This is a genomic window from Neisseria sp. P0001.S007 (assembly GCF_051963655.1).
In the GTDB taxonomy this organism is placed as follows: domain Bacteria; phylum Pseudomonadota; class Gammaproteobacteria; order Burkholderiales; family Neisseriaceae; genus Neisseria; species Neisseria subflava_A.
Genome location: NZ_JBQCUB010000005.1, coordinates 61,129 through 118,799 on the forward strand (window position 1 = coordinate 61,129; position 57,671 = coordinate 118,799).

The 57,671-nt window shown below is 48.0% G+C and carries 49 protein-coding genes, 3 pseudogenes and 1 CRISPR repeat array (1 of these 53 running past the window's edge); of the genes and pseudogenes, 22 read left to right on the forward strand and 30 right to left on the reverse strand.

All coding sequences use genetic code 11. The features are described 5' to 3' along the window. The first annotated feature begins 13 nt into the window (after nucleotides 1–13). The 5 genes and pseudogenes from cas1c to fghA all read left to right on the forward strand — a co-directional run bounded on the left by cas1c (nucleotide 14) and on the right by fghA (nucleotide 4,686). On the forward strand, nucleotides 14–1,027 hold the full coding sequence (cas1c, locus tag ACTHRE_RS06235; protein ID WP_440345007.1) for a type I-C CRISPR-associated endonuclease Cas1c: 1,014 nt from the start codon (nucleotides 14–16) through the stop codon (nucleotides 1,025–1,027). Nucleotides 1,028–1,101: 74 nt separating this feature from the next. Further along, on the forward strand, nucleotides 1,102–1,395 hold the full coding sequence (gene cas2 / locus ACTHRE_RS06240; RefSeq protein WP_070645772.1) for a CRISPR-associated endonuclease Cas2: 294 nt from the start codon (nucleotides 1,102–1,104) through the stop codon (nucleotides 1,393–1,395). 189 nt (nucleotides 1,396–1,584) lie between these two features. Then, nucleotides 1,585–2,148: direct repeats of the CRISPR family, unit length 32 nt; unit sequence CCAGCCGCCTTCGGGCGGCTGTGTGTTGAAAC. A gap of 210 nt (nucleotides 2,149–2,358) precedes the next feature. Further along, nucleotides 2,359–2,620, forward strand: a pseudogene (locus ACTHRE_RS06245) (CRISPR-associated helicase/endonuclease Cas3); the annotation flags it as partial. 93 nt (nucleotides 2,621–2,713) lie between these two features. Continuing rightward, a complete protein-coding gene (locus tag ACTHRE_RS06250) occupies nucleotides 2,714–3,850 on the forward strand; it encodes an S-(hydroxymethyl)glutathione dehydrogenase/class III alcohol dehydrogenase (RefSeq protein ID WP_432760840.1) in 1,137 nt (378 codons plus the stop codon). 8 nt (nucleotides 3,851–3,858) lie between these two features. Beyond that, nucleotides 3,859–4,686 (forward strand): S-formylglutathione hydrolase, encoded by an 828-nt coding sequence (fghA, locus tag ACTHRE_RS06255; protein WP_377072396.1) that lies wholly within the window; start codon nucleotides 3,859–3,861, stop codon nucleotides 4,684–4,686. A 152-nt stretch (nucleotides 4,687–4,838) separates the two neighbouring features. On the opposite strand, the gene rtcR is transcribed toward fghA, so the two are convergent. From rtcR to ACTHRE_RS06270, 3 genes are all read right to left on the reverse strand, one after another. Beyond that, entirely contained in the window at nucleotides 4,839–6,461 is a 1,623-nt protein-coding gene (gene rtcR / locus ACTHRE_RS06260) for an RNA repair transcriptional activator RtcR (protein ID WP_377072394.1), read from the reverse strand. Between the two features lie 88 nt (nucleotides 6,462–6,549). Further along, nucleotides 6,550–11,877, reverse strand: a complete 5,328-nt coding sequence (locus tag ACTHRE_RS06265; protein ID WP_377072392.1) for a RecQ family ATP-dependent DNA helicase — start codon at nucleotides 11,875–11,877, stop codon at nucleotides 6,550–6,552. A 22-nt stretch (nucleotides 11,878–11,899) separates the two neighbouring features. After that, nucleotides 11,900–12,655: a tRNA(His) guanylyltransferase Thg1 family protein gene (locus ACTHRE_RS06270; RefSeq protein ID WP_377072470.1), complete on the reverse strand. Its 756-nt coding sequence runs from the start codon at nucleotides 12,653–12,655 to the stop codon at nucleotides 11,900–11,902. Nucleotides 12,656–13,686: 1,031 nt separating this feature from the next. On the opposite strand from ACTHRE_RS06270, the gene ACTHRE_RS06275 reads away from it, so the two are divergent. Then, on the forward strand, nucleotides 13,687–15,261 hold the full coding sequence (locus ACTHRE_RS06275) for an RNA-binding protein (protein ID WP_377072390.1): 1,575 nt from the start codon (nucleotides 13,687–13,689) through the stop codon (nucleotides 15,259–15,261). An 88-nt stretch (nucleotides 15,262–15,349) separates the two neighbouring features. After that, on the forward strand, nucleotides 15,350–16,828 hold the full coding sequence (locus ACTHRE_RS06280) for an AAA family ATPase (RefSeq protein WP_377072388.1): 1,479 nt from the start codon (nucleotides 15,350–15,352) through the stop codon (nucleotides 16,826–16,828). Between the two features lie 32 nt (nucleotides 16,829–16,860). On the opposite strand, the gene ACTHRE_RS06285 is transcribed toward ACTHRE_RS06280, so the two are convergent. Beyond that, entirely contained in the window at nucleotides 16,861–17,304 is a 444-nt protein-coding gene (locus ACTHRE_RS06285) for an RpiB/LacA/LacB family sugar-phosphate isomerase (RefSeq protein ID WP_101755133.1), read from the reverse strand. Between the two features lie 86 nt (nucleotides 17,305–17,390). On the opposite strand from ACTHRE_RS06285, the gene ACTHRE_RS06290 reads away from it, so the two are divergent. The 6 genes from ACTHRE_RS06290 to ACTHRE_RS06315 all read left to right on the forward strand — a co-directional run bounded on the left by ACTHRE_RS06290 (nucleotide 17,391) and on the right by ACTHRE_RS06315 (nucleotide 22,302). Continuing rightward, nucleotides 17,391–18,044, forward strand: a complete 654-nt coding sequence (locus tag ACTHRE_RS06290) for a phosphoesterase (protein ID WP_377072386.1) — start codon at nucleotides 17,391–17,393, stop codon at nucleotides 18,042–18,044. A 137-nt stretch (nucleotides 18,045–18,181) separates the two neighbouring features. Beyond that, nucleotides 18,182–18,646: a dihydroneopterin triphosphate diphosphatase gene (gene nudB, locus ACTHRE_RS06295; protein WP_377072384.1), complete on the forward strand. Its 465-nt coding sequence runs from the start codon at nucleotides 18,182–18,184 to the stop codon at nucleotides 18,644–18,646. Between the two features lie 84 nt (nucleotides 18,647–18,730). Further along, complete coding sequence (locus ACTHRE_RS06300) at nucleotides 18,731–19,264, forward strand: inorganic diphosphatase (RefSeq protein WP_003678634.1); 534 nt, start codon at nucleotides 18,731–18,733, stop codon at nucleotides 19,262–19,264. A gap of 169 nt (nucleotides 19,265–19,433) precedes the next feature. Further along, nucleotides 19,434–21,191: an assimilatory sulfite reductase (NADPH) hemoprotein subunit gene (gene cysI / locus ACTHRE_RS06305; RefSeq protein ID WP_377072381.1), complete on the forward strand. Its 1,758-nt coding sequence runs from the start codon at nucleotides 19,434–19,436 to the stop codon at nucleotides 21,189–21,191. 91 nt (nucleotides 21,192–21,282) lie between these two features. Then, complete coding sequence (locus ACTHRE_RS06310; RefSeq protein ID WP_377072380.1) at nucleotides 21,283–21,855, forward strand: CdiA family toxin C-terminal domain-containing protein; 573 nt, start codon at nucleotides 21,283–21,285, stop codon at nucleotides 21,853–21,855. A 15-nt stretch (nucleotides 21,856–21,870) separates the two neighbouring features. Beyond that, a complete protein-coding gene (locus ACTHRE_RS06315) occupies nucleotides 21,871–22,302 on the forward strand; it encodes a hypothetical protein (protein WP_204828240.1) in 432 nt (143 codons plus the stop codon). Nucleotides 22,303–22,354: 52 nt separating this feature from the next. Here ACTHRE_RS06315 and ACTHRE_RS06320 read toward each other — a convergent pair whose 3' ends face one another. The 6 genes from ACTHRE_RS06320 to ACTHRE_RS06345 all read right to left on the reverse strand — a co-directional run bounded on the left by ACTHRE_RS06320 (nucleotide 22,355) and on the right by ACTHRE_RS06345 (nucleotide 27,612). Further along, the gene (locus ACTHRE_RS06320) at nucleotides 22,355–22,927 is read right to left on the reverse strand and encodes a hypothetical protein (RefSeq protein ID WP_377072378.1); all 573 of its coding nucleotides are present in this window, start codon (nucleotides 22,925–22,927) and stop codon (nucleotides 22,355–22,357) included. A 90-nt stretch (nucleotides 22,928–23,017) separates the two neighbouring features. Further along, a complete protein-coding gene (locus tag ACTHRE_RS06325) occupies nucleotides 23,018–23,524 on the reverse strand; it encodes a hypothetical protein (RefSeq protein WP_003685697.1) in 507 nt (168 codons plus the stop codon). A 449-nt stretch (nucleotides 23,525–23,973) separates the two neighbouring features. Continuing rightward, nucleotides 23,974–25,764 carry an assimilatory sulfite reductase (NADPH) flavoprotein subunit gene (locus ACTHRE_RS06330; RefSeq protein ID WP_377072376.1) on the reverse strand — a complete coding sequence of 597 codons (1,791 nt, stop codon included), beginning with the start codon at nucleotides 25,762–25,764 and terminating at the stop codon, nucleotides 23,974–23,976. Between the two features lie 190 nt (nucleotides 25,765–25,954). Further along, entirely contained in the window at nucleotides 25,955–26,278 is a 324-nt protein-coding gene (locus ACTHRE_RS06335) for a DMT family transporter (protein WP_070646149.1), read from the reverse strand. Nucleotides 26,279–26,305: 27 nt separating this feature from the next. Then, complete coding sequence (locus ACTHRE_RS06340; protein ID WP_377072374.1) at nucleotides 26,306–27,175, reverse strand: ABC transporter six-transmembrane domain-containing protein; 870 nt, start codon at nucleotides 27,173–27,175, stop codon at nucleotides 26,306–26,308. 11 nt (nucleotides 27,176–27,186) lie between these two features. Further along, nucleotides 27,187–27,612, reverse strand: coding sequence for a MarR family winged helix-turn-helix transcriptional regulator (locus ACTHRE_RS06345; RefSeq protein ID WP_377072372.1), 426 nt, complete (start codon nucleotides 27,610–27,612; stop codon nucleotides 27,187–27,189). A 179-nt stretch (nucleotides 27,613–27,791) separates the two neighbouring features. Here ACTHRE_RS06345 and yddG point away from each other — a divergent pair, with 179 nt between their 5' ends. After that, entirely contained in the window at nucleotides 27,792–28,706 is a 915-nt protein-coding gene (gene yddG / locus ACTHRE_RS06350) for an aromatic amino acid DMT transporter YddG (RefSeq protein ID WP_377072370.1), read from the forward strand. Between the two features lie 129 nt (nucleotides 28,707–28,835). After that, a complete protein-coding gene (locus ACTHRE_RS06355; RefSeq protein ID WP_377072368.1) occupies nucleotides 28,836–30,146 on the forward strand; it encodes a sulfate adenylyltransferase subunit 1 in 1,311 nt (436 codons plus the stop codon). Between the two features lie 73 nt (nucleotides 30,147–30,219). Here ACTHRE_RS06355 and glyA read toward each other — a convergent pair whose 3' ends face one another. Both glyA and ACTHRE_RS06365 read right to left on the reverse strand, forming a co-directional pair. Further along, nucleotides 30,220–31,470: a serine hydroxymethyltransferase gene (gene glyA, locus ACTHRE_RS06360; protein ID WP_377072366.1), complete on the reverse strand. Its 1,251-nt coding sequence runs from the start codon at nucleotides 31,468–31,470 to the stop codon at nucleotides 30,220–30,222. Between the two features lie 133 nt (nucleotides 31,471–31,603). Beyond that, nucleotides 31,604–31,978, reverse strand: a complete 375-nt coding sequence (locus ACTHRE_RS06365; RefSeq protein ID WP_070585602.1) for a hypothetical protein — start codon at nucleotides 31,976–31,978, stop codon at nucleotides 31,604–31,606. Between the two features lie 221 nt (nucleotides 31,979–32,199). Here ACTHRE_RS06365 and ACTHRE_RS06370 point away from each other — a divergent pair, with 221 nt between their 5' ends. Both ACTHRE_RS06370 and ACTHRE_RS06375 read left to right on the forward strand, forming a co-directional pair. Continuing rightward, a complete protein-coding gene (locus ACTHRE_RS06370; protein ID WP_003685475.1) occupies nucleotides 32,200–32,418 on the forward strand; it encodes a YdcH family protein in 219 nt (72 codons plus the stop codon). A 230-nt stretch (nucleotides 32,419–32,648) separates the two neighbouring features. Next, the gene (locus ACTHRE_RS06375; RefSeq protein ID WP_070714094.1) at nucleotides 32,649–34,880 is read left to right on the forward strand and encodes a FepA family TonB-dependent siderophore receptor; all 2,232 of its coding nucleotides are present in this window, start codon (nucleotides 32,649–32,651) and stop codon (nucleotides 34,878–34,880) included. Nucleotides 34,881–35,060: 180 nt separating this feature from the next. On the opposite strand, the gene ACTHRE_RS06380 is transcribed toward ACTHRE_RS06375, so the two are convergent. The 4 genes from ACTHRE_RS06380 to ACTHRE_RS06395 all read right to left on the reverse strand — a co-directional run bounded on the left by ACTHRE_RS06380 (nucleotide 35,061) and on the right by ACTHRE_RS06395 (nucleotide 37,995). Further along, complete coding sequence (locus ACTHRE_RS06380) at nucleotides 35,061–35,723, reverse strand: NAD(P)H-dependent oxidoreductase (RefSeq protein WP_070714091.1); 663 nt, start codon at nucleotides 35,721–35,723, stop codon at nucleotides 35,061–35,063. 245 nt (nucleotides 35,724–35,968) lie between these two features. Further along, nucleotides 35,969–37,366, reverse strand: coding sequence for an aspartate ammonia-lyase (gene aspA, locus ACTHRE_RS06385; protein WP_070646134.1), 1,398 nt, complete (start codon nucleotides 37,364–37,366; stop codon nucleotides 35,969–35,971). A gap of 89 nt (nucleotides 37,367–37,455) precedes the next feature. Beyond that, nucleotides 37,456–37,656 carry a hypothetical protein gene (locus ACTHRE_RS06390; RefSeq protein ID WP_070714088.1) on the reverse strand — a complete coding sequence of 67 codons (201 nt, stop codon included), beginning with the start codon at nucleotides 37,654–37,656 and terminating at the stop codon, nucleotides 37,456–37,458. Nucleotides 37,657–37,848: 192 nt separating this feature from the next. Then, nucleotides 37,849–37,995, reverse strand: coding sequence for a hypothetical protein (locus ACTHRE_RS06395; RefSeq protein ID WP_168163629.1), 147 nt, complete (start codon nucleotides 37,993–37,995; stop codon nucleotides 37,849–37,851). Nucleotides 37,996–38,293: 298 nt separating this feature from the next. Here ACTHRE_RS06395 and ACTHRE_RS06400 point away from each other — a divergent pair, with 298 nt between their 5' ends. Both ACTHRE_RS06400 and mfd read left to right on the forward strand, forming a co-directional pair. Next, entirely contained in the window at nucleotides 38,294–38,986 is a 693-nt protein-coding gene (locus ACTHRE_RS06400; RefSeq protein ID WP_070714080.1) for a VIT1/CCC1 transporter family protein, read from the forward strand. 132 nt (nucleotides 38,987–39,118) lie between these two features. Then, nucleotides 39,119–42,523 carry a transcription-repair coupling factor gene (gene mfd, locus ACTHRE_RS06405; RefSeq protein ID WP_440345014.1) on the forward strand — a complete coding sequence of 1,135 codons (3,405 nt, stop codon included), beginning with the start codon at nucleotides 39,119–39,121 and terminating at the stop codon, nucleotides 42,521–42,523. 220 nt (nucleotides 42,524–42,743) lie between these two features. Here mfd and ACTHRE_RS06410 read toward each other — a convergent pair whose 3' ends face one another. From ACTHRE_RS06410 to ACTHRE_RS06445, 8 genes are all read right to left on the reverse strand, one after another. Continuing rightward, nucleotides 42,744–43,178: a hypothetical protein gene (locus tag ACTHRE_RS06410; RefSeq protein ID WP_234395431.1), complete on the reverse strand. Its 435-nt coding sequence runs from the start codon at nucleotides 43,176–43,178 to the stop codon at nucleotides 42,744–42,746. A 272-nt stretch (nucleotides 43,179–43,450) separates the two neighbouring features. Continuing rightward, nucleotides 43,451–44,083 carry a hypothetical protein gene (locus tag ACTHRE_RS06415; protein WP_070826899.1) on the reverse strand — a complete coding sequence of 211 codons (633 nt, stop codon included), beginning with the start codon at nucleotides 44,081–44,083 and terminating at the stop codon, nucleotides 43,451–43,453. Between the two features lie 188 nt (nucleotides 44,084–44,271). Continuing rightward, nucleotides 44,272–44,574 carry an ArsR/SmtB family transcription factor gene (locus ACTHRE_RS06420; RefSeq protein WP_070585615.1) on the reverse strand — a complete coding sequence of 101 codons (303 nt, stop codon included), beginning with the start codon at nucleotides 44,572–44,574 and terminating at the stop codon, nucleotides 44,272–44,274. A 79-nt stretch (nucleotides 44,575–44,653) separates the two neighbouring features. After that, entirely contained in the window at nucleotides 44,654–45,175 is a 522-nt protein-coding gene (locus ACTHRE_RS06425; protein ID WP_377073288.1) for a rhodanese-like domain-containing protein, read from the reverse strand. Between the two features lie 12 nt (nucleotides 45,176–45,187). Further along, nucleotides 45,188–45,382 carry a YgaP family membrane protein gene (locus tag ACTHRE_RS06430; RefSeq protein ID WP_003685761.1) on the reverse strand — a complete coding sequence of 65 codons (195 nt, stop codon included), beginning with the start codon at nucleotides 45,380–45,382 and terminating at the stop codon, nucleotides 45,188–45,190. Between the two features lie 464 nt (nucleotides 45,383–45,846). After that, nucleotides 45,847–47,943, reverse strand: a complete 2,097-nt coding sequence (locus tag ACTHRE_RS06435; RefSeq protein ID WP_377073290.1) for a TonB-dependent receptor plug domain-containing protein — start codon at nucleotides 47,941–47,943, stop codon at nucleotides 45,847–45,849. A 317-nt stretch (nucleotides 47,944–48,260) separates the two neighbouring features. After that, the gene (gene cls, locus ACTHRE_RS06440; protein ID WP_377073291.1) at nucleotides 48,261–49,754 is read right to left on the reverse strand and encodes a cardiolipin synthase; all 1,494 of its coding nucleotides are present in this window, start codon (nucleotides 49,752–49,754) and stop codon (nucleotides 48,261–48,263) included. 267 nt (nucleotides 49,755–50,021) lie between these two features. Further along, a complete protein-coding gene (locus ACTHRE_RS06445) occupies nucleotides 50,022–50,171 on the reverse strand; it encodes a hypothetical protein (protein WP_349267146.1) in 150 nt (49 codons plus the stop codon). Between the two features lie 69 nt (nucleotides 50,172–50,240). On the opposite strand from ACTHRE_RS06445, the pseudogene ACTHRE_RS06450 reads away from it, so the two are divergent. The 3 genes and pseudogenes from ACTHRE_RS06450 (at nucleotide 50,241) to ACTHRE_RS06460 (ending at nucleotide 51,655) form a co-directional block, all read left to right on the forward strand. After that, a pseudogene (locus ACTHRE_RS06450) lies at nucleotides 50,241–50,739 on the forward strand (hypothetical protein). A gap of 114 nt (nucleotides 50,740–50,853) precedes the next feature. After that, nucleotides 50,854–51,135: a hypothetical protein gene (locus ACTHRE_RS06455; protein ID WP_377073293.1), complete on the forward strand. Its 282-nt coding sequence runs from the start codon at nucleotides 50,854–50,856 to the stop codon at nucleotides 51,133–51,135. 160 nt (nucleotides 51,136–51,295) lie between these two features. Beyond that, nucleotides 51,296–51,655 (forward strand): hypothetical protein, encoded by a 360-nt coding sequence (locus ACTHRE_RS06460; protein WP_377073295.1) that lies wholly within the window; start codon nucleotides 51,296–51,298, stop codon nucleotides 51,653–51,655. Between the two features lie 272 nt (nucleotides 51,656–51,927). Here ACTHRE_RS06460 and hemE read toward each other — a convergent pair whose 3' ends face one another. The 6 genes and pseudogenes from hemE to msbA form a co-directional block, all read right to left on the reverse strand. After that, nucleotides 51,928–52,989: a uroporphyrinogen decarboxylase gene (gene hemE / locus ACTHRE_RS06465; protein ID WP_377073297.1), complete on the reverse strand. Its 1,062-nt coding sequence runs from the start codon at nucleotides 52,987–52,989 to the stop codon at nucleotides 51,928–51,930. A gap of 135 nt (nucleotides 52,990–53,124) precedes the next feature. Then, nucleotides 53,125–54,348, reverse strand: coding sequence for a heme biosynthesis protein HemY (locus tag ACTHRE_RS06470; protein ID WP_377073298.1), 1,224 nt, complete (start codon nucleotides 54,346–54,348; stop codon nucleotides 53,125–53,127). After that, entirely contained in the window at nucleotides 54,345–55,616 is a 1,272-nt protein-coding gene (locus ACTHRE_RS06475; protein ID WP_377073310.1) for a uroporphyrinogen-III C-methyltransferase, read from the reverse strand. Before ACTHRE_RS06475 ends, ACTHRE_RS06470 begins: the two co-directional genes overlap by 4 nt. A 156-nt stretch (nucleotides 55,617–55,772) precedes the next feature. Next, nucleotides 55,773–56,468: pseudogene (locus tag ACTHRE_RS06480) on the reverse strand (uroporphyrinogen-III synthase); the annotation flags it as partial. A 71-nt stretch (nucleotides 56,469–56,539) separates the two neighbouring features. Beyond that, a complete protein-coding gene (locus ACTHRE_RS06485; protein ID WP_049328975.1) occupies nucleotides 56,540–57,316 on the reverse strand; it encodes a ferredoxin--NADP reductase in 777 nt (258 codons plus the stop codon). A gap of 85 nt (nucleotides 57,317–57,401) precedes the next feature. Further along, nucleotides 57,402–57,671 carry the 3' end of a lipid A export permease/ATP-binding protein MsbA gene (gene msbA / locus ACTHRE_RS06490; RefSeq protein WP_377073300.1) on the reverse strand. Its footprint extends 1,497 nt past the window's final position, so only the last 270 of its 1,767 coding nucleotides appear in the window; its start codon lies beyond the right edge, outside the window; the stop codon is at nucleotides 57,402–57,404.

A 57,671-nucleotide genomic window follows, 5' to 3' on the forward strand; every position in this document is an offset into this window, starting at 1 on the left:
CCAAGGAGTCCCCATGCGCAAACTGCAAAACACGCTCTATATCACCGCCCAAGGTAGTTATCTGCATAAGGAGCGGGAGACGTTGGTGGTGGAGCAGGAGCGTAAGAAGATGGCACAGTTGCCTGTGCATTCCATCGGGCATATTTTCTGTTTTGGGAATGTGCTGGTGTCGCCGTTTTTGCTGGGGTTTTGTGGCGAAAATAATGTGAATTTGGCGTTTTTTACCGAAAACGGACGTTATTTGGGGCGGCTTCAGGGGCGGCAGAGCGGTAATGTGCTGCTGCGTCGGGCGCAGTATCGGGTGTCGGAGCAAAATCCCGTGCCGATTGCGCGCAATATCATTGCGGCGAAGATTCAGGCGAGTAAGCGGGTGCTTCAGCGGCAGATTCGCAATTACGGCGAGAATGCGGCGATTCAAAGTGCGGTCGATTCTTTGAATATTTCGCTGCGGCAGTTGAAGAGCGCGGCGGAGCTGGATGTGGTACGCGGCATTGAAGGCGATGCGGCGGCGCGGTATTTCAGCGTGTTTGGGCAGCTTTTGAGCGAGAAAAGCGGCTTTACTTTTGACGGACGCAACCGCCGTCCGCCCAGAGACGGGGTGAATGCGCTGTTGTCGTTTGTGTACAGCATTCTAGGCAAGGACATCAGCGGCGCGCTGCAAGGCGTGGGGCTGGACCCGCAGGTGGGCTTTCTGCACGCCGACCGACCGGGGCGCGACAGTTTGGCGCAGGATATTTTGGAAGAATTCCGCGCATGGTGGGCGGACAGATTGGTACTTTCCTTGATTAACCGAGGGCAAATCAAACCGCAGGATTTTGTTACCGAGGCAAGCGGCGCAGTAAGCTTAAAAGCCGATGCGCGTAAGCTCTTGTTTCAAGCCTTGCAGGCGAAAAAGCAGGAGAAAATCGTTCATCCGTTTTTAGGTGAGGAAGTGGAAATCGGGCTGCTGCCGTATATTCAGGCAATGCTGTTGGCGCGGCACTTGCGCGGGGATTTGGCGGAATACCCGCCGTTTTTGATGAGATAGGTTTGCAGGCCGTCTGAAAACGGATCGGATATTTTCAGACGGCCTTTAAAGCAGCCTGTATATGGGAATACAAAATGCTAATGCTGATTACTTACGATATTTCGTTGGAAGACGCGGACGGACAGGCAAGGCTACGGCGCGTGGCGAAATTGTGTTTGGACTACGGCGTGCGCGTGCAGTATTCGGTGTTCGAATGCGACATCGCGCCCGACCAGTGGGTTGTTTTAAAGGACAAACTTTTGAAAACCTACAACCCTGAAACCGACAGCCTGCGCTTTTACCATCTGGGTAGCAAATGGCGGCGCAAAGTGGAACACCATGGCGCAAAACCGTCGGTGGATGTGTTTAAGGATACCTTGATTGTGTGAATCGCCAACCTGAGGTTCTCATGAAAATGCGGCAGGGTTGGCGAACTTGGATTGTTCTTTAACAATCAGGATATTGCGAATGCAGGTGTAACAGAAAAGGCTGTGTTATACTCGCGTTCACGTTTTTCTCGGGAGCTTAGCGAAATCGGGGCTGTGAAACCTGACAGAGCAAGGCTTTTGAGAGAGGCCCCAGCCGCCTTCGGGCGGCTGTGTGTTGAAACCTTATCCAGCTTACCGGCACCGCCGTTCATTTGACCAGCCGCCTTCGGGCGGCTGTGTGTTGAAACTTCTTCGGGGATAAGCAGCTCGGCGATGACTTGCCCAGCCGCCTTCGGGCGGCTGTGTGTTGAAACCAAGACGGCAAAGTCCACTTGGTAGCCAGCAAAGACCAGCCGCCTTCGGGCGGCTGTGTGTTGAAACAACACGATACCCGTTGCCGGATACTGAGCAAGAGTCCCAGCCGCCTTCGGGCGGCTGTGTGTTGAAACCAGCCAGGCGTTTTAAAAATCCAGTTTTGGTGCGCCAGCCGCCTTCAGGCGGCTATGTGTTGAAACTGGATAGCCGTGGCAATGTCGGTTTCCCATGCCTTCCAGCCGCCTTCAGGCGGCTGTGTGTTGAAACAAGACAGACAGAGCCAAAGCAATCAAAGACTTTTCAGCCGCCTTCGGGCGGCTGTGTGTTGAAACTTCAGCAACTACGAACTCTATGCCGACCTATCCCGTCAGCAGCCTTCGGGAGGCTGTGTGTTCAAATATCGTCCAAGCAGGCCACTCTTCTTTTGATCCTTCGCTTTCCGAGGCTTTAGTGAAAGCGGTGGAGGATATTAGAAGCAAGTTATAAAGGTTAATCAATAATAATGCCGTCTGAAAAAGTTTCAGACGGCATTTTTTCTATTTACATATTAAAATTTAATATCATATTATCATTGCATGATATCAGTTTGAATTTTTTTAGAATTTCAATATGAAACCCCTAATTTACTACGCCCATTCCGCCCAAGACAAACTCGGCAATCTCTTGCCTTACGAACATTGGCAAACCTTGCAAAGCCATTCGGTGAGTGTTAGCGAAATGGCGGCGGAGTTTGCGCGAGTATTTCGGTGCGCAGGAACAGGCCTGCCAGACGGGAAAGTTGCATGACTTAGGGAAATATTCGGAAGCCTTTAATCAACGATTGCATGGCGGCCCATCAGTCGATCATGCTACTGTTGTAGTCAAAATTGCAAAAATGCTTGCTTTAGAGTGGAGGTCAAAGTATAACCTGTTGTTATCTCACTTAGGCTAGATAACTTTATTAATGAATTAAAAGGCAAAAATAATGGAAAATAAACAAACCAATTCAACCATCAAATCTCGTGCTGCGGTAGCATTCGCTCCAAATCAACCCTTACAAATTGTAGAAATCGACGTAGAAATGCCGCGTAAAGGCGAGGTGTTAATCCGTAATACCCATACTGGCGTGTGCCATACTGATGCGTTTACGTTATCAGGAAGCGATCCAGAAGGCGTATTCCCTGTGGTGCTTGGGCATGAAGGTGCGGGTGTGGTCGTTGCTGTGGGCGAAGGTGTGTCAAGCGTAAAACCAGGTGATCACGTCATTCCTCTTTACACCGCTGAATGTGGCGAATGTGAGTTTTGTCGTTCAGGTAAAACCAACTTGTGCGTCTCAGTGCGTGATACACAAGGTAAAGGCTTAATGCCGGACGGCACGACGCGTTTTTCTTATCAAGGTCAACCGATCTATCACTATATGGGCTGTTCGACTTTCAGTGAATATTCTGTTGTTGCCGAAGTTTCACTGGCGAAAATCAATCCAGAAGCGAATCACGAACAAGTATGTCTGCTCGGCTGCGGCGTTACCACGGGTATTGGTGCGGTACATAATACGGCAAAAGTGCAAGAAGGCGACTCTGTGGCGGTGTTTGGCTTGGGGGCGATTGGTTTGGCGGTGGTGCAAGGTGCGCGTCAAGCCAAAGCCGGCCGCATTATCGCTATTGATACCAATCCTTCAAAATTCGAGCTGGCAAAACAGTTTGGTGCAACCGATTGTTTGAACCCGAACGATTACGATAAACCGATCAAAGATGTGCTGTTAGATATCAATAAATGGGGCATTGACCATACCTTTGAATGTATCGGCAACGTAAACGTAATGCGTCAAGCATTAGAAAGCGCACACCGCGGTTGGGGACAATCCATTATCATCGGTGTAGCGGGCGCTGGCCAAGAAATTTCAACGCGTCCGTTCCAGTTGGTAACCGGCCGTGTTTGGAAAGGCACGGCATTTGGCGGCGTGAAAGGCCGCTCTGAACTACCGAAAATGGTGGAAGATTCAATGAAAGGCGACATCCAGTTGGAACCATTTGTGACCCACACAATGACGCTCGATCAAATTAATGAAGCCTTTGAGTTAATGCATGAAGGTAAATCGATCCGCGCTGTTATTCATTACTAAGGTACGCGATGAAACTGATTGAACAACATCAAATTTTTGGTGGTTCGCAACAAGTTTGGGCGCATCATGCCCAAACGCTTCAATGCGAAATGAAATTTGCCGTCTATTTGCCGGATAATCAGGAGAATCGACCGCTTGGTGTGATTTATTGGCTTTCCGGCTTAACGTGTACGGAACAAAATTTCATTACCAAATCAGGCTTTCAGCGTTATGCGGCTGAACATCAAGTGATTGTGGTTGCACCTGATACCAGCCCTCGCGGAGAGCAAGTGCCGAACGATGCTGCTTACGATTTAGGGCAGGGTGCGGGCTTCTATCTTAATGCCACCGAGCAGCCTTGGGCAACGAATTATCAAATGTATGATTATATTTTGAATGAGTTGCCTAGTCTGATTGAGGAAAAATTTCCTACCAATGGCAAACGTTCCATTATGGGACATTCAATGGGCGGACATGGCGCATTGGTATTGGCACTGCGAAACCGGGAACGTTATCAAAGTGTTTCTGCCTTTTCGCCCATTTTGTTGCCAAGTCTCGTGCCTTGGGGGGAGAAAGCCTTTTCTGCCTATTTAGGAAAAGATCGCGAAAAATGGCAGCAATATGATGCCAACTCGCTCATTCAACAAGGCTATAAAGTGCAAGGTATGCGCATTGATCAGGGATTGGAAGATGAGTTTTTGCCGACACAATTGCGTACCGAAGATTATATTGAAACCTGTCGTGCGGCAAATCAACCGGCCGATGTGCGCTTCCACAAAGGCTATGATCATAGCTATTACTTCATCGCCAGTTTTATTGGCGAGCATATTGCCTATCATGCGGCATTTTTGAAGTAAACCAAAGAAGTGATTCGTGAATCGACCAAACGTTGGTATGAACGTTAATTTTTTATGTTAACGAAAATAAAAGGCATCGGATTGATGCCTTTTATTTTTTTATAAATGATGAAAAATGATGCTATCAAAATGAGCTAGCTTGCACACTCTATTCAAATATCCCCCCATTCCAGTCCAAACCGTTGCAAATACTTTCTCAATCGGTCGCTGTCATTGACTTTTGCCCTTTCTGTTCGGGAGACGTTGAACAATGCACGACCAGCAGCGGCCATGTTGGGGTGTTTGCGGCATTCATCGATAACGTGTTGCAGTTGTAGTTTGTCGAACAAATCCAATGTGTCCCAATCGACTTTATCGGGGTAGTCTTGTGCTTTTTCAGACGGCCTTTTATGTAGGAGGCCGTCTGAAAAGGGTTCTTCCGACCATAACCATTTGAGGCGTTCGATTTCGGCTTGGACTTGTTCTACCTGTATCCTGCCTTGAGGTGCGAGTGTGGCCAGGCGCATGATGCTGGCGGCGAGGTCGCGGAAGTTGCCGCGCCACGGTGCTTGGTCTGAGTGGGAGAAGTCGAGGTAGGCGGCCAGGGCTTCTTTGTTGAAGCGGGTGGTTCGGCCGAGTTCTTGCGAGGCTAGGGCGAGCTGGTGTTCGACGTTGGGCTCGATGTCTTCGCGACGGTTGGCGAGTGCAGGTAGTGGGTAATTCCAGATATTAATGCGGGCGAACAGGTCTTCGCGGAAGTGTCCGGCGCGGATTTCGTGGCGTAGGTCGCGGTTGGTGCCGGCGATGAGTTGGAAGTCGCTTTTGACTTCGCTGTCGCTGCCGACGGGATAAAAGTGTTTTTCTTCAATGGCTTTGAGCAACATGGCTTGCTCGTCTAAGCCCAATTCACCGATTTCGTCTAAAAACAATACGCCGCCGTCGGCAGTTTTTAGATAGCCTTCACGTTTTTCTGCAGCGCCGGTAAAGGCACCTTTTTTGTGGCCGAACAGGGCAGATGCTGCACCGTCGCCGCGAAGGGTGGCGCAGTTTACATCGACAAATGTGCCTTTAATCAAATGGCGCGCTTTTTTCAATTCAAAAATTCTGCGTGCCAGCATAGATTTACCTGCGCCTGTGGGGCCGGAAAGCAGAATGGGGGAAGGGGAGTTGAGTGCGACCTGTTCGATTTCGGCAATCATGCGGTTGAAGGCGGCGTTTTGGGTGGAGATGCCGCTTTTCAGGTAGCGCACTGCATCGTCGCGTACGGCGGCAAGGCGTTCTGCCAGTACGTCGTAACGAGCCAAGTCTAAATCGATGATTTCATAACTGCCGACATTGCCTTCCTCCATGCTGCGTCTTTGGTTTTTGGGAGGGGCGGTTTGTAAAAGTACGCCGGGGATTTGACGCGATTCCACCAATAAAAACAGGCAGATTTGGGCAACGTGCGTACCCGTGGTGATGTGGGTGAGATAGGTTTCTTCTTCTGTATCAAATGGATAGCTTGCTGCCCAATCGTGCAGCTTGGTATAAACCTCGGAGAAGTCCCACGGGTTTGCCAGCTCCATAGGCACGAGATTAACGACTGTGTGGGGTGACACCTGCTGAATATCGGCTTTTACATGATCCGCCAGTTCGCGGTATTTCTCCGCATAAAACAGCTCCATACGGTCGAGATGAAAATCTTGACGCTGATTCATGGCGACGTTTGGCCGCCATTTCAACCAACGGCCCTGACCGAAACCGCTGTCCAATACCGTACCGAGAAAGCTGACGGCGACTTGTTTTTTGTTACTCATCTTTTATTCCGTTTATTCCGTTCGAGTCTCAGACAGCCTTGTATTCAAGCTGCCTTCTTCATGTTTGAGATAGCCTGAAAAACTCTTTTTACTCAGGCGGTATCACTAACATAGGAATAACAAGCGTCCATTTTTCCAGCTTTTTCGTACCGATTTTTTCTGGGATACGTTGGCGAAATGATTCTCCTACTTCGTCTAAATAACGTACTCTGAAAGTGTTGGCATAGGCGGTAGTTTTTGTCGGCAACGGTGGTAATTTAACGGTACGGGCAACTTCAATATCATCAGAAAGGAAAATATATCTGCCATCCTCAGTCCGTTTCATTTCCAGTGGATCGTCTTTTTTCAGCTTCGCAGCAGTAAACAGGCGTTGTCTCACAGTTTCGACATTGTTGTGACAAACGATGAAGTCGATATCCAAATCACTTTTGCTGTCGGTTTTTCCCTCGGCTGCCGTGTTTCGATAAGCCGCCAAACGTCTGTATTCGGTATTCAAATCAGGTAATTCGGTAAAGATTTGAGCCACTCTTTCAATATCATCAGGTAGCTTTGCCATCCAAGGATGCTCTGGAGTAGTTTGCAGTAGGGTCAATGTTTCTATGGCACGAGTCATAGCAACGTAATAAAGCCTCTGTTCGGCTTCGTCAGCTCCCTGCCAACCTCCGTCTAAAATGAAGACGTGCTTAAACTCCAATCCTTTGACTGCATGTGCCGTGCCTAGAAATATACCTTCCGAACGGGTTTCATGTTCATCACCTACATACTCGTAGAGCCAGCTTTTCAGAAAGGAGGACGAATATCGGTTAACAGTGCCACTACTGTTTTCACACGACCCGTTGTCTTCTATGGGCGACACTTTGATTTCTGCCTCACGACTCTCTGCAAGGTTATCTGACTTTTCAGGTAGCTTCTCATCTTTCAGTGGATATTCGTTTAAGAAATCAGTTTGTAATTGCCTAAACCAAACGCACCAATTACCCCCACTTTTTTTCACTTGTTCACTAATAAGTTCTGCAAAAGCTTGTGATGTAAGGCCTTCGGTTTGTTTTTCCACGCCATCAATCAGGCGGACAAACTCACGGGTGTGGCGCAATTTGATTTTGCTGCTTTTGTCGGCACTCAAGAAATAAGGTATGCCGTTTTGTTCACACCATGCCTGCAGAGGTTTGAGACTAGCATTATGACGGGATAAAACTGCAATCTCATTCCATGCGACTGCGCCCAAGGTTTTCAGACGACCTATTTCAGTGATAACAGCTTGTCCCTGTATGTTGCTGCTGCTACCGAACGGCAGGCTGATGTGGCGCACACGCCCCTGCCGTATGCTGTCTGTTGCAGCCCATACGCCACCGTTGGGCTGTGTTTGACGTTCAGGGTTGATAACAATCGGATGCAGTGTTTTCAGACGACCTGTCATACCGTTTATCACGCTGTTGGCAGCGCTGATGATGTATTGTGTACTGCGGTAGTTGTAGGTCAAGTAATCGGGTTGGGCAACGTCGTAGTCTTTTTGGAAACGGTGGATGTACTCGTTGCTGGTGCCGTTGAAGGCGTAGATGTTTTGGTCATCGTCGCCGACCGCCAGAATGGTCAGCTTGTCTTCTTCAGCCCGCTTCCTACCCGCAAGCGCAGAAACAAGCCGGTAGTGTTCTTCACTGATGTCTTGGTATTCATCTACCAGAATATAGCGGAAGCCTGCCATGATACGTTCGCGTGTTTCATCGTTACCATCATCGTTTTCAAGGTCGTCTGAAAGCATAGCGGCAGCCTGCCTGCACCATTCTTTAAACTGACTTTTGCCGTATTCTCGGTTGTTGCCGTCAAAGCGCACACCCAAAAGCCGCATTGCCATACCGTCATAAGTCATAACCGTAACGGCAGCAGCAAGAGGGCCGACCAGTCCGAACAGGCGGCGCTTGACCTCCTGCGCCGCCAAACGGTTGAAAGTCAATACAATGATGGCGGATGCGGGAACATGTTGCACCCGTAAAAGGTAGGCAACACGGTGTACAATAACTCGCGTTTTTCCTGAACCCGGTCCGGCAAGAATAAGACGGTTGCTGCCGCTTTGGTCGGTAACAACGGCTTTCTGCATCTCATTCAGTCCGTCTGTAATTTCACGCAGGGTTTGTGGCGATGCAGGCTCGTCCAATTCTTTCAGACGACCTTTAAACCATTTATTCTTAAAATTCTTTTCTTCCAAGCCAAAGTAATCACGCACCAAATTCAACCCTTCAGTAAGATTTTTTAGTGCGCGAAGGGCATATTCCTGCATCACATGGATTTGAAAGCGTTTTTCGCCGTAAAAAATGGAAAGCGGTTTATAGTCCTCCGCAAGATACTGGCGTTTAGCTGAGAGTGCTTTTGGATTGGGTGTAATAGTCATGGCATGTCTCAGAATGGTCATGCCGTGGTTGAGTTTGATAATGCCTTGTTTGTGCATAAATAGCAGTGTCTGCCTGAGCAGAAGCTCGCGACGGTCAGCCGGGATTTGTACCGATAATACCAAATCGTCGGCAAGCTGCTGCACCAATTCACCCATACGGGTTTCAACCATTACGTCTTTTTGACGCACTCCATTGGTTTTTGCCATCAGGAATGGTAAAAGGCACAGACCGATATTACGGCGAAGTTCGGCATTGTTTTGTAGGTTTTCCCAACTGTCGCTTTTGGGATTCTTGAAACGTACTTTCAAAAGGTTGTTGCCAACATCACGGATTTGGAAACTTCCACTGCTGTTTGTTCGCTCTGCTGCTTTATCATCGGCAAGCGACTGCATCAGAAGTTTGATTTCAGCAGGATTGGTTTCTAAACCTACCTCATGCATTTGGTGGCAGACAGCGCTCAATGAGAGGTTTTGCCAAATACCTTGATCTGCTTCTGGAATTTCGTTTTTTAAAATCTGCCAGAGTTTTTCCTCACAGGCGATAACTTGTGCCAGACGTTTGTCGGCAGGCTTTATGTTATCGGTACGCAAAATGATGGTCATATGCGTATCGTTGGTAAGGATACCCAATTCTTCCAGCTTTTTTAGATGACCTCGCAATTCGGTGAAACTACATGCTGTTGCCTGCACCAAATCATCGGTACTCAAAGGCGCGTCCTCTGGCGCTTTAAACACAATTTCGGCAATCGTTTGGTAAATTTCCGAGATACGCTTGCTGAACTTGTTTTTTTCAATAATCGCCAGCGCCTCATCTAGATTCAGACGACCTGAGCGTGCGGGGAAAATACGGGTTTGATTTTCCTTACGCTCCAATAAGTCTGCACGTTCCAACCATGCCAATACGGTTTTGACTTTGGTATCTGCCTGTCTATCATCGCTGTCAAAACTCATGTACTCCTCAGTGTCGCGCAAAATTTCGCCACCTGTTGCCACGATTTCACCGCAATGGTCTTTGCCGTATGCCGCCTGATTCAGCCAACCAACTTTCTTCCATACTGATTTCAAATCGCGCAATTCGATTTGCGACATTTTGCTGATGGAAAACTGCGTATCCACGTCTTTGCCGTCATAAAGCAACACGCATTTTGCATCTGCCTGATCCCTCCCTGCTCTACCCGCTTCCTGCAAATAATTCTCCAGCGAACCGGTAATCTCGGCATGAATCACTAGGCGCACATCAGATTTGTCCACCCCCATACCAAAGGCGTTGGTGGCGACAATAACGCGCAAACTACCGCCAATAAATTGGTTTTGAATATCAGCTTTTTCGTTGTTCCCCAAACCTGCGTGGAAATGCTCACATGCCCAGCCTTGTTCTTTCAGATAAGCCGAATAGGTTTCCGCACTTTTCCGCCGTCCGACAAATACCACGGCTCCACCGCTTTGATGATCAAGTTCACGATGCAACAGTTCGTTGATTTTTTGCTTTTTAAGGTCATCTGAAATTTCCAGCACATCGTAAAACAGATTGTCGCGTTCGTTGTCACCGATAAATTGGCGAAACTCAATGCCCATTTCCTCCCGAAAATGGTGGGTAATATCGGCAAGGACGTCGGGTTTGGCGGTAGCAGTGAAACAACTGACCGGCGCGACCGCACCGTTATTTTTACTGTATTCAGCGATAAATTTGACTGCATATAGATAATCGGGACGGAAATCATGGCCCCATTTAGACAGACAATGTGCCTCATCGAATACCCAGCCGTTGATTTGGCGTTGCGAAATAGCGTTAATAAAACTGGTGTTGCGGAACTGTTCAGGCGCGACAAACAAAATGCCGATATCGCCTAAGGCTATTTTGTCTAAAATTTGGGCGCGCTCAACCACCTCAACCAAGCCGTTAAGCATAGCAGCGCAGGTAGCTCCTTTTTTCTCTAAACCGTCCAACTGATCTTTCATCAGCGATTGCAAAGGTGAAACAACTATTGTCAAGCCTCCGTTGCGGTAGTAGCGGTTGAGTGCTGGCAACTGATAACACAAGGATTTGCCGCCACCCGTGGGCAGCACCGCCAGCGTATGTAACCCCTTCATACCTGATTGCACCACAGCACGTTGTCCACCATCAAATCCTTTTACATCGCGAAAAGTCGGTAGTTTGAAATAACGCTGTAACTGCACCTCCGGATTGAGTGTATCCTGACAATAACGGCATTCCGTACTGCCGCAATCATGGTCGCGCAATGAGGCAATCAGCCGAGCTGTATCGGGAAACTGGTACCTCACCCACGGAGCTAACACAGAATTACCACCAGAGACATTTAACCAAGATAAGGCATAGCCGAGGGAAGGATATATGGCAGGATTACGGATGTCTGTTTTCATTAACTCCAAAAAACGTGTGCGGCAGACTTTCAGACGACCTTGATCATTGTTGTCCTGCATCATCAACCAAATAGTGTCGATCAGTTTCTTGACATCTGGCGATATATCACGCTCGGGAATCATAATGTCTTCTGAAAGACGATACGGCAGGGGTATATCAGACAGGGCTGTCCACAGCGCAAACTCCTCGGGCTTTTCGGCTTTGATTTTTCCGAACGCAGTGCATTGGTCTTGAAAAAGCTGCCAGCAAGCGTGACAGTCGGCGAGTGGGGAATTAATTTCAGAAGAGATGATTTTATGGTTTTTGATTAGTCGGTGATACGGATTTTGCGGAAATGCCAAAGGCGAGAGCCACAGCGTATCGATAACAGGCACTTTAAGCCATGCGGCTTCGGGTACTACTGCCTTCAAATATTTCAAATCGTGCCCGAGGATGTTGTGCCCCATCAGCCACTTTAATCCACTGGTCAGATGAGCCATTTCACACAAGGCGGTATGAAACCCCTTTTCTCCACGAAAAGCTTTTTCAAAAAACAAACCTGAGTCGGGGCGGAATGCACCGATTTTGAACGGCTTGTCGGTTTTTGGATCGACTTCCAAATCAATGATAAGAACGGCGGGGATTTGTTCTTTTGTAGCGGTATTCATTTTTAGACGACCTCTAAACAAATTAAACAATTCTTTCCAGGACAAACACGCCGTAATCATCGCCCAACGGCAGCTCGAAATCCGTATGCAGGATTTGGCGTTTTACTTGTACGGTTTCGTCAGTTTTCGGATTAAAACCTTCTTTTAAGGCCGTCTGAAAATACACACCGAAGCCGCGTTTCTGCCATGCGGGCAATTCGTTGAAATTGATATTGTGTTCAAACAGCAAATCATGTTTCTGCGCGCGCGTGAGACCGCTGACCGCTTCTGTGGCGCGGGACACGCTTTCGCCTTTTTTGCGTAGCATCCAATAACAGTGGGCGTTGAGCGCGTTGCGATATGAGTCTTCGTGCCGCCAACGGAAATAATCAACCACCAGTTTTTCGTTCGGCAAAACGCAAACTCTGGCATCAAAAGCGGCAGGTTGCCCGTGCACCACGGAAAAGGCGGCGCTGGCTTCACCAGCCAATACAGAAATGATTTTGCGCGTTTTGCGTTTGAACGTATCGTCGTCGCGGCGCAACAGCAGCGAAATTTCATCGCTTTCGGAATAGCCGTATGCTACATTGAAACCACACTGCATCAGATGGTGGACGGTGTGTGCCATCAGGTCGCGGAAACGAATGTCGAACGGGGCTTCAAACTGCCAAATTTCCTTGGTTAGTCGTGTAAAACCGCGCCCGTCTAAGCGAACAACAATAAAATTTTCCTGTGGTACGCAAAAATCATAAGCGGTTTCGTATTGTCGCAAGCGTTTGTCCAAATCATCGAATCTCATCATATATCCTTGTATATCTTATTTTCTATATAACTATCTATAAATATATTTTTCAGCATTCTACGCTTTTTGCTGATAAAAGCTACTTTAAAATATATTTTCTTTATATTCAATAAATTAAAAATTATTTTTATAAATATTTTATTCTTGGCACGCTGTTGGCTGTGTTGTGAATGTAACAATACAGCAGATGCTTCGGGAAATACAGTTACCGGAGAAAAATTTTCCGTAAATTTAGCTGCTGCATGGTTACAGGGCGAATGCCAACAAGACTACATTTGGATTAACAGGTTCGAATCCTGTCTCGTCTGATAGACGTTGAACGTCTTGTTTATTTAGTCGCCCACCCTTTCCAATATGGCAGGCAAATGCCTGGGGAAACTACAACATGGATATCCTTATGTCGCAGGTTCGAGTCCTGTCTCTGTTGTTCCAAATAGCAGAGTAGCTCAGTTGGTAGAGCCAAGGCATGTTTCCCTGAAAAACTTGTTGCGTGCCATATTATTTTTACGGCAGCAGGTAGATGCTCGGAGAGGGTATATTAACCTTTTACGTTAAAACCGTTTCTTTTCATGTTTATCCGCTACGCTGCCACTCATTCGAGGCCGTCTGAAATATTCAGGCAGGCAGATATAAAAACTGTTTTTGGTGCAAACGGCAAATGCCGGAGGAATTACAGCCTGCTAAGCTCGAGGTCGCGGGTTCGAGTCCCGTCTCTGCCGCCAACTATGGCAGAGTAGCTCAGTGGATAGAGCGCGTAAAAATTTCTCCACTCTTTGTTGCCCAATGTGCCACCCCTTATGGGCGAATGCCATTAGGATTACATTCCTTTTTTTGCTAAAAACCTGAATGATCCTAATTAAACTGGTCGCCCTACGGCAGTAGGCGGATGCCCGGAAGAGAATACATTAGCTTTCAGTTAAAAACGCTTCTCTTCATCTTTAGCCGCCACACTGCCACCCATTCAAAGCCGTCTGAAAAACAACGCTAAAACAAGTTCAGACGGCCTCAAACCAACAATATGAAAGAAAATGAAAATGGCTAATACTACCTTGTTTCAATCTATTAAAAACCGTTTTACTAAAACCGATACCCATAATGAAGCCGGCGGCATTGCCTACACGTTGACACCTAAACAACAGCTTGCCCAGCTTGCCGCTACCGGTTGTCTGAACAATACCTACTATGCCGATGCCCAAAGTCAGCTTGACCAAGTGTTGAAATTGGCAGAAAGCCTGGATGCCGAGTTTATCGCCAAAACTGCCGTATATGCCCGTCAAAAAGGTTTTATGAAAGATATGCCTGCGCTGTTGCTTGCCGTGTTGGCGCAAAAAGACGTGAACATGCTTGCCCGCGTATTCGACCAAGTAGTGGACAACGGTAAAATGTTGCGCAACTTCGCTCAAATCATCCGCAGCGGCGCAGTCGGTAGAAAATCTTTCGGCAACCGTCCGAAAAAACTGATGCAGACTTGGCTTTTGACCGCCACCGAAAAACAACTGTTGAACGCCGCTGTCGGAAATTCGCCGTCGCTGGCAGACGTGGTCAAAATGGTGCACCCAAAACCGCGTGAAGCATGGCGTGCCGCATGGTTTGCATGGCTGATCGGCAAACCTTACGACCGCGAAGCATTGCCGCCCATTACCCGCACTTTTGAAGACTACAAACAAAGCCGAGAAGGCGAATTGCCCAACGTTCCTTTCCAAATGCTTACAGCTTTAGACTTGAACAGCGGCGACTGGGCAGAGATTGCCCGCAACGGCTCATGGCAGCAGGTTCGTCAAAACCTGAACACTTTCCTGCGCCACGAAGTGTTTGCTAAAAGCAAAAACATTAAAATGGTGGCAGAAAAACTGCGTGACGAAACCGCCATTGCTCGCGCCCGCGTCCTGCCTTACCAATTGCTGACCGCGTATCAGGCAACATCTAATCAAATGCCGTTTGAAATCCGCGAAGCCCTGCAAGATGCGATGGAAACCGCCGTACAAAACGTACCGGCAATCCAAGGCAAAGTCGTGGTTTGTCCGGACGTTTCTGGCTCTATGCACAGCTCGGTTACCGGCTATCGCGGCAGCGCGACCAGCAAAACCCGCTGCATCGACATTGCCGCGCTCGTATCCGCCGCCATGTTGCGTACCAATCCGCAAGCCTGCGTGATACCGTTTGAACAAATCACGGTAAACGTGAAGCTCAACCCGCGCGACAGCATCATGACCAACGCCGAAAAACTCGCCAATATCGGCGGCGGCGGAACGGCTTGCAGCGCACCGCTTGCCATGTTGAACCGTGAAAAAGCCGACGTGGATTTGGTCGTCATCGTGTCAGACAACGAAAGTTGGGCAGATGACAGCCAACAATGGGGTGGCAAAACCAGTCTGATGAAAGAATGGGACATCCTGAAAAAACGCTGTCCCGAAGCCAAACTCGTTTGCCTGGATATCCAGCCTTACACCAAGGCTCAAGCACGAAACCGTCAGGATATCTTGAATATCGGCGGCTTCTCCGATCAAGTGTTCTCTCTGATTGGTTCCTTTGCCGAACGAGGCATGGGTACAGATTTCTGGGTAGAAGAGATTGAGAAAATGCCGTTGGCAGCTGTGAACTGAAGCTAAGGCCGTCTGAAAAAAGAGTAGAAATATTTTTCAGACGGCCTATTTATTCAGGACAAGCTGAGAAAAAGAATAAGGAAGCAAAATGCAAAAATTTATCTTAATCCGCGGTCATCAAGGTTCGGGAAAATCGACGTTTGCCGAACAAAAAGCCGCGGAATTTAAAGCGCAGTATCCAGATGCGGAAGTTGTCCGTATTGAAAACGATGTGTTCATTACCGATGAATATGGTGAATATCGTTGGTCGGGCGAAGCAGTGGATAAGGCGAAGAAACGCGGCAATGCTTTGATGACTGAAACCTTGAGACTTGGACGTCAAAATCCGAATCGAAATATTTTGATCATTAATTCCAATACCAACCAAAAAGCTTCGCGTTGCCGTCATTTATTGGATCAGGCGGAGAAAAGCGGTTTTGAAACAGAGGTCTATCGACTGCACAATTTCTATCCCAACCTACACGGCGTGAAAGAGCATGACGTGTTGGCGGCGTATATCAAGTTAAACCAAAACCGTGTGGCAAACGAAATCCACATCGAGGCCGTGCAGCCGGCAAATGCGGAGCAGTTAGAAAAAATCGAAAAGATGCAGGCTATCGAGCATAAGCCGCTGGTGTTTGATGAGGCGCAGCAAACCTTTGTGACCGATCATTATCTGCAACACGGCAGCCGTAACTTTACTGCCAAAGCATCCAAGCGTTATCCTGAATTGCGCGTGTTAAAATACGCACGTAGCGTGTTCTATAACAACTGCTTTGATGATGCTTTGCTGGAAATGCGCGGCTTGATTATCGACGCGCATAATCGAATCATCGTGCGCCCGTTTAAAAAAGTGTTCAATTATTCGGAACGTATTGCCAAAGGTAGCCGTTATCCGATCCGCGTCGGCGACGAGCGATTGGTGGACGCGGTGGTGAAAGTAAACGGCTTCCTCGGCTGCTGCACTTTCGTCTTGCTTTCAGATGACCACCCGTCCAAAGGCGCGGCGTTTGACGGCAAAGTGCTGTATTCGACTACCGGCTCGCTTGATAGCGCGTTTGCGGACATGACCGCCGCACACTGCGCGCAATACGAAACCTTGTTCCGCGCATATCCAAACCATACTTTTTTGTTTGAAATCACAGATGTGAAAGACGTGCACATCATCCGCGAAGAATTGGGCGAAACTTTAATCGGCTGCATTGACGTGGCGACCGGCCGTCAGTTTAGCGAGGCCGAATTGGACGAAATCGGCAAACAATACGGCATCCGCCGCCCCGAAACGCTGAAAAATATCACGTTCGGCGAGCTGAAAGGCCGTCTGAAAAATGTGGAACACGAAGGTTTTATGGTGTTTGATGCCCAAACCGGCGAAATGCTGTTCAAACTCAAATCGCCGTATTACTTGATTTCCAAGTTTCTGGGACGAAGCAACGAAGGCAACATCGGACGCAAGCTCGACAAACGCCACGTCGACGAAGAGTTTTACCCTTTAATCGACCACATCCGCGAGCATCGCGAAGCGTTCAACGCCATACCGGAATTGGATAAGATTGCGTTTATCCAAGCATTCTTGCGGCAACTGTAAGGCCGTCTGAAAATATATGGAGCAACATGTATTTATTTTCCGCGCTCGTATGCTTTGATTTCGCCGACTTTAGGCGCATAGCCGCTGCTTGTGTCGTGGTGCAAATCCAACCAGATATTGACCAATGCCCAAGCGGCCGGAGCGGCAATGACGTTTTGCCCCATACATAAAACCTGTGCATCATAGTTTTCCACCGAGCCGCGGAGCGTGAGTAAATCGTGCGCCGTCGCCGCCCGTATGCCGCGCACCTTATTGGCGGCGATTGCCGTACCCACGCCGGTGCCGCAAATCAATAGCGCACGGTCGGCGCGTCCTGCCGCGACTTCTTCGGCTGTGGCAAACGAGAGTTGCGGATAGCTTCCTTCGAGTGAGGATAAATCGACCAAGCTGCTGATGCGCGGGTCGTTTTGCAGATGCGCTTTGAGCGCGTCTTTCAATATTGCGCCGTTGGCCGGCGCAGCAATAACCAAACGCATAAAAACTCCTTGAAGCACACAATAAACATTACTCAGCATACGCCCGCGCGTGATACGATTCAAGCCTGCAACGCAGAAAGCACGGTATGAGCAAAACCTACTTCACATCAGACCTACATTTTTCACATAAAAACATCGCTAAATTCTGCCCCCAATTTCGACCGTTCGATAACGTGGAGCAGATGGATGAATTTTTAATCCAGACATGGAATGAAACCGTTACGCCTGAAGATACGGTGTACAACTTGGGAGATTTTTCCTTTGCCCAAGACTATAAGCAGATAGAGCGCGTTTTGTCGCGTTTGAACGGGCAACATCACTTGATTTACGGCAATCATGATCATGTGATTCGGCAGCATGCCGATTTTTTCCGCAGCCAAACCAAGCATGACGGCCATCCGCTGCTGTCGTCCATACGGCCGTATTTGAAACTCAAATTGCCGGAAATTAAGAATACGCTGATTCTCTTTCACTATCCGATTCAGGAATGGGACGGCTGCTATCAGGGCTGGTATCACTTGTACGGCCATTTGCATGACAGGGTGGCGGAAATCAAAGGGCGTGCTTTAAATGTCGGATTCGATTTGCACGGCCGCTTTTTGACGGCGCAAGATGTCGATAAGTTTTTGTGTGATTTGCCTAAAATTTCGTATTTTGGCGAAGCAGGGTTGAAGGCCAATTCGCTGGAAGAAGCGGCAGAGCTGGTGTCTCGGAAACTGGCGCAGTTAAATCAGGTATAATTTCAGACGGCCTTTGCGGATTTCCGGCAAAGGCCGTCTGAATATCAATTTCCCATTTTTGAGTGATACATGGAAAACCTTTTGGCTTACTTACTACAAAAAATCAGCCTCCCCAACCAAACCGGCAAGGACAAGTCATGAGCGGTAAGCCTTTGAAGTATCCCGTTTCCGCTTTGGTTGTTTTGTATGATAAAGACGGCAATATCCTGCTGATTGAACGCACGGCGCCGCAAGGTTTTTGGCAGTCGGTTACCGGCAGCTTGGAAGAAGGCGAGCGCATCGAAGAAACCGCATGGCGCGAAGTTTGGGAAGAAACCGGTATCCGCCTTGCAGACGGACAGCTGGAAAACTGGCACGACAGCACCGTTTATGAAATCTATCATCACTGGCGCCATCGCTATCCCAAAGGCGTTTTTGAAAACCGCGAACACATCTTCTCCGCCCAAATTCCGCGTGATACGCCCATCGTCTTGCAACCGGACGAACACGTTGCCTACGGTTGGTTTGGCGCAGAAGAAGCGGCGGAAAAAGTGTTTTCGCCTTCCAATAAACGCGCAATTTTAGAATTGGTCAAAAGGCTGAATGCCAAAAAGGCCGTCTGAATACAACAGTTTCACATTTTCAGACGGCCTTGGGTTTGCTATACTTTCGCCGTTTGACTCTCTTTAAAATCAAAGGAAACCATCATGGCAGACTTCAATAAAATCCTGACCCCAGGCGACGTGGACGGCGGCATCATCAACGTTGTCAACGAAATCCCTGCGGGCAGCAACCACAAAATCGAATGGAACCGCAAACTGGCCGCTTTCCAACTCGACCGCGTTGAACCGGCAATTTTCGCCAAACCGACCAACTACGGCTTCATTCCGCAAACTTTGGACGAAGACGGCGACGAATTGGACGTATTGCTGGTGACCGAGCAGCCTTTGGCAACCGGTATTTTCCTGGAAGCACGCGTTATCGGCGTGATGAAATTCGTTGATGACGGCGAAGTGGACGACAAAATCGTCTGCGTTCCAGCCGACGACCGCAACAACGGCAATGCCTACAAAACTTTGGCCGATTTGCCGCAACAACTGATCAAACAAATCGAGTTCCACTTCAACCACTACAAAGACCTGAAAAAAGCAGGTACTACCAAAGTTGAATCTTGGGGCGATGTAGAAGAAGCGAAACAAGTCATCAAAGAATCTATCGAACGTTGGAACAAACAAGCCTAATCGGTTTGTCCCATCCAATATCAAGGCCGTCTGAAAGCAAAGTTCAGACGGCCTTTTTATGTTTCAAACCAATATAACAAAATCGTCTTTAAAACAAACAAACCATTCTTTCTCATTTTCAGACGGCCTCATTAAAGTAACGCCTATACCAAAAATAAGGAGTGCTTCAATGACTGCTACCACAACTGACCCACGCGCCAAGCTGCCTGAGACGCCTTTGTCCGGCAACGAAGCCTTGAAAGAGCGCAGCGATTATCTGCATGGTACGATTAAGGAAGAGTTGAAAGACGACTTTACCGGCGGCTTTACTGCCGACAACTTTCAGCTTATCCGCTTCCACGGCATGTACGAACAGGACAACCGCGATATTCGTGCCGAGCGTACCGAACAAAAACTTGAGCCCTTAAAAAACATGATGTTGCGTTGCCGTCTGCCCGGCGGCATCATTACGCCGAAGCAGTGGCTGGGGATCGACAAATTTGCCGGTGAAAATACGATTTACGGCTCTATCCGCCTGACCAACCGTCAAACCTTCCAATACCACGGCATTTTGAAAACCGATTTAAAACAGGCACATCAAGCATTGCACAAACTAGGTCTCGATTCCATTGCCACAGCCAGCGATGTCAACCGCAATGTGTTGTGTACCAGCAATCCGGTGCAAAGCACTTTGCACCAAGAAGCCTATGAATGGGCGGCGCGCATCAGTATGCACCTTCTGCCACGCACGATGGCATATGCCGATGTGTGGCTGGACGGTGAAAAAGTGTTCACGACCGAGCCGACCGCGCCGCGCAATAGAGAAATTGCCGACGATGTAGAGCCGATTTTGGGCAAAACCTATTTGCCGCGCAAATTCAAAACCGCCGTCGTAATTCCGCCTGATAACGATGTGGACATTCATTCCAATGACTTGGGTTTCGTGGCGATTGCAGAAAATGGCAAGTTGGTGGGCTTCAATGTATTGGTCGGCGGCGGTTTATCCAGCGAACACGGTAATACCAAAACCTATCCGAACACTTCTTACGAATTTGGTTTCGTACCGCTCGAATACACCCTCAACGCCGCCGAAGCCGTCGTCAGCACCCAGCGCGACTGGGGCAACCGCAGCGACCGCAAAGCCGCCCGTACACGCTATACGCTGCAACGCGTCGGCGTGGATGTATTCAAAAAAGAAGTCGAAAGGCGCATGGGCATTAAGTTTGAACCCATCCGTCCTTACGAGTTTACCCATCGCGGCGACCATATCGGCTGGGTACAAGGGCATGAAGGCAACTGGCATTTGACTTTATTTATTGAAAACGGCCGTCTGCTCGATTATCCCGGCAGGCCTTTAAAAACTGGCGTGCGTGAAATTGCCAAAATCCATCCCGGCGACTTTCGTCTGACGGCAAACCAAAATCTGGTGGTTGCCAATGTACCGCCCGAATTGAAAGACACGGTTGATAAAATCGCCAAAGATCATGGCCTTATCAGCAAATCGATTACCATCCAGCGTGAAAACTCCATGGCCTGTGTTGCCTTACCGACCTGTCCGCTGGCAATGGCGGAGGCCGAGCGTTTCCTACCGACATTCTCCGATAAAATCGACGCAATGTTCGCTAAATATGGCTTGGAAGACGAATACATCGTTTTGCGCGTAACCGGTTGCCCAAACGGTTGTGGCCGCGCCATGCTGGCGGAAATCGGTTTGGTCGGTAAAGCGGTCGGCCGCTACAACCTTTACGCAGGCGGCAACCGCGAAGGCACCCGCATTCCGCGCCTGTTTAAAGAAAACATTACCGAACCTGAAATCCTTGAAATTGTCGAAGGCTGGGTAGCAGATTGGTCTCGAAACCAACTCGATGATGAAGGCTTCGGCGATTTTGCCGTCCGCACCGGTATTGTCAAACCCGTATTGGATGCACCTCGCGATTTCTGGGCATAACGCATACAGACAGACCCACAAGTCTGCAATAAGAAAATAGAGAAGGGCTAAAGGCCGTCTGAAAATCTGATTTTCAGACGGCCTTTTATATTTGGAGCGTTTATATCCAGGAGTTAATCCTAGATTCATTCCAATACCAAGAGGGTTTGTAAAACAAAATACACCTATTACTAATGTCAAATACCCGGAAGGCATCAGTTTCGATACAAACCTAAAAAGACATCTGGCAAATGCTGATGGTTTTAGTCAAAAACAGGGCATTAAAGGAGCCCATAACCGCACCAATTTTATGGCAGAACTAAATTCACGAGGAGGACGCGTAAAATCTGAAACCCAAACTGATATTGAAGGCATTACCCGAATTAAATATGAGATTCCTACACTAGACAGGACAGGTAAACCTGATGGTGGATTTAAGGAAATTTCAAGTATAAAAACTGTTTATGATCCTAAAAAATTTTCTGATAATAAAATACTTCAAATGGCTCAAAAAGCTGCTTCACAAGGATATTCAAAAGCCTCTAAAATTGCTCAAAATGAAAGAACTAAATCAATATCGGAAAGAAAAAATGTCATTCAATTCTCAGAAACCTTTGACGGAATCAAATTTAGATCATATTTTGATGTAAATACAGGAAGAATTACAAACATTCACCCAGAATAATTTAAAGGAAAAATTATGAAAAATAATATTTTTCTAAACTTAAAGAAAGAATCTATAAATAACAACCATTTTGTTATTTCGATTTTTTTTGAAACAATTTACCAATTTGAAACTAAAGATACGCTTTTAGAGTGTTTTAAAAATATTACAACTACCGGACATTTTGGAGTAATAGGTGCTCAATATGAAAAAATAGATGCTACCAGATGGATTGGAGATTATGAAGAGGTAAATGGATTTGAGTATATTGATAAAGCTCCTTCTATTTATTTTTCAGTTGGAGATGATTTCAATCCTGAAGAATTAATTATACCTATTAATTTAGCATATCATTACTTTAATATTGCAATATCTGATTTCTTAATAGCTCACCCTGAATATCAAAAAAAGTGTAAAGAAATACAAAAAACATATTCTCAAACAAACTGTAGCCTGCATGAAACCTAAAATCCATGCGTAAGGTGTGTGCTTCAGCACGAAAGATGGAATATAAACCGAATCAGCGACGGCGGCCAAAGCCTCGACCCATGCTTGGGCGGCGGTAGTTGGAAGGCTGACGCGTAGTTTCACGGTATCGTTGTTGCTGCTGGGCGTTTTGTTGCTGGGCACGCAGGGTGCGTGTATTCAGCTGTTGGCTGGTGCGTCCGTTTGGACGTGCGCTTTGATAATAGTTGGCACGGGCTTGACGGGCAATCGGGCTGTTTTGATTGCGCACCTGAGTAAATTTATTGGCCAATGCGTTGCCGATAAATGCACCGGCTGCAGTACCTATCAAGCTTTGCAGCAGCCAGCTGCCGGTGGATTGGTCGTAGATGTATTGTTGGCCGTCTGTACCGGTTACCGGTTGGCCGTTGTTGCCGTTGGCTTGTGCATCGGCAGGAATGGTGTCTTTCACGGCTTCAGGCGTGAGCTGGTAAACCGTATTGTCTTCTTGTTGGCCGTTTTGTTGTGCCAACTGTTGTTGCAATGCTTCGATTTGTTTTTGTTGCTGCTCAAGCTGCGCCTGGGTATTGTCTTTGCAGGCAGCGAGGGCAAAAGTGGAAAGGGCGGCTAAGGCAATCAGTTTTTTCATTGTTTTTCCTGAGAGAGGTTTGTCTTTGCCGAGATTTCGGCGGAGTGTGTTTGCCTAATATTAAACCATTTCCCTGTTTTTCAAGTGGTTTTACAAAATAATATTGGAAAGTTGCGCTGCAAATGCACGGCTGTTGGCAGCCAGATTGCCCAGTGCAGGCATTTCGTGTTCGGTTTCGATAATCAGCAGGTTGGCAGGGCGGCGGGTATGCAGGGACATTTGCATTTCAGCGGGAGAGAAAGGCATGTGATGGCGTTTGGCGAAAGCTTCGGCGCGTTTGTTGGCAGTTTTGAGCATGGGCAGCAGGGTAATATCCAAATGGAAACGGCGTACGCCCAAAACCAAAATACGCGCTGCGAAGAAATCTGCTTCATCAGTAAAAACGTTGGGGCTGCTTTGATTGAAGTCGTGGCGTTCTGCGGCAATTAAAGTCGCAATGGTGCGCACTTGCGGAATTAAGGCTTCGCTGATGAGGCTGTCAGGCGAATCGGGCAAAGTGTGCATGTTGAGCATGCTGTGGTGGCTGTTGCTGTCAACGACCATGCGGCAGGTGTGTAACATTTGGGTTTGGCTGTGGATTTTAGTTGAGGCAGTCATGGCTGTATTCCTTATTTCTTAAAAATGGGTGAATTTAAGCGGCCATGGTGGGTATAAAAAAAGCCGCTCAAATGAGGCGGCTCTAATTTGCGTATTTTCAATTTGGTCTGTTTTAGACAAGCGCAAAAAAGTACCGCACGTTTGTGTGGTACCAATAGAAGAAAGTAGCAGAGCGTTGCGCGGTTTGCATGATGAAAATACGTCTTTAATGTATAAAAGAATGGAACGTAGTTTAAAACAAGGATGCCAGTAATTTCAATATCCAATCGACAAAACCCACCAATAAATCTACAAGTTGTTGTAATCCTTCCAATTTATTTTCTTTCGAGTGAGTCAAATTTGCACAATTATAATGCAAAACCGGGTGAATTGATAACAATCCGAGCAGGCTCTTTAAAAAGGCCGTCTGAAAACTGAATTTCAGACGGCCTTTATTTTTGTTTATCCAATCAATAAACGTCGCGTTGGTAGCGTTTGTCTTCGCGCAGGTCGTTGAGGTAGTCTTCGGCTTCGTCACGGCTGAGTTTGCCTTGGGTTTCGATGACTTCAATCAGGGCATTTTCGACATCGCGTGCCATGCGTGTAGCGTCGCCGCAGACGTAGATGTGTGCGCCTTGTTGCAGCCAGTTCCAAACTTCGGCGGCGCGTTCGGCGATTTTGTGTTGGACGTAGACTTTGTGTTCGCCTTGCCGACTCCATGCGAGGTCGGCGCGGGTGAGGAGGCCGTCTTTGCGCCAATCGCTCCATTCGAGTTGGTAGAGGAAGTCGTCGGCCAGGCGTTGGTTGCCGAAGAAGAGCCAGTTTTTGCCGCTGTCGCCATTGGCGGCGCGTTGTTGCATGAAGGAGCGGAAGGGGGCGACGCCTGTGCCTGCGCCGATCATGATGATGGGTGTATCGCCGTTTTGTGGCAGGCGGAAGTTGGGGTTAGGTTCGACAAAGACGCGGACTTCGCTGCCTTCTTCGAGGCGTTCGCCCAAGTAGCCGGATGCTGCGCCGGTGTAGGTATGATTGTGGTGGTCGAAACGGACGACGCCGATGGTGAGGTGGACTTCTTCGCCGACTTCGTCTTGTGCGGAGGCGATGGAATAGAGACGCGGGGTTTGTGGGCGGAAGAGGCTGTATAGGGTTTGTGCGTCCAGTGGGTATGGATGGGCGGCAAATACGCCGACGGGCGGTGTGGCGGCGAGGTAGGCATCCAGTTGGGCTTTATCTGCGGCTATGGTTTTGAGTTCTTCGTTGTTTGTTAATTCGGCGTATTGTTGGACGAAGGCAGGTGTGTTTTGGGTAATGTCTGCGGATTCGGTCAGGGCAGTGCGGATGTCGGTTTCTCGGCCGTCTGAAAGTTGGACGGTTTCGCTGCCGGTCAGTTGGTTGAGGTCGAGGATTTCTTGAACGAGGTCGGCGGCATTAAGCGGCCATACGCCGAGCGCGTCGCCTGCCTGATAATGCAAACCTGAGCCGCTGAGGTCGATTTCGATGTGTTCGACGTCTTTTTCTGCATCACGCGAGGTGATTTTTTGGTGCACGGATAGGGTGGCTGTGTAGGGTTTTTCTTTGGTGTAGACGGTGCCGCTGCTTGGTGTTGCTGAGCTGTTTGGTGCAGCGGTTGTACTTGGGCTTGCTGCTTGGGCGGTTAACTCGGCTACTTTGGGTACGACGGCGGCAATCCATGCGTCGGCATCGGCTTGGAATTCTAAGTCGCAAATGCCCAAGTCGTTCAGACGGCCTGCGCCCAGTTCGGCAAATTTGGCATCAAAGTCTTTGCCTGCTTGGCAGAAGTTGGGATAGGAGGAATCGCCAAGGCCCAAGACGGCAAAGGTCAGTTTGCTGAGATCAGGTTTCTTTTTGCCGTAGATGAATTTGTACAGGGGCAGGGCTTCTTCGGGCGGTTCGCCTTCGCCTTGGGTGGAGGTAACCAAAAGGACGATGTCTTCGTCGGGCAGGGTTTTGCTTTTGAAATTGCCTGCGCTGCTGAGGCGGGCTTCTACGCCGGCGGCTTGAAGTTTGGCGTGTAATGATTCGGCAACGCTGCGGGCATTGCCGGTTTGTGAGGCGGAGAGGACTAATACGCGGCGGCTGACTGTCGAGGCGGCTGTTTGCAGGGTAGATGGTTCGGCTGCTGCTCCGGATACGCTTTGGCTTTGCGCCCAGCAATAGCCGGAGAGCCAGGCAAGTTGGGTAGGGGATAGGGTTGAGAGTTGGGCGGAGAGTTCGGGGGGAAGCGGATTGGCTTGGCTCATTTGGATTCCTTTGTTGGACGGCTATAACCGATTGTTTGAATAATGGACAGTCGCCACTTTAAACAGGCCGTCTGAAAAAAGGAAAGAATGCTTGGTTTTAATTTAAGATGATTTCGTTATATTCGGGAAGGTATTAGGCCGTCTGAACATGCTCATTCAGACGGCCTTGGATTGGATAGAAACGAGATTTTCAGTTTCCGCTGGAGAGTTTCATCACTACGACGCCGGAGATGATGAGAAATGCGCCGAGCCAGCGGCCGATGTTGGCGGCATCGTTGAAAAATACAACACCTACCAAAAACGCTCCTGCCGCGCCTATGCCTGTCCAGACGGCGTAGGCTGTACCCATTGGAATACTTTTTTGGGCAAGGTAAAGGAAGTATCCGCTGCCGATGATGCAGGCAAGCGCGGCGGCAAAGCCATGCCAGCGGTAGCCTTCCTGTTGTGTCAGCTTCAAGCCTAATGGCCAGCCGATTTCCAGCATACCGGCTAAGATTAAATAGAACCAACTCATAATATGTCCTGATAGTGTGTTAAGGTTTCAGACGGCCTTGGAAAGATTGTTTTCTTCCGAGAGTTCAACGCGTTGTCCGATATCTTTTAGATTGGAGTATTGTTCGACCAAGCGCGGTACATCGTCCAAGCTCATTGCAAACATCCATAAATAAGTGCTGACGGAATAGATATGGCCGGCGCTGCCATAACCTTTAAGCGTCATGTGTATAAAGGTGAAGCCGAACAATACGCTCATTGCCATGCCGATACTGAGATAGCCTAAGGCTTCGCGGTTGGAAATCAGCACGCGTAGTTTGGCAACCCAGCCGTAGTGGCGGTAGAGCTGATGCTCGTTTCCATCGCGGATAAGGTGGTTGTCGCGTTCAAGCCGGTTGTTTAAACGGAAATATAGGTTTTCGCTGATGGCGGCAAAACGCGGCAGCAACCATAAAAACAGGGCAAGTATCGCGACAGCCAATACGCCCACCCAAAATTCCAATATCAGCAACATCATACATGCACCGAAGATGGAGACCAGCGAAGTAGCAGCGATGGGCAGGTGTTCTTCAAAAAAACTGACAAACTCACGCGATAGGGCAACGCGTGCGGTAATGGCGGAATGCGGTACTTCTCGTTTGCGCTGTTTCAATACAACGGGGACGGCGATTTCGGTATAGATTTGGGTAAACGTACGCGTATCTGCTGCTCGGCGGGCGGCTCCGACCAGCCACATTAATAAAACCACCACGCCATACAACATTGCCTGCCAGACGTTGCCTTCCATAACGGCATTAATCGCCCAGCCGCCAAATACGGGATATACCAGCAAGAGCAGATTATCCAAGCCGACGAGAGAGAAGGTTGTGATGAGTTTGCGGCGGTGTGTTTTGCCGATGTGTTTCAGCATTTTCCACATGGTTGCCCTCCTTATTTGGTATTGAGGGTTTGCGCCATTAATTCGGCCAACGTGTCCAAATCGGCAAACAGTCGGGCTGCACGTTTTTCACCGAAGGCGGTAAAAATTCGTTTGTTGAATTCCTGCATGTTTTGCACCAATGGTGTGGCGTATTCCTTGCCTTGCTCGGTCAGCGATAATAAGCGTTCGCGTTTGTCTTGTTCGCTTTCGTGAAATGTCAGCAAGCCTTGTTCCGCCAGCGTTTTGCATGTGCCGGAAACGGTTTGCTTGGGCAGGCTCCATTCATCGCCTATGTATTTTTGAGTGCGACTGCCTTCGGTGGCTAAGGTATAGAGAACGGCTAAGGTATTGTAATTGGTGTTTTGCTGTTTAATCCATTGGTCGAATGCGCTGTCTATGCGGCTGATGCGCATACCGAGTTGGTCGAGCTGATTCATAAATTGGTCCTGATATTGACTAATTGAATGTGGATTATAGTCATATTTAGGACTAATTGCAAATAGAAGGCCGTCTGAAACAATCATTTTCAGACGGCCTTGAAACCGTTAAAATAATTAATGTAGAAACGATATATTCAAACTACGATAAACCTAATAACATCTTCAACACACACGCCATGATTCATTTCTTATCTCAAAATATTTCATCCAAACAAGCCACTGCCATCGGGCTGCTTGCCGTTGCTTTATGGAGCTTCGTCATTTCTCTGATACGCTCTTTGAGCCTGCATATGGGTGCAGTGGGTGGCGCGGCAATGATGTACACCTTGTCCACCGTATTGATTTGGCTGATTTTCGGCCGACCGCATTTGCGCAATTACAATCGCAGCTATCTGTTTTGGGCGAGTGTGTTTTTTGTCGGCTGCGAACTGTGTTTGTCGCTCTCGGTCGGTTTTGCGCAAAACGCGAGACAAGCGGTTGAAATCGGCATGGTCAATTATTTGTGGCCGACGTTTACCATCGTCGGGGCGGTATATTTCAACAAACAGCCGTCAAAATGGTGGATAGTCATCGGCTTTGTGCTGTCGTTTTTAGGGATTGCCACTGTACTGGGCGGCGATGTCGGCTTGTCGATTTCCGGTATTTACCACAATGTCCGCACCAATCCCGGTGGCTATATCATGGCATTTGCGGATGCAGTGTTTTGGGCGGCATATTGTACGCTGACGGCACGCGTAAAAGCGGAAGGCAGCAGCGTCGGCTTCTTCTTTGCGCTGGTGTCGATATTGTTGTGGATAGAGTATTTTCTCAGCGGCGCGGATACGTTGAATTTTGATGCCGTATCGCTCGGCTATGCCGTTGCCGCCGCATCTTGCATGGGTTTGGGCTATGCGGTGTGGAATATCGGTATTTCGCGCGGCAACCTGACCGTATTGGCGGGCGCATCTTATTTCATTCCGGTATTGTCTGCGGTAGTGTCATCGTTTTTGATCAGCGCGCCTTTGTCCATGACGTTTTGGCAGGGTGCGGGAATGGTGTGTTTAGGATCGATTGTGTGTTGGTTGGCGACCCGGAGAAAACAGATGGTGTGAGGCAATATCCCATAGCTTTGCGATATAACGAAAACAGCTTTTTTAACAACCAAACATTCTTTCCCATTTTCAGACGGCCTGTTTAAAGTAGCAGTCAGTTTGAGAAATCACGAGAAATGGGAAAGAATCATGACCGCAGCTTCCGCTCCGCTTTTACGCTTCATTACCGCCGGCAGTGTCGATGACGGCAAATCCACCCTCATCGGCCGCTTGCTCTACGACAGCAAAACCTTACTGACCGACCAGCTTGACAAGCTCAACCGCGCTGCTGAAAACGGCGAAACGCCCGACTTTGCCAGCCTGACAGACGGCCTTGCCGCCGAGCGCGAACAAGGCATTACCATTGACGTGGCCTACCGTTATTTTGCCACGCCCAAACGCAAATTCATTATTGCCGACACGCCGGGACACGAGCAATACACGCGTAATATGGTTACCGGCGCATCGACTGCCGATGCCGCCATTATTTTGGTCGATGCCACACGCGTCGATTTTTCAGGCAGCGAGCCTGTCCTTCTGCCCCAAACCAAACGCCACAGCGCGATTCTGAAACTTCTGGGCTGCCCCAACATCATCGTCGCCGTCAACAAACTCGACCTGCTTGACTTTGACGAAGCCAAATATCAAGCCATTATCGAGGCCTATCGAAAACTGGCAGAACAAATCGGCCTCAAAGCACAAATCCACTTCCTACCCATCAGCGCCTTAAAAGGCGACAATATCGTCAATGCCAGCAGCCAAACCGCGTGGTATGAAGGTTTGCCGCTTTTGCCTTTGCTTGAAAGCCTACCTGTCAACCGTCAAAATGCCGCTGACCAAGCCGCGCATTTTCCCGTACAACGCGTGGCGCGCCAAGACGGCAGCAGCAGCGACGACTTCCGCGGCTATCAAGGCAGATTGGAAGCAGGCCGTCTGAAAGTGGGCGATGAAGTTAAAGTTTTACCCAGCGGCCATGTTGCCAAAGTTGCCGAAATCTATAATCTAAATGGTAAAACTGAATCTGCCGAGGCAGGGGAAGTGTTGACCGTTGTTTTGGATACCGACATCGATATTTCACGCGGCAACAGCATTGTTTCAGCCGACAGCGCCATTGTTCCCGAACAACAATTTCAAGCCGCGCTTTGCTGGTTTGACGATATTCCGCTCAATCTGCGCCGCAAATATTTGCTGAAGCACACTACCCAAACCACGCCCGTAAAAATCAGCGAAATTGCCTACGTTTGGGACGTGAACACCCTCAGCCGGGTCGAATCCGCCGAAACGCTCAAGCTCAACGATATCGGCAGCGTCAGCTTCAAAACCCAGCAGCCGCTTTCTGCTGCCGCATACGAAGACAACCATGCACAAGGCGCGTTTATTTTGATTGACGAAGCCACCAACCATACTGTCGCGGCAGGCATGATACGCAAAGTCAGCGAAACAAACAGTTTTGAAATTTAAAAGAAAAGTTGAAATAAAAAAAAGGCCGTCTGAAGTTTCAGACGGCCTGTTATTTTATCCAAGTCGGAAATGCTTATGCGCCGTAAACCGGATATTTATTGCACAAAGCAGTCACTTGTTCGCGGACTTTGGCGAGGTTGGCTTCATCTTCAGGATTGGCCAATACGTCGGCAACCAAGTTCGCCAATACGCGCGCGTCGGCTTCGTCAAAACCACGAGTGGTCATGGCGGCAGAGCCAATGCGGATGCCGGAGGTAACGAATGGTTTTTCCGGATCATTCGGGATGGCGTTTTTGTTGACGGTGATGTGAGCTTTGCCCAAAGCGGCTTCGGCGGCTTTGCCGGTGATTTTCATCGGTTGCAGGTCAACGAGGAAAACGTGGCTTTCGGTGCGGCCGGAAACGATGCGCAAACCGCGTTTGACCAACTCTTCCGCCATTGCTGCGGCATTGATTTTCACTTGTTTCGCGTATTGTTTGAACTCGGGTTGCAACGCTTCTTTAAACGCTACGGCTTTGGCAGCGATAACGTGCATCAACGGGCCGCCTTGCAGGCTTGGGAAGATGGCGGAATTCAACGCTTTTTCGTGGGTATTGTCACGGCACAAAATCACACCGCCGCGAGGGCCGCGCAGGGTTTTGTGGGTGGTGGTGGTCACGAAGTCGCAGAATGGCACGGGGTTGGGATATTCGCCGCCGGCAATCAGACCGGCATAGTGCGCCATGTCGACAAAGAGGTATGCGCCGACTTTATCGGCGATTTCGCGGAATTTTGCCCAGTCGATTTGCAGCGCGTAGGCAGATGCGCCGGCCACAATCATTTTAGGTTTGTGTTCAAGCGCCAAGCGTTCGACTTCGGCATAATCGAGAACTTCGTTTTCATCCAAACCATAAGTAATGGCATTGTAGAGTTTGCCGGAAATATTGACGCTGGCGCCGTGGGTCAAGTGGCCGCCGTGTGCCAGAGACATGCCCAAAATGGTGTCGCCCGGTTTCAAAACAGAAGCATATACGGCTTGGTTGGCTTGCGAGCCGGAGTGTGGTTGGACGTTGACATATTCTGCGCCAAACAACTCTTTAGCGCGGTCAATCGCCAATTGTTCGACAATATCAACGTATTCGCAGCCACCGTAGTAGCGTTTGCCAGGATAGCCTTCAGCATATTTGTTGGTCAATTGCGAACCTTGGGCTTCCATAACGGCACAGCTGACGTAGTTTTCAGAGGCGATCAGCTCGACGTGGTCTTGCTGGCGCTTGTCTTCTTGGGCGATGGCTGCTGCCAAATCGGGGTCATATTGTGCGAGGGTAACGCTTTTTGAAAACATGTTCTCGATTCCTTTGTGATGGGCTGAAAATATAGGATGGAGTGCTGCGAATTGGTTCAAGATGAACTATTTTTCTTGCATTGTCAACAATTGTGTCGGGTGTTTGGTTTCAGACGGCCTGAGATTAAAGGGTTTATTTGAAAATATCATCTTGTTTTAAATGAAAATCCATTTTTTCCAGAAGCGCGGCTAAGTCGGCTTCTGCTTGGGCAGCCTTAAGATTTTTTGCCAGTTCTACTAAGGCTACTGCATTTAATCGTTCTTTCTCCAGCCGTAGAGCTTCTTCGCTGAAGATTTTGATATTGTCTGCCGATTCGGCGGTATCTATTTTTTCAAATGGATAAAATGATTCTTCGTGCACGGCCAAACCGTCGGGCAAGGGGGCAGCATGGTTGAAATCGGCATCATTGACCGGCATCCATGAAGGATGGTTTTCAAGCAGGATAAATTGTCCGTCCATGCCGTTGATATGACGGAATAGGGTGGTTCGGCCATTGTGTAAACGCATAAGCCCGATTGTATGCCCAAGTCGGTAAGCCGTCTATAAAGCCGTTTCTTTCTATTTTGGCGCTAACTTATGTTGATATTATTAATTTTGATGTAAAACAGTTTCGACTTAAAAAAGACTGGATAAAACGCCCGTGTTTGTTATAATGAAGCTAAAGATTGATTCGTCCTAGTTTTTGACCGCAGTACTTTTTTATTTAATTAACAAGAGAGGAAAACAAAATGTTTCCAGAATATCGCGATTTGATTTCTAAACTGAAACAAGAAGATGCACACTTTGCCCGTTTGTTTGACGAGCACAATGAGCTGGACGATAAAATCACCGGTTTGGTTAACAACCCTGTTACCAGCGGTGCCGAAGAGATTGAAGAGCTGAAAAAAGCCAAACTCAAACTCAAAGACGAATTGTATGCTCTTCTGCAAAAAGCAGCAGGCAAATAATTAAAAATTGAATAAGGCCGTCTGAACGGTATGATAGAAATCTTGGATTTCGTTTCATGCCGGTTCAGACGGCCTTTTTAGTTGTTTGGTATTTGTTATTTTTATTAGCACAATTTAACTTTTAATTGTAAATCACTCTTAATTGCGTTGAAAACTCTGTTAAGGTTATTTAAAATCTCGAATAATTTTTATTTTGATTTTAAACAAACAAAACCAAGAGAAACAATGCAATGAAAACATTCACACTCGCTATTTTGCCTTTGGCGTTAATTAGTGCATTCTCACACGCAGCTGAAGAGAAAGCAGTTGAGCAGGCTGAAGTCGATACCGTTTACGTTACTGCCGAGAAGCAGTTGCAACAGTCGCTCGGTGTATCGCGTATTTCTAAAGACGACATCGACAAACGCCCTGCAGCCAATGATATTTCCGAATTTGTCCGCACTATGCCAGGCGTTAACCTGACCGGCAATACGGCGACGGGTCAGCGTGGCAACAAACGCCAAATCGACTTGCGCGGTATGGGCCCTGAAAATACATTGATTTTGATTGACGGCAAGCCGGTTAATTCGCGCCAATCCGAGCGTATTAGTATGCGTGGTGAACGCAATACGCGTGGCGACAGTAACTGGGTGCCGGTTGAAGAAATCGAATCGATTACTGTTTTGCGCGGTCCGGCGGCGACCCGTTACGGCTCTGGCGCGATGGGTGGCGTGGTCAATATTGTTACCAAAAAAGTGTCTAAAGAATTTAAAGGCCAAGTCAATCTGTATGCCAATCAGCCGCAAGACAGCAATGAGGGCGCAACCCGCCGTATCGGCTTTAATTTGAGCGGCCCGATTATCCAAGATACTTTGGGCTTCCGCGTTTACGGCAATTTGAATAAAACGGATACAGATGCTGCCGATATTAATGCCGGACACGGCAATGACAGCGCGGCCGGTGTCGAAGGCGTACGCAATAAAGACATTGCAGGCCGTCTGCAATGGAAAATCAGCCCAGCGCAAACGCTGATTTTGGACAGCAGTTACAGCCGTCAGGGCAATATCTACAACGGCGATACGCAAAACAGCAATCCGCGTTCTGCTTTGGTTAATTCTTTGGCCGACAGCAAAGCCGAAACTGCCCGCTTATACCGTTCCGCTTATTCTTTAACGCATGATGGCGCATGGGAATGGGGCGATACCAAAAACGTGATCAGTTATGAGCGTACAATCAACAGTCACTTGCCTGAAGGTTTGGCCGGTGGTCCGGAAGGCAGCTATACAGGCTTGGATTTTGTTCAAAGCCGTCTGAAAAACCTGCGCTTCAGCAGCGAAGCAAATATTCCATTCAAACTTGGTGTTGAGAATGTATTGACGGTTGGTGCAGAATTTACTGACAGCAAATTGGATGATCCTACATCTAACTCGCAAAGTCTGACAGATACTATTCCCGGTGGCCCTGGGCGGCCACCACGCAAGGTTGTGAACATCTTCTCGGGCGTGTCGGAACATCGTAGCGGTAAAACTTCACAACGCAACTGGGCGGCCTACGTTGAAGACAATATTTCGTTGACCGACAAAACCCATCTGATTCCGGCCATCCGCTTCGACCATAACAGTGCCAGTGGCAGCAACTGGAGTCCGGCTTTGAACTTCTCGCATCAAATCGGCGAAAACTGGTTGGTTAAAGGTGGTGTTGCCCGCGCGTACAAAGCGCCAAATCTGTATCAAGCTAGTTCTGACTTTATCCTGTACACACGCGGTCAGGGCTGTCCGCTCAATGCGCCGGGTAGTGTCAGCTGTTTCTACATGGGCAATGGCAATTTGAAACCTGAAACCAGCATCAATAAAGAGATTGGCCTTGAGTTCAACAAAAACGGCTGGCAGGCTTCGGCGACTTATTTCCATAATGCGTACCGCAATAAAATCGTGATCGGCGACCAGCTTATTGCCACCAGCAATATCCGCAACTGGCTCCTGCAATGGGAAAATACGCCAAAAGCGACGATTTCTGGTATCGAAGGCAACTTGGTAATTCCGTTGCATGACACACTCAAGTGGAGCAACAATTTCACTTACATGCACAAATCCGAAGATTATCAAGGCAATCCATTGTCTTTGGTGCCGAAATACACCATCAACAGTACACTGTCTTGGACGCCGAACGAACGCTTTGATGCCAATCTGACCTTTACCCACTACGGCCGTACTAAACCGCGCGGTGTGGCAGTCAACCGTTTGGAACAAAACGGCAATCCTCGTGCAGGCGTAGCAGCGTTGTCTTCCGAACGCAACCAAACCCAAGTCGGCTCTTATGGCATTTGGGGCATCAATGCAGGCTACAACTGGAACAAACGCGTGGCCGTCCGTGGCGGTATCAGTAATCTGTTTGACAAAAAACTGTACCGCACAACTGCCGGCGCACAAACTTACAACGAGCATGGCCGTGCCTTCTACGGCAGTTTGAAAGTATCGTTTTAAGTAGAAGCGTATTAAATCAGGCCGTCTGAAACGGTGTGAAATGAAATCTAAGATTTCTGACACATGGTTTCAGACGGCCTTTTGATTTTTAAATTTAGAAGCATTTGTTGTTACGGAATTTACTTCACTATTTTAAAAAAGTAAAAGGGCGACATTCGCCGCCCTGAGAATGCAAACTGCTTATTCGACCCAAGTCATCATTTCATCAATCGGTTTGCGTGATTTTTTAGTGATTTCTTTGGCGCGATAGCCGAATGTTGCCGCTACGGATACGCCCCATTCGTTGGCATCAAACAGGCCTTCTGCCGCTAATACTTCGTTCATTTTATCGTAGTTGAAGCCTTCGATTGGGCAGGAATCAATGCCGATGGCCGCTGCGCCTGTGAGCATATTGGCCAAAGCAATATAGGTCTGCTTGCCGCTCCAGTCGAAGAGTGCGCGTTGGTCGTCGGCAATTTTAATGTCGGTTTCTTGGAAGCTTTTGTATCTTGCCAACGCTTTTTCCAGCTGCTCTCCTTGCAGGCCCCTGCGTTCGGCAACACTGCGGAAGAACGGGGTATCGTAACGGGCATTTTTCTTGGCAAGGATAATCACTAGATGGCTGCAGTCGTCCAGTTGCGATTGCATACCCCAGCTGAAAGGTTTGAGCTTTTCTCTCAAGGCTTTGTTTTGGATAACTAAAAATTTCCATGGCTCGGAGCCGACAGAGCTGGGCGAGAGGCGGGCAAATTCTAAAATCGCTGCAAAATCTTCTTGGCTGATTTTTTTGTCGGGATCGTAATAACGGGTGGAGCAGCGATTTTCGAATACTTGCAGCATTTGTTCGCGTGTAATTTGATTCATCTGGTTTTCCTAATAAATGAAGATGTTATTCCAATATCCGGTTCCTTTTGAGGTATCATTACCGGCATAACCTTAAGGAAGAAACAGGCTGGGGCAACACCATGTTAAATCAAACCTAACGGCTAGGCTATCTTTTAATTCTGAATTTCGCAAAAAAATTCGATAAAAATCAATATAAATACGAAAAGGCCGTCTGAAACTTTAAACGTTTAAAGTTTCAGACGGCCTTTGATTTCAAATCTTAATTACAGATGAGGATTAATCAGGTTTTCCGGGGAGAGGATACGGTTGAGCTCTTCTTCGCTCAACAGACCGTGCTCCAGTACGACTTCGCGCACGCCTTTGCCGGTTTGGGCGCAGATTTTGCCGACCAAGTCGCCATTGCGGTGGCCGATGTATGGGTTCAGATAAGTGACCAAACCGATGGAGTTGAAGACGTAGTGTTCGCAGATTTCGCGGTTGACCGTAATGCCTTTGACGCATTTGTCGGACAGGTTGACCGCGGCGTTGCCTAAGAGGGAAATGGTTTCAAACATACATTGGGCGATGACCGGCTCCATAACGTTCAGCTGCAACTGACCTGCTTCGGCTGCAAAAGTGATGGTCGTGTCGTTGCCGATGACTTTGAAGCAGACTTGGTTGACGACTTCGGGAATCACGGGATTGACTTTGGCAGGCATGATGGAAGAACCGGCTTGCAATTCAGGCAGATTGATTTCTTTCAAACCGGCGCGCGGACCAGAAGAGAGCAGGCGCAAGTCGTTACAGATTTTGGACAGTTTGACGGCTGTGCGTTTCAATGCGCCGTGTACCATCACATATGCGCCGCAGTCGGAGGTCGCTTCGATCAGGTTTTCAGTCAGTTTGCAAGGCAGGCCGCTGACTTCGGAAAGTTTCTCAACGACTAAAGCCGCATAGCCTTTAGGTGTATTCACACCTGTACCGATGGCGGTAGCACCGAGGTTGACTTCAAGCAGTAGGGAGCGGGTACGGTCGAGGTTGAGGATTTCTTCTTCCAGCAACACTTGGAAAGATTGAAACTCTTGGCCGGCAGTCATCGGCACGGCATCTTGAAGCTGGGTGCGGCCCATTTTCAAAACGTCTTTAAATTCTTCGGCTTTGGCGGCAAAGGCATTTTTCAGGATGGCCAGTTTGTCGAGCAATTCGCCGATGCTGTAATACACGGCAAGGCGGAAGCCGGTAGGGTAGGCGTCGTTGGTGGATTGGCTGGCGTTGACATGGTCCATCGGATTGACGATGTCGTAGTGGCCTTTTTCGTGACCCAAGACTTCCAATGCGAGGTTGGCAATGACTTCGTTGGTATTCATGTTGACCGAAGTACCGGCGCCGCCTTGATAAACGTCGGATGGGAATTGGTCGAGGCAGCGGCCTTTGACCAATACTTCATCGCAGGCTTTTTCGATGGCGGCCGCGATTTCCGGCTTGATGGCACCCAATGCGCCGTTGGCTTGCGCGGTGGCTTTTTTAACCATGACCATGCTGCGGACAAATTGCGGTACGTCGGAAATTTTTTGTGTGGAAATTTTAAAGTTTTCAATGGCGCGCAAAGTATGGATGCCCCAATATACTTCAGCAGGGATCTCGCGGTCGCCCAATAAATCGTGTTCGATTCGTACAGTCATTTCTCTTACCTTCTCGTATAGTTGTGTTGGTGTGCATTATGCGTTTGGAACATTAGCCCAGTTCGGCAAGATTGTCCAGTTAATAAGGCTTAATCGTCAGGATGAAAGCGCGTTGCTTCACGCTCTTTTGCGGCTGTCTCTTTATCTTTCAATTTCGCACCCAAGCCCAACATTTTTTCATATTCGGATTGCGGCGTGCCATCCTCTTCCATGCCGAATGCGCTGGCATTGACCCAAAGGGAAAGCAGGGAAACGATGAAGGCGAAAAAACCAACGATATACCAAAACATTTTTTTCTTCCTTGTGTGTCTGCGTGTGCAGATTGTTGTGGTTTGTAAAGATGTGAATGTAGCACAAACGCGGTTGGGTTTAAATTCTTCTCCCACATCCTTTCATTGATTTACCTGTAAGTGTTTAGAAAAGAAAAGGCCGTCTGAAAAGTAAGACTTTTCAGACGGCCTCGGAGGCTTTGTCGGGAAGATTTAGCCGCCGCATGCGCCGCAGCAACCGCCTTCGCCATGACCGCCGCGTTTTTCTTCGTTGTTGATAACGGGCAGTTCAGTTTCTTCGGTTTGCTCTTTTTTCTCTTCAGGCAAATCGTTTACTTTGATTTTGTTTTCTTCGGACATGATACATCCTTTCAATGGATTGAGGAGTGGAAAGATTCATAAAGATAGCATCTTTAAGCCAATAAACCAAGCAGCACAAAACTGTCTTGTGATAATGCCATGACTTGGAACAATAAATTTGCTTATAAAAGCGTTAAGGCCGTCTGAAAAAATCCAAAGAGGAGTGTTGGTTTTTATAGGTTGAAATGGCAGTAGAAAGATTTAAGAATGCTTGATTTGAAGGGATAAACTGACATTGATTTCAAAAAACAATACAATGTTATCATCATCTGGAAACAGCCAATTTATCGGAGCATATATGTATTCACACCACAGCGAACGCCATTTCAGCGACCGCAACAACTGGCTTCGGGCAAGCGTATTGGGTGCCAATGACGGCCTGATTTCTACTGCCTCGCTGTTGACGGGCGTAGCCGCTGCCGCGCCAGATTTCCAAACCCTGCTTTTGACGGGCGTTTCGGCGCTTATCGGGGGTGCGGTGTCAATGGCGGCGGGGGAGTATGTTTCCGTGTCCAGCCAATCGGATACGGAAAAAGCCGATTTGCACAAAGAACGCTACGAATTGGCAAATAATCCTGATGCCGAACTTGAAGAGCTGATGGAAATTTACCGCCGCCGCGGTTTGTCCGATGCGCTTGCCGCAGAGGTGGCCAAAGCCTTGATGGAACACGATGCACTCGCCGCCCACGCGCGCGACGAAATCGGCATTACCGAAACCTCTTCCGCCCAACCCATGCAGGCTGCGCTGGCTTCTGCTGCTTCATTTTGTGCCGGCGCGATTTTGCCTTTACTGGTCGCATTGACAGCTTCTACCGCCATTGTTCCGGCCTTGGCAGTTTCCACTTTGTGCGGACTGGCAGGACTGGGCTATGCCTCCGCCAAACTCGGAGGGGCACCTGTCGTGCCTGCTGTTTTGCGCGTGTGCCTGTGGGGCGTTGCGGCATTGGTGATAACCGGATTTATTGGAAAACTGGCGGGTGTGGCCGTCTGATTGTAAGACCTTATATTCTTTTAAACCTGTATCCAGTAAAATTGAAAATTGATTTGATCGCTAAAGGCCGTCTGAAAATTTTTCAGACGGCCTATGGTGCTTGTATTTACTTATTACAAACTGTTTTTTGTCATGACCTATCCGATTCCCAAACCCCATGAAAAATCCCGTTGGCTCAATCTGTCTCAAGGCTCGCTGCCCTTGGCTTTGGCGCGTTATCTGCCGCATAAGCAGCTTAAGGTTGTCTTGACCCAAGATGCGGAACAGGCACTACGCCTTCAGACGGCCTGGCTGTTTTTCCGTCCGCACGATACGGCGGTGTTCCTGCCGGACTGGGAAACGCTGCCTTACGAGCGTTTTTCACCGCATCAGGATTTGGTATCGGAGCGCTTGTCGGCGTTGTGGCAGATTAAGAGCGGCGCGGCGGACGTGTTGTTCGTGCCGGTTGCGACGGCGATGCAGAAGTTGCCGCCTGTGCCGTTTCTGGCAGGGCGCACGTTTTGGCTGAAAACAGGGCAGACTTTGGATATAGGCCGTCTGAAAAGTGATTTGGTGGATGCAGGTTATAACCATGTTTCCCACGTTGTTGCGGCAGGCGAGTTTGCCGTGCGCGGCGGTATTGTCGATTTGTTCCCGATGGGCAGCGAAATGCCGTACCGCATCGATTTGTTCGACGATGAAATCGACAGTATTAAAACCTTTGACACCGAAACGCAGCGCACCATCTCCCCCGTTTCCGAAATCCGCCTGCTACCGGCGCACGAGTTCCCCACCGACAGCGAGGCGCAAAAGATTTTCCGCATCCGCTTCCGCGAGGAAGTTGATGGCAATCCGAACGATGCGGCTGTGTACAAAGCCGTCAGCAACGGCCATTTCGGCGCGGGTGTGGAATATTACCTGCCGCTGTTTTTTGAAAACGAGTTGGAAACGCTGTTTGACTATATCGGCGAAGACGCGCTGTTTGTCTCTTTGGGCGACGTTCACGCCGAGGCAAACCGTTTTTGGAGTGACGTTAAATCGCGTTACGCCATGGCGCAGGGCGACGAAACCTATCCGCCTTTGCTTCCACAGCATTTGTATCTCTCTGCAGATGTTTTTGCAGGCCGTCTGAAAAATTATGGTCAGGTATTGCCGGATATTTTTGGTGATGAACATACGTTGCCAAACGTGGCCGTCAACCGCCAAGCAGATGAACCGTTGCAGGCACTGAAGGATTTTCAGACGGCCTTTGACGGACGGATTTTGTTGTGCGCCGAAAGTTTGGGACGGCGCGAAACCATGCTCGGTTTCTTGCAGCAAAACGGCTTAAAAGCCAAAAGCGTGTCCGACTGGCAGGGCTTTTTGTCGGCGCATGAGCCGCTGATGATTACAGTGGCGCCGTTGGCTTACGGGTTTAAATTAGAAGATCAAAACATCGCGGTCATTACCGAATCCGATCTTTATCAATATGTTGCCCGCTCGCGCAAACATCATCGTAAGAAACACGCCGCCGTTTCAGATGGCCTGTTGCGCGACCTTGCAGAAATCAATATCGGCGACCCTGTCGTGCATGAAGAACACGGTATCGGCCGATATATGGGCTTGGTCGCAATGGACTTAGGCGATGAAACCAACGAAATGATGTTGCTCGAATACGCGGGCGAAGCGCAGCTTTATGTGCCTGTTTCGCAACTGCATTTAATCAGCCGCTACTCCGGCCAGGCGCATGAAAACGTAGCTTTGCACAAGCTCGGTAGCGGCGCGTGGAACAAGGCAAAACGCAAAGCCGCCGAAAAGGCGCGCGATACCGCCGCCGAGTTGCTCAACCTCTACGCCCAACGCGCCGCTCAATCGGGACACAAGTTTGAAATCAACGAGATGGACTATCAGTCGTTTGCCGATGGTTTCGGCTATGAAGAAACCGAAGACCAAGCCGCCGCCATCGCCGCTGTGATTAAAGATTTGACGCAGGCGAAGCCAATGGATCGCCTCGTGTGCGGCGATGTCGGCTTCGGCAAAACCGAAGTCGCCCTGCGCGCCGCGTTTGTGGCGGTGATGGGTGGCAAGCAAGTTGCCGTACTCGCACCGACCACGCTTCTGGTCGAGCAGCACGCACAAAATTTCGCCGATCGCTTTGCCGATTTCCCCGTGAAAGTCGCCAGCCTTTCGCGTTTCAACAACAGTAAAGCCACCAAAGCCGCTCTGGAAGGCATGGCAGACGGCACGGTCGATATTGTTATCGGTACGCACAAACTGGTTCAGGACGACATCAAATTCAAAAACTTAGGTTTAGTCATTATCGACGAAGAACATCGCTTCGGTGTGCGTCAGAAAGAGCAGCTCAAACGCCTGCGCGCCAATGTTGACATCCTCACCATGACCGCCACACCGATTCCGCGTACCCTCAGCATGGCGCTCGAAGGCCTGCGCGACTTCTCACTGATTACCACAGCCCCCAGCCGCCGCCTCGCCGTCAAAACCTTTGTCAAACCCTTCAGCGAAGGCAGCGTGCGCGAAGCCGTGTTGCGCGAACTCAAACGCGGCGGACAAGTGTTTTTCCTGCACAATGAAGTGGATACGATTGAGAATATGCGTGAGCGGTTGGAAACCCTGCTGCCCGAAGCCCGCATCGGTGTGGCGCACGGACAACTGCGCGAGCGCGAGCTGGAACAAGTCATGCGCGACTTTTTGCAGCAAAGATTTAACGTGTTGCTCTGTTCCACCATCATCGAAACCGGCATCGACATTCCCAACGCCAACACCATCATCATCAACCGTGCCGACAAATTCGGGCTGGCTCAGCTTCATCAGTTGCGTGGGCGCGTCGGACGCAGCCACCATCAAGCCTACGCCTACCTGCTCACGCCCGAATACATCACCAAAGACGCAGAAAAACGCCTCGACGCTATTGCAGCAGCGGACGAACTCGGCGCAGGTTTCACCCTCGCCATGCAGGATTTGGAAATCCGCGGCGCAGGCGAAATCCTCGGCGAAGGTCAGTCCGGCGAAATGATACAGGTCGGCTTCACGCTTTATACCGAAATGCTCAAACAAGCCGTGCGCGACCTCAAAAAAGGCCGCCAACCCGACCTCGACGCACCATTGGGCATTACCACCGAAATCAAACTGCACAGCCCGGCATTACTGCCTGAAGACTACTGCCCCGACATTCACGAGCGCCTCGTCCTCTACAAACGCCTTGCTGTCTGCGAAACCGTGCAGCAAATCAACGCCATACACGAAGAACTCGTCGACCGCTTCGGCCTGCCCGAACAACCTGTCAAAACCCTCATCGAAAGCCACCACCTGCGGCTCGCTGCAAAAGAATTGGGCATAGACGCCATCGACGCCACCGGCGAAGCCGTCACCGTTACCTTCGGCAAACACCACCAAATTGACCCGACAGAAATTATCCTGCTGATTCAGACGGATAAAAAATACCGGCTGGCAGGGGCAGACAAGTTGAAGTTTACGGCTCAGATGGAGGATGTGGAGATGAGGATTAAGACAGTGAAAAGTGTGTTGAAGACTTTGAAAGAAAGAGTGGTAGCAAAGTAGAGGTTGATGAAGAAAAGGTCGTCTGAAAAATTTTCAGACGACCTTTCCTTATCCAAAATTTGTAGGTCGAATACTTGTATCCGACAAAATCTCCCATGAAGCTGTCGGATTCGAGAATCCGACCTACACCTACCGCTATTTTTTAAAAAGATTAACTAAATCAATTATATAATTGTATTAATTAGCTTTTCATCATTTGATTTTTCAAAATTTTCGGCAATTATCTGTATTCATTATAGACAATAGAATTATATAGAACGCCATTCTTGTCAAAAACAGGCAGTAATTTAATTAGATACCAGTTTATATCCACTATTTTATTATAAATTTCCTTAATATTGATATTAATGCTGAATAAGAATTCAAAATTAGGAAAAAATAAGACGTTTCCACCGATATTGGTATCAGACCATGTCATTACAAACCCGATAACTTCATCCGAATTACTTTTGATTTTTAAAAAATCAAAAATTTCTTGTTCCGACATAGAGGCCGAATTCCAATCCCAGTCGTCATTACCAAGCAGCAAATAAGTAAATTGTCCATTATCGAGAAAACGCCAACCACCCTCCCATAAATATTTCAGTATTTCATAACGAGAAATTTTTTTGTTATTCATCGATAAATCAATACTTAAACCTATATCTCTCGACATCTCGAATCTCCTGTGGCTTTTAATTTTTAATATTTTTAGAAGGGGTGTAAGCAAGCCTTAGCCCGCATTAAACCTGTAAGTAGAGTGTATACGGCACGCACAAACGTGGGCTTTAAGCGTAATAAAAAGTCGTCTAAAACGATTTTCAGGCTTTCAGATGACCTTTTATCAAATGATGCGAAATATCACTTGTCTAACCTTCTAACTTCGTACACACCTCAGCCCCACCTTCAAGTTTTGGGCAGACTACGACTTGTATCGTTTGTTTATTTTTATAATTGCCGAAATTTCCAATAATCCCGCCCTTCGATTTTCCAATAACAAAATTCGTCCGGTATCAAATACCCAAAGTCCATTGCCTTAGAAAACCAGCCATCATAGACATAATCTTCATGACATCTGTCCCAATCCATATGAAGGTAAACTTCCGTATCAAAATTAATATAGAACAACGGTAATCTTGAAGAAATCTGATTGATTTTTAAGAAATCACTTTGTTGGCCAAAATCCGAAATAGGATCATCATACGACAACTTGTTCTCGACAACGGAATATAATCTTGCTGCTTCATCTAAATTAAAGCCCTGTAACATCAGCGCCTTCAATTCGTCTTTTTCCAGTACGACGACCGAATCTGATTGAAGATAGCTTTCGAAATTGTCCTTAGTTAACTGCCAGATGCCGTTTCGGTAATAATAACTATTCATTTCATCCTGATATTGTTCTAACGTAATATTACCGTTTTTAAAATCCAAATCTAAGTCTAATTTCATATTTAATATGAAATTTTCCTTATAATCAATCAAATAATATATCTTTTTCTTATAGACAAAAATGGATATACACTGAATGTACTCAAAGATGTTATCCAATAATTCAGATTTAAATTTCTCAATCTTTTCCATATTTGACAAATTCCTTAATAACTTTATCACCAGCAAGCATTAGTCCGCATGAAAGCTGCAGGTAGGGTGTCGTACGCGTGCTTTAAGTGTAAATACAGAAGCAGTATAAAAAGGTCGTCTGAAAAATTTTCAGACGACCTTTTAGGTTAATTTTCCGAATAGCCTTTCTAAGGCAGTACAACCACATTTCAATCTTTTCCTGCACAGAAAAAAAAATACAGCAGCTGTATCATCTCGTTAACTCGGGGGTCGGCAATGTAATATTGCCGTTCCCGATGGTTTACTTCAAATGATACCAAACCGGCTTCGCGCAACAGGGCTAATTGGCTGGACATTGCCGCTTGCGGCAGTCCGGATGATTCAGCCAATTCGGTTACATTGTGCGGCCTTTCATGTAGTTTGCACAATACGGCGAGGCGGTTGGGATTGGCCAGAAGTTTGAGAAAAGCGGTGGCTTCTTCGTAGGGAGGTTGATTGTCGGCAATAGTCATTTTTCGCGCTTTTCGGCAAATGAGGAGGTCGAATTATCAGTCATAATGGCCTCAGCAGCAACTTTCAGACGGCCTTTGTTTAAGGGTTCCATGGCATTTTGGCCAGTAGGCGTGCCATGCCGCAGAATCCGGTTAGTCCGGCCGTTAACAGGCCTGCGCCGACCATCACGTCTATCAGATAAAACCAAGGCGATACCAGCCAACCTGCCAGCACGCCCAACAGAATCAAACTGCCCGCTATGGTTTGCACCTGCCGCATGATGTCCGGTGCCGACTGGTCGGCAACAATAGGAAGTCCTACTGATTTCCATGCCAGTAAGCCACCTTCTAGAATATAACATTCGCGACCTTGGCTAAATGCTGACAATATTGTTTCTGACCGTGTTGTACGTTTACCGCTCAGGCAATAAAAAATCAGGCATGGGGCCGTATCATCGGGCAGTTTGTCTCGCTGCTGTTCAGGCGGAAGGGATAATGCACCGCCAATATGCCCGCCCCGATATTCGGCTTGGCTTCGGATGTCCACTGCCAACGCGCCCTCACGGATTTTTGCCATTGCTTCGGAAGGCATAATTCGCGGGAGTTGTCCGACCGTAGTCATGTTTTGCCTTCGTTATTTTTTGTTGATACGGCAGGTGTTGATGCCCAATAAGCTGTACAGCGCGCAGTTGCCAATCAGTGCTGTACCCAGGGGGATGATGCCCAGCCAACCCCACCAGCCAATTTGTCCGGTAGCGGCTGCAGCAATCAGCGCTACGCCGATAACAATACGGATTACGCGATCCAAAGTACCCAAGTTTCGTTTCATTTTATTGCTCCTTGTTTAAGAATGGATTGTCTATAAATAAACATATATAACAAAAATCATATATGAGAAATATTATAGCTTTAAAGATGACTTTGTCAAATGGTTTACAGTAAAAGTGTAATGAATATTTGCATTGTATTTTTTAAACGCACAAATAGAATCAATCTCCAACGGCATGGTTAAATGTAAAAATACAGCCTGATATTTTCAGACGGCACTGGAGATTATCTATATAATATTTTATTTATATTGGAAGAATTGGTAGTCAGTTTTCAGAAGGAGTCAAATCATGACCGATTCGGAAAAGAAGTCCAATGGAGACGATTTGAAGACTGAATAATCCGTTGTGTAACTAGCAAGGGAGAGGAAATACTTTTAAATCAAATTGTCTACGAATTATAAAAGGCCGTCTGAAAATTGAATTTCAGACGGCCTTTGGTTTCTTTATAACGTCGTTCGTATCATCAGAAACGATAGTTCACGCCCAAGGCAAACTCGCGGCCGCGTTCGTAGAAGGGCACGCGTCCATTGCCGTCAGGGAAGCGTTGGCTGTGCGAACGGTATTGCTTGTTGCCGATGTTGTTGACAGCGAAGTTGACGTTCAGGTTGTCTTTTTTCAGCGGCTGCCAGTTGGCGTAAATGTCGTGTACACCATAACCAGCTTTCTTACCGTGTATCGTGCCTAGTCCGCGGGCGACGTCGGTGTATTTCACGCTTTGGGCGTAGCGGCCACGCCAGCCGATTTCGAGTTTGGGGTTCTCAAACTGATAAGACAGGCCGGTCAGCCATTGACGGCCGGTGTTCCAGAAGGTGAACGAGCTTTCGTGGTCTTCCGCTTTAACCGGGCTATCGCCGTAGTACATTTCGCCGTTCAGACGGGGTTTGACGTAGGACACGCCGGCGCGCGCGGTCAGGCCGCCCCAGCGGTAGGACGCGTCAAGTTCGTAGCCGTAGGTTTTGAGCGTGCCGCCGTTGTAAATCTTGCCGCGTTCGGTGATGGAGGCGGTGTTGTTGTTGATTTTTGCCCAACGATAGACGATGAGGTCTTTGATGCGTTGGTGGAACACGCTGCCACTGACGTTGAAGTTGTCGTTGCGCCATCTGAAGCCCAATTCGGCGCGGCGGGCAGTTTCAGCTTTGAGGTTGCTGTCCAAATCGGCGGCGGCGCCTGCGCGTTCGTTAGCTAACAGGGCTTCGTTCAGGCGGGGCGCACGGCTTGCCTGATTGAGGTTTGCCAAGAGGGAAAAGTTGTCGTTGATGTCCCAAATCGCGCTGATGCTGGGGTTGAGCTGACCGTGCGATGCGCTTTGTTTGCTGGCGGCGTTGTATTTAAAATGGTCGTAACGCAGGCCGGTGGTCAGGGTAACGGGGTTCAAGTTCCAAATACCTTCCGCGTACACGCCGTATTCGGCTTTTTTCTCTTTGTCGCGGTCATATAGGCCGAGAATCTTCAGCCACGCTCCTTTGTCGGACGGCTCGGAGGTTTCGTGGCGGTAGTTGACGCCGTATTTCACCATGTGTCCGTCGCCGAAAGAGCTGGCGAGGTTCAGATTCGCGCCGGTCGCTTTGATTTTGCTTAACTCAAGTTTGCCGATAGGAACGCCGCCTTGCGCAGTGCCGGAAGCTTGGGCTTTTGGAGAAGGGGCGCCTTTGGGCGGTTTGGTGTCGTCGGTATTGATTTGGAAGACGTTGGCATCGATTTTGTCGATGAAGCCGACGTTGCGGCCGCGGTATTCCAGATTGTAGGTTTGTTCTTTTTGATAAGTGCCGTCCACGCCGATGTAGCTGTCAACGTTTTGGAACTCGGCTTTGTCGGTGCGGTTGCCTTTTTGGTATTCCTGACGGTAGGTCAGGCGGATGCCGTGGTCGTCGTTGAAATCGTAGCCGAGTTTGGCGAGGTAGCTGTGCTGTTTCAGACGACTGCCGAGGTTGACATTGCCGTTGCCGTCTTTGTAGTCGCGGTTGTTGAGGAAGTTGCCTGCAAACAGGGCATCGAAGCCGTTTTGATAGCCGTAAACCGCCGCGTTGCCGGTTGAGCCTTTATTGCTGCTCAAGCCTGCGCCCAGTTTGAAACCGAAAGGTTTGCCGTCGGTCAGCAGGTCTTTTGCGTCAACCGTTGTTACGCGGATGGTACCGCCGACCGCGCCCAAGCCCGCGCTCGCCGCACCTGTGCCTTTTTCTACGTTGATGCTTTTTACCAAAGCGGGGTCAAGCTGGAAGCGGCTTTGGTGGTGGAAGATTTTTGTGGATTGGCTGGTGTTGTCGACTTCTAGGTTAATTTTGTCTTCACCAACGCCGCGGATGCTGTAAAACTGTGCTACGCCGTTGCCGCCACCGACATCCATACCGATTTGGTCTTTCATGACTTGTTTTAAATCGGTCGAAATTTCACGGTCGAGCTGGTTGCGGGTTACACGAGTCGGTACGGCAGTACCGGTAACCTTAATTTCATTCAGCTCGGCAGTTTCTGCGGGTTGCAAATTTTCGGCATGAGCGAAGCTTGTTGATAATGCGAGTGTAATGATACTAAGGCGGAATACAGGAGAGGAGACCTTATTCATGATTTTTCCTAAGTAAAAAATTGACTGCTTATTCTAATTGTTATAATAATGATTATCAAATTCTTAATGGATATTAATAAATATATTCTGTTTTATTCCAGTCTCAAATTAATAGGATTTTTATAAAAATCAATTAGTTTATATTTTAGTTAAATTTGGTAAAGATTCTTTGGTTGGGAAATGGGTTGAGTCTTACTTTTTCCGAGAGGGAGAGATGGGATAGCTTGAATATCTGTCAATAAAGAATTTTGTCTATCAGTGTTTTATTTAAAAGGCCGTCTGAAAAGTACTTTTCAGACGGCCTAAATATTTATGTTTTACAGTAAAGGGCTCATTAGGCGGACGGCATTTTCCACGAGGCCGCGGAGTTTGGAACGTTGTTGCCATGATTTGATGGCAATGTAGCTGCTGTTTTTAAGGTAGCTGCGCTGCAGGTGGCAGATTTGTTTGGTGGTATCGCGATCGTAGATGGCGAGGCTGATTTCGAGATTGAGGAAGAAGCTGCGCATGTCCATGTTGACCGTGCCGAAGAGGGAGTAGTCTTCGTCAATGGTCATGGTTTTGGCATGTAAGAGCCCACCTTCAAACATGGCGATTTTGACACCGGCTTCCAGCAACATAGGGTAGTAGGCGCGTGAGGCGTAGCGCACCATCAGTGAATCGACTTTGGCAGGCAGTATCAGGGTTACTTTGACGCCGCGTTTGGCGGCAACGGTTAATGCCATGAGAAGCGGCTCGTCGGGGACAAAGTAGGGAGTAGTAATCGTGATTTGTTTGGTGGCGGCATAGATGGCGCTGATGATGGTTTCGTAGATAACGAAGCTGCCTTGCTCGGGGGCGGATGGAATGATTTGGGCAACAATATCGCCTTGCTGCATTTTTTCGGGAAGGATTTTAGGTAGCAGGCTTTGGGCTTGATTGAGGTATGTTTGTACGTTTTGGAGGTTTTCATCGGTTTCGACGGCAAGGTCTGCGAAGAAGACGGCAGACAGTTCCAAAACCATAGGCCCTGTACAGCGCATCATGACATCTACCCATTCTCCGACGCCGGAGTTTTGTTTGAAATAGTGGGGGTCGACAAGGTTGAAGCTGCCTGTGTAACCGATTTTGCTGTCGATAACGAGGATTTTGCGGTGGTTGCGCAGATCGGTGCGCGTGAATAGTGTACGCCAGATGCCGACAGGTAATGAGGTATGTACTTCAACGCCTGCTTGGCGCAGTATCTCTACCCAGTCACTTTCAAAAAAGCTCCTGCTGCCGACGGCATCGGCCAGAATGGCACAGTCAACGCCCCGATCTGCGGCGGCAAGAATTTCATTTAAAATTTCTTCGATGCGACCTTTGGGCTCGATAATGTAAAAGGCCAGCAGGCAGGAATGGGTTGCGGCGCGTATGTCCGTAAGCATGCTGTCGATGATGGCATCGGTGGTTGAGAGCAGGCTCATGGCGTTGCCTTTGGTAGCACCCAGCCCCGTTCCTTTTTCGGCAACTTTACTGATGCCGTGGTAACGTGATTTGACTTGGTCGGCAATGTCGAGATAGATATCGGCTAGATGGGTGGCGGCAAAGTTGCGGTAGAAGCGGTTCATTTCGCCGGTACGTTTGGCGCGGGCCGTGCCGAGACGAGGCTCGCCGATAAGGATGTAGGCGATGGTTCCGAATACGGGGAAAAGGAATAGGATAATCAGCCAAGCGAAGGTTGAGCCGATGTTTTTTTGTTTGTATAACACGCGCAGCATGCAGACGAGTGCGGCGCAGGTGTGGGCGAAGATGAAAATTTCGGTCCAGGTGATGTCTTTTAAAAAATTCATATTCGGTAGTAGGAGTGGATGTGTTTTTAAGTTTGAAGGTGTCAGCTGATAAGCTTCAGATATTAAGTATATAGAAAAACCGTCTGAAAACAAATTTACACGATTATCGTGTTTTTGTTTTCAGACGGCCTTTAGGTCTTGTTTTTCGTCGGTTTTGGGGTGTTAAACCACTAAACAATACAGTCAATGCTGCACCTGTGGGCAGGTCGATCAGTACGAGGGGAAAGAATGCTGTAGAGTCCAAAGTTGTCAGCTCGTGCAACACGGTTAACATAGCAACGGAAACGTGTATACTGAATAAGCAGTTGCTGCCTTGGTCAACTGCCAATCAATGACCTGCTCTAATTTCAATAGTGGGAAACGGTCGATGTGTTTGGCAATCATGGCCTGTGCGATTTGTTGGAAGAAGGTACTCATGAGAAATCCCCTAAATGTCTTGGGTCGGAATTTAGGGGATTTTTGGGAATTTTGTAAAGGTCTCAAATAATGAAATTAACGAAATATCCTTATAATTCCATAAGAGAGTTAGAGGACTATTTACTAAATACTTATCAAAAATATATTATTCTAAGAGAGGAAGGAAAGGAGATTTATCGATGTTTCATTCTTTCTTTTCACAAAGAATTCAATATAGGTATTGGATTAGCTGTTTCCTGTATAAGTATTTCCCCAAAAGTATTAATACTTGATGATAAAAATATTTTTATCGGATTTGATTCAGTCGTTTTTTGTATTTCTATACAAAAATTAGAAGTTAATATGATAAATATAGATGGAATAGTTTTTGATATTTATTTATTTATTGGAGAATCAAAAAATTTGTATTATTCATGAGTTGGGTGCAATTATTACAGATAAAAACTTAACAAGAGAGAATTTAGTATCTACCGATATAATATCAGACTGGAAAATAGATAAAATTAATAAGTTAATTATATTAACAGAATTAGACTCTGAAAAAATAATTTCTCTAAATTATGATTGAGGATGCTTGGTTATTTAAGATATTCTCCTTATTACGTAATACAGGTTGGCTGAAAACTAGGAAACTGTTTCAGACGACCTTTATTTATCGGCTTGAGCGGCGGCGACACTACCTATGCTAACTCTAATAGACGGCCATTTTTATAGGTCAGTTGAAAATAGCCGTTCTATTTTTTCAATAACTCCAAATGAATTAAAAGTTATTTTACAAAGTAGAAATACGATATCCTCTCCAGTAACAGCCATCCCTGGCGGTCAGTTTGTCCGTGTAGTCGATACTGGTAAGAATATTGGTATAACTAGTTTGAAGGAAGGAGGAACACCAACTAGATATATTAAGATATTTACTGACGAAATGGGAAATTTAATCACAACATATCCAGTGAAAGGGCAGTAATTATGCAAAAAAAATAATACTTTCTTTAAAAGAAAAAATAGAGGGTATAGGTAATAATGTAGATCATATCTTACTCGCAACTTTAATTCTTAAATGGTTACATGATTATCCTAGTTTAGAGAAAGAATTTTTAGATCACCGTTCAAATATTTCTGAATTTATGAATATAGAAATTTTAGATATCCCTAATTATCCAATAAAAAAATCACTAATTAGTTTTTACGATTTAAAAGCTCTTAAACGGCAAATAGATATTTCCATGCAAAGAAATAATTCATATATTTATCAATCGCTACAAAATTTTTTAGAGAATTTATTTATTATTCAAGAACCAGATATGGAATGTAATATTTGCCATGGCACCTATGGTTTTGATTTATGGAAGGAAATCGAGACTAATAGATTAGTTTATTGCTGCAAAACATGTGCATTCTCAGAATATGTTAGTGGGGAATTTAGAAATAATGAAAATCACCTTACCATTCCAAAAAATGATGATTTGAGTTTATTGAATACATAATTAATAGAATAAGTTATATAAAACCATGTTTACATTTTTCATCATGAGAAGCTTATGACTGAATTAAATCTTGTTTTAGATAACCTCAACTTGTTGCAAACTAGAAAAGGAGAATAACCATGAATCATGAGCAAGCCGTAGCCCATATGAAATCTAAACTCAACAAGTAGGATGTGTGCGGAACGCACGCATGCGGTTCTCAAGGTTTGAGCTAAGAGGCCGTCTGAAACAATAACTACGGTTTCAGACGGCCTTTTACGTTACGCGCTCAATCAAGCGTGATACTGACGGGACAATTCGTGTACGGTATCGACCAAGATTTTGGCGTGTTCCGGATTGGCGTGTTGGTTGATGCCGTGTCCGAGGTTGAATACATGGCCGCTGCCGTTGCCGTAGTCGGCAAGGATGCGTGCGACTTCGGTGCGGATAGATTCCGGTGTGCCAAAGAGGGTGAACGGATCAAAATTGCCTTGCAGGGCAACTTGTTCGCCGACGCGACGGCGGGCTTCGCCGATGTTACAGGTCCAGTCCAAGCCTAATGCGTCTGCGCCGATTTCTGCCATGCTTTCCAGCCATAAGCCGCCGCCTTTCGCAAATACGATAACAGGCACGCGGCGGCCTTCGCTTTCGCGTTTGAGTCCGGCAACGATTTGTCGGATGTACTTCAGGCTGAACTCTTTAAACGCTGCATCGCTCAACACGCCGCCCCAAGTGTCGAAAATTTGTACGGCTTGTGCGCCGGCATCGATTTGGGCGTTGAGATAAGCGGTAACGGCTTGAGCATTGGTGTCGAGGATTTTATGCAGCAAATCAGGGCGCGAATACATCATGGTTTTGATGGTGCGGAATTCTTTGCTGCTGCCACCTTCAACCATGTAGCAGGCGAGTGTGAACGGGCTGCCGGAGAAGCCGATCAGCGGAACTCGGCTGTCCAGTGCTTTACGGATGGAAGTCACGGCATCAAAGACGTATTGCAGTTTTTCCATGTCGGGAACTTGCAGTTTTGCAATGTCGGCTTCGTGTTGCAAAGCGCGTTCAAATTTTGGGCCTTCACCTTCGGCAAAATACAGGCCTAAACCCATGGCATCTGGAACGGTCAGAATATCGGAAAACAGAATTGCCGCATCCAGATCAAAACGTTCTAAAGGCTGGATGGTGACTTCGGTCGCCAGCTCGGTGTTTTTGCACAAATCGAGAAAGCTACCTGCGCGTGCGCGCGTGGCTTTGTATTCAGGCAGATAGCGTCCGGCTTGGCGCATCATCCAGATAGGTGTGTATTCGACAGGCTGTTTAAGCAGGGCGCGGAGGAAAGTGTCGTTTTTCAGAGCAGTCATGATAAATAGGCTTTCTGATTTGGTGTGTTGGACAAAGTTCAGACGGCCTTAGATATGTATTGAGGCCGTCTGAAATGATTAAATGGTTGGTTCTGTTGTAGATTTCATACTGTCGCTTAATACAAAATCAGCACATCAATTTGGTTGAGGAAGGGCTGCCGGATGTTCTTCTTCGGCCACGCTTTCCAAAACCAGATTGCGTTGTTCTTGCGCTTTTTGCGGTTGGTCGGTTTCATCAAACACGCGCGCTAGGACTAAATGTGCGGATACGCTTGGTTGCAGGGCGATGCTGGCTTCGAGGTAGCCTTGGGCTTTGCCCCAAAGTTTACGGCCGTAGGCCAGTTGGCCAAGATACATTAACAGCGGTGCATTGTCGGGTTGTTCCTGCAACCAAGAATCTGCCAAGTCGATGGCTTTTTGTTGCTCGCGCTCGCTTAGGAAACGCACGGATTCGACAAATGCCTCCAAAAGCTCGGGCTGGCGGGTTTGCGGATAATAGGTTTTAACCCATTTGACTGCATCGGCATACAAACCCAAACGCTCGTATTTTTCGGCAATCGCGACACACAATTCGCCTGATTTCAAGCTTTCAGGAATGTGTTTCAAACAAGCTTTCAGGCTGCCTGCATCGGTTGCTTCGCTTAAGAGGCGGCGATATGCCCAATTTTGATACTGTTCGGCTTCATAATCGTTGATGGCGCCGGCTTTGACCAGTTTTTCCGCTTTTGCCAAGACATCTGAAGCATCGCCATGATCAAAGGCATAACGTAATTGCAGGCGGACTAGGCGGCTTAAGTTGCTATTGATTTTTGCTGCGGCTTCAAGGTTTTGTGCGGCAGTCGGATAATCGCGGCGGCTCAGTGCAGATTCGGCCAGCAAAAGATGACGGGACAGTTGCTGCTTTTGTGGAAGGTGTTCGATTTCGTGCAGATAGCGGTCGCGCAATTCGAAGTTTTCCATTTGGTCGGCCGCGTGCGCGCCCAACATCAAAGCCAGGGTACGGTTGTCGCCTGCTTCTTTATTTTGCAAGACTTTGGCGGCTTCTTGCTCAGCTTTTTCAAAACGGCCTTCAAAATATGCCAAACCTGCGCTGTTCAAAGAGGCAGAAGCCTGACGACCTTTGCGGGCAATACCGAAGCGTTGCATACGCGCCGGAATGTTCAAGAGGCCGAACACGAATTTAATCAGGAAATACAAGACGAATACGCTCAACAGCAGGCCTAAAACAAAGGCATGCAGATTGATACGCAGCATGGTTTGCTCAACCACGACGTACACGTTGCCGGTATAAATGCCGGAAGCCAACGCTAAACCAACGGCGGCGGCAAACAGAATGACAATCCAAACGACGGTTTTCATGCTTGCTCTCCTTTAATTTTGGCAGCAGGCTTGGTTTGGTTTTGTGGTTTGGCAGCTTCGGCGGCCGGTTCTTTTTTGTTTTCAGACGGCAATGCAGGTGCTTCCAAAGACTGAGGAGCGGAAGCGGCAGCCGGTGCGGCAGTTGTGGCTTGCTCGGTGGTTGCAGCCGGAGCGGAAACGGTTTTCTCGGTAGCTTGGGTTTGTGCAGCTTCTTCGGTCGTCATTTGTGTACGCGAACCTTCTTGATAAGCGCGAACGGCGCTCAAGCTGGCTTTCAGGCTGTCATCTGAAATCATGCGGACATCAAGGGCTTTGAGTTCGGCCAACTCTTTCAGCCATGACTGGGTAGCAGGGGATTTGCTGTCGAAGTATTGCTTCACAGTTGCTTCAACGTTGTTCAAATCGCTTTGATACACTTCGCCGTTGTGTTGCAACAGGGCAATGCGCGCATCCAAAAGGCGCAGGCGCAGGTTTTCACGGATGAAGTAGGTTTGATCGGGTGAAATCAACATGGCGTCGTTGCTGTCCAGATGACGGACTTCAACCAAGCCTTTGAGGGCATTGAGGGATTTTTCCCATGTGTTTTCCCACCAAGTGCCTGAATTAGCGGCTTCGACAGGTGCGGCACCCGGTTTTAATACGCCGTCCAAGACTAAAGGCAGTCCGGAAATACCGGTTTCCAAACGGTCGATACGCAAGGCAGTAGCGGAAATATCGACATAAGGACGGTTTTTCAGCGCGGCCAAATCATTGCTGATGGCTTGCTTGATGGGGATAAGCTCAGGCTGTTCAAAACGGCTTAAGCGGCTGTCGATGTGTTCCAATACGCTGACCGCGCCTTGAAGGTTGCCTGACAGCATCAATTGTTGCGAAGCAGTGTTCAACATCGATTCGGCTTCGTCGACCAGCCAGTTGATACGGCCTTTGAGCAGCTCTTGATAAGCTTTCTGAGTTTGTAGAATTTGATCGCTATTGTTTTTTTGACCGTTGTTCAGGCGGTCTAACTCGGCCTGAATAGCGGTTTGGCGGTTGAGGTTGTCTTTTAAAAGGCTGGCGTTTTCAGATTCGCCTAACGCAGCTTTGTCGATTTTTTGGTTGAATTCGAGCTCTTGGTTTTTTAAAACATTTTGACCCTGTACAAACAGGAATCCGCTCGCGCCTAGGCCAAGCAGTGCGAAGACGATCGCACCTGCGGCCAAGGCTTTGCCGCCAGATTGTTTGATGATAACAGGGGCGTTGTTTTGTGGGAGATTGTTGGACTCGGGCATGCTCGCCTCCACTTGCTGAGGTTGGGTAGGTTTGATTTGTTCAGACGGCCTGGTGTTTTCAGAACGTTCAGGCGCCGTAGTTGCCGTATTGGCAACTTGTTGGGTATCTTTATTGTCTTCGACTGGGTTCACTGCTTGGCTCCTTTGTGGTATGGATGAAAGTGCAGCGGATAAAGAAGTGACGGTTTCTACATGTTTGGCACCGACGATGCGAAGCGCATCGGCAATGCGAGGATGGTGGGTAAAGTATAGCAAGGATTCGAAGAATCGGGAAAATTGCGGCGGAATCTGATGGAAAAATTCGCGCGCAAGTTCGCCGGATGTAATGTAGGCGGCGGCGATGTCTTCGGTTTTAAAGTGCTGCCAATCGATGGCGTGTGGCCGTCTGAAATAGATTTCGGCGATGTCGATTTGGAAACCCAGTTCGGTCAGTTTGTCTGCCAGAAAATCACGGCCGCCATGACCTCGAATGATTAAAACTCGGGCATTAGGTGGCAGGTTTTTCCAAATAGGCATTCTCAAGACGGCTTCGCTGTCGTTGCCATCTTCGGGAGAGAATACGGGATAGGGGGAGAATTGCGCCAAAGTATGTTGGCTGGTTTGGCCGACGGTAATGTGTACTTTAGGGCCGTCTGAAAAGGTCAGATACGGTACTGCAGTTTCAATAGTGGTCGGGCTGACCCAAAACACCACATCGGCTTGCTTGAATTGTTCGGGAAGTTTGTTTAGTGCCGAACGGTCTGCCTCTATTTCAATCGGACTCAATACCTGAGCCTGCCAACCGGCTGCATGGCAGGTTTGGATATCTTGCTGTGGACGGTTGGACGGACGGATGATGAGTAGAGTAGGCATAATGTAGGATAAATTATTAAGGTTTAGGCCGTCTGAAAGAAGGGTTTCAGACGGCCTGTTGCTGACGTACGTTATTGATCGACGAATGCGCGCTCAATCAGGTAGTCACCGCGAACGCCGGTTTTCGGAGAAACGGTCAGGCCGAATTCGTCCAAGACGTTGCAGGTATCTTTCAACATGGCAGGGCTGCCACACAGCATGGCGCGGTCGTCTTGCGGATTGATTTTAGGCAGGCCGATGTCTTCGAAGAGTTTGCCGCTGCGCATCAAATCGGTCAGACGGCCTTGGTGTACATATTCTTCGCGTGAAACGATTGGGTAGTAAATCAGTTTTTCTTTAACCAAGTCGCCCAAGTATTCGTGTTCGGGTAATTCTTTGGTGAAGCGGTCGTAGTATGCCAAGTCTTTTTTGTAGCGTACGCCGTGAACCAAGATGATTTTTTCGAATTGCTCGTAAACATCAGGGTCTTTGGTAATGCTCAAGAAAGGGGCGATACCGGTACCGGTGCTCAAGAGGTAGAGGTGTTTGCCCGGATTCAGGTCGCCGGCAACCAATGTACCGGTCGGTTTTTTACTGATGAGGACATCATCACCGACTTTAAGGTGTTGCAGGCGGCTGGTCAATGGGCCGTCTTGTACTTTAATACTGAAAAATTCCAGATGCTCTTCCCAGTTGGCGGAAGCCACGCTGTATGCGCGCATCAGTGGTTTGCCGTCTACCATCAGGCCGACCATGACGAATTGGCCGTTTTCAAAGCGCAAAGATTCGTCACGGGTGCAGGTGAAAGTGAAGTAAGCGTCGGTCCAGTGGTGTACGGACAAGACTTTCTGGGTGTTGAATGCTGCCATTGATATTTCCTGTCGGATAAGGCCGTCTGAAAAGGATAGGTCGGGGCGGCCAAGGTTAATAAAAAGAATGGAATATGGTGTTCAGCTACTTGCTTGCCGGTTTGGCTGATTTTTCGCTGAGGCTGTGCAGGTCGGAATAGCGTCCACCTGCGTTGATCAATTCATGATGAGTACCTTGTTCGACGACATTGCCTTCGTGCATGACAACAATATTGTCGGCTTTTTCGATGGTCGAAAGTCGGTGGGCAATCACCAATGTGGTACGGTTTTGCATCAGGTTTTCCAATGCAGTTTGTACCAAACGTTCGGATTCATTATCCAATGCACTGGTGGCTTCGTCCAAAATCAAAATCGG

Bases quoted from the DNA above. Each gene is read 5' to 3' on its own strand.
- ACTHRE_RS06390 (WP_070714088.1), bottom strand. From the start codon at position 37,656: ATGTTTTGGTATATCGTTGGTTTTTTCGCCTTCATCGTTTCCCTGCTT.
- ACTHRE_RS06420 (WP_070585615.1), bottom strand. From the start codon at position 44,574: ATGACTATTGCCGACAATCAACCTCCCTACGAAGAAGCCACCGCTTTT.
- ACTHRE_RS06355 (WP_377072368.1), top strand. From the start codon at position 28,836: ATGACCGCAGCTTCCGCTCCGCTTTTACGCTTCATTACCGCCGGCAGT.
- ACTHRE_RS06415 (WP_070826899.1), bottom strand. From the start codon at position 44,083: ATGGAAAAGATTGAGAAATTTAAATCTGAATTATTGGATAACATCTTT.
- fghA (WP_377072396.1), top strand. From the start codon at position 3,859: ATGAAACTGATTGAACAACATCAAATTTTTGGTGGTTCGCAACAAGTT.
- glyA (WP_377072366.1), bottom strand. From the start codon at position 31,470: ATGTTTTCAAAAAGCGTTACCCTCGCACAATATGACCCCGATTTGGCA.
- ACTHRE_RS06320 (WP_377072378.1), bottom strand. From the start codon at position 22,927: ATGAAAAAACTGATTGCCTTAGCCGCCCTTTCCACTTTTGCCCTCGCT.
- ACTHRE_RS06380 (WP_070714091.1), bottom strand. From the start codon at position 35,723: ATGAATCAAATTACACGCGAACAAATGCTGCAAGTATTCGAAAATCGC.
- ACTHRE_RS06290 (WP_377072386.1), top strand. From the start codon at position 17,391: ATGAGCAAAACCTACTTCACATCAGACCTACATTTTTCACATAAAAAC.
- ACTHRE_RS06275 (WP_377072390.1), top strand. From the start codon at position 13,687: ATGAAAATGGCTAATACTACCTTGTTTCAATCTATTAAAAACCGTTTT.
- ACTHRE_RS06250 (WP_432760840.1), top strand. From the start codon at position 2,714: ATGGAAAATAAACAAACCAATTCAACCATCAAATCTCGTGCTGCGGTA.
- ACTHRE_RS06325 (WP_003685697.1), bottom strand. From the start codon at position 23,524: ATGACTGCCTCAACTAAAATCCACAGCCAAACCCAAATGTTACACACC.
- ACTHRE_RS06375 (WP_070714094.1), top strand. From the start codon at position 32,649: ATGAAAACATTCACACTCGCTATTTTGCCTTTGGCGTTAATTAGTGCA.
- ACTHRE_RS06315 (WP_204828240.1), top strand. From the start codon at position 21,871: ATGAAAAATAATATTTTTCTAAACTTAAAGAAAGAATCTATAAATAAC.
- ACTHRE_RS06455 (WP_377073293.1), top strand. From the start codon at position 50,854: ATGCTAACTCTAATAGACGGCCATTTTTATAGGTCAGTTGAAAATAGC.
- ACTHRE_RS06410 (WP_234395431.1), bottom strand. From the start codon at position 43,178: ATGTCGAGAGATATAGGTTTAAGTATTGATTTATCGATGAATAACAAA.
- cysI (WP_377072381.1), top strand. From the start codon at position 19,434: ATGACTGCTACCACAACTGACCCACGCGCCAAGCTGCCTGAGACGCCT.
- ACTHRE_RS06435 (WP_377073290.1), bottom strand. From the start codon at position 47,943: ATGAATAAGGTCTCCTCTCCTGTATTCCGCCTTAGTATCATTACACTC.
- ACTHRE_RS06445 (WP_349267146.1), bottom strand. From the start codon at position 50,171: ATGAGTACCTTCTTCCAACAAATCGCACAGGCCATGATTGCCAAACAC.
- ACTHRE_RS06265 (WP_377072392.1), bottom strand. From the start codon at position 11,877: ATGAATACCGCTACAAAAGAACAAATCCCCGCCGTTCTTATCATTGAT.
- ACTHRE_RS06370 (WP_003685475.1), top strand. From the start codon at position 32,200: ATGTTTCCAGAATATCGCGATTTGATTTCTAAACTGAAACAAGAAGAT.
- ACTHRE_RS06280 (WP_377072388.1), top strand. From the start codon at position 15,350: ATGCAAAAATTTATCTTAATCCGCGGTCATCAAGGTTCGGGAAAATCG.
- ACTHRE_RS06460 (WP_377073295.1), top strand. From the start codon at position 51,296: ATGAATATAGAAATTTTAGATATCCCTAATTATCCAATAAAAAAATCA.
- ACTHRE_RS06300 (WP_003678634.1), top strand. From the start codon at position 18,731: ATGGCAGACTTCAATAAAATCCTGACCCCAGGCGACGTGGACGGCGGC.
- ACTHRE_RS06425 (WP_377073288.1), bottom strand. From the start codon at position 45,175: ATGACTACGGTCGGACAACTCCCGCGAATTATGCCTTCCGAAGCAATG.
- mfd (WP_440345014.1), top strand. From the start codon at position 39,119: ATGACCTATCCGATTCCCAAACCCCATGAAAAATCCCGTTGGCTCAAT.
- ACTHRE_RS06475 (WP_377073310.1), bottom strand. From the start codon at position 55,616: ATGCCCGAGTCCAACAATCTCCCACAAAACAACGCCCCTGTTATCATC.
- nudB (WP_377072384.1), top strand. From the start codon at position 18,182: ATGAGCGGTAAGCCTTTGAAGTATCCCGTTTCCGCTTTGGTTGTTTTG.
- cas2 (WP_070645772.1), top strand. From the start codon at position 1,102: ATGCTAATGCTGATTACTTACGATATTTCGTTGGAAGACGCGGACGGA.
- ACTHRE_RS06285 (WP_101755133.1), bottom strand. From the start codon at position 17,304: ATGCGTTTGGTTATTGCTGCGCCGGCCAACGGCGCAATATTGAAAGAC.
- ACTHRE_RS06270 (WP_377072470.1), bottom strand. From the start codon at position 12,655: ATGAGATTCGATGATTTGGACAAACGCTTGCGACAATACGAAACCGCT.
- cls (WP_377073291.1), bottom strand. From the start codon at position 49,754: ATGAATTTTTTAAAAGACATCACCTGGACCGAAATTTTCATCTTCGCC.
- ACTHRE_RS06345 (WP_377072372.1), bottom strand. From the start codon at position 27,612: ATGAATCAGCTCGACCAACTCGGTATGCGCATCAGCCGCATAGACAGC.
- ACTHRE_RS06365 (WP_070585602.1), bottom strand. From the start codon at position 31,978: ATGCGTTTACACAATGGCCGAACCACCCTATTCCGTCATATCAACGGC.
- ACTHRE_RS06485 (WP_049328975.1), bottom strand. From the start codon at position 57,316: ATGGCAGCATTCAACACCCAGAAAGTCTTGTCCGTACACCACTGGACC.
- ACTHRE_RS06395 (WP_168163629.1), bottom strand. From the start codon at position 37,995: ATGTCCGAAGAAAACAAAATCAAAGTAAACGATTTGCCTGAAGAGAAA.
- ACTHRE_RS06335 (WP_070646149.1), bottom strand. From the start codon at position 26,278: ATGAGTTGGTTCTATTTAATCTTAGCCGGTATGCTGGAAATCGGCTGG.
- hemE (WP_377073297.1), bottom strand. From the start codon at position 52,989: ATGACTGCTCTGAAAAACGACACTTTCCTCCGCGCCCTGCTTAAACAG.
- rtcR (WP_377072394.1), bottom strand. From the start codon at position 6,461: ATGAGTAACAAAAAACAAGTCGCCGTCAGCTTTCTCGGTACGGTATTG.
- ACTHRE_RS06340 (WP_377072374.1), bottom strand. From the start codon at position 27,175: ATGTGGAAAATGCTGAAACACATCGGCAAAACACACCGCCGCAAACTC.
- cas1c (WP_440345007.1), top strand. From the start codon at position 14: ATGCGCAAACTGCAAAACACGCTCTATATCACCGCCCAAGGTAGTTAT.
- ACTHRE_RS06400 (WP_070714080.1), top strand. From the start codon at position 38,294: ATGTATTCACACCACAGCGAACGCCATTTCAGCGACCGCAACAACTGG.
- ACTHRE_RS06470 (WP_377073298.1), bottom strand. From the start codon at position 54,348: ATGAAAACCGTCGTTTGGATTGTCATTCTGTTTGCCGCCGCCGTTGGT.
- yddG (WP_377072370.1), top strand. From the start codon at position 27,792: ATGATTCATTTCTTATCTCAAAATATTTCATCCAAACAAGCCACTGCC.
- ACTHRE_RS06430 (WP_003685761.1), bottom strand. From the start codon at position 45,382: ATGAAACGAAACTTGGGTACTTTGGATCGCGTAATCCGTATTGTTATC.
- ACTHRE_RS06330 (WP_377072376.1), bottom strand. From the start codon at position 25,764: ATGAGCCAAGCCAATCCGCTTCCCCCCGAACTCTCCGCCCAACTCTCA.
- aspA (WP_070646134.1), bottom strand. From the start codon at position 37,366: ATGACTGTACGAATCGAACACGATTTATTGGGCGACCGCGAGATCCCT.